This is a genomic window from candidate division WOR-3 bacterium (assembly GCA_016926475.1).
Classification (GTDB): domain Bacteria; phylum SDB-A; class SDB-A; order SDB-A; family SDB-A; genus JAFGIG01.
The window spans coordinates 1-57,671 of the sequence record JAFGON010000057.1; the positions used below are offsets into that span (position 1 = coordinate 1).

59 protein-coding genes and 1 tRNA gene (1 of these 60 running past the window's edge) are annotated in these 57,671 nt (G+C 41.9%); 30 read left to right on the plus strand and 30 right to left on the minus strand.

Annotated features, from left to right (window positions below; translation table 11 throughout):
- Window positions 1-125: 125 nt before the first annotated feature.
- The 6 genes from cdaA to JXA84_05780 form a co-directional block, all read right to left on the minus strand.
- Entirely contained in the window at window positions 126-950 is an 825-nt protein-coding gene (gene cdaA / locus JXA84_05755) for a diadenylate cyclase CdaA (GenBank protein MBN1150707.1), read from the minus strand.
- Window positions 947-2,155 (minus strand): dihydropteroate synthase, encoded by a 1,209-nt coding sequence (gene folP, locus JXA84_05760; protein MBN1150708.1) that lies wholly within the window; start codon window positions 2,153-2,155, stop codon window positions 947-949. The genes cdaA and folP overlap by 4 nt, the downstream gene beginning before the upstream one ends.
- Window positions 2,152-3,984, minus strand: coding sequence for an ATP-dependent zinc metalloprotease FtsH (ftsH, locus tag JXA84_05765; protein MBN1150709.1), 1,833 nt, complete (start codon window positions 3,982-3,984; stop codon window positions 2,152-2,154). The genes folP and ftsH overlap by 4 nt, the downstream gene beginning before the upstream one ends.
- A gap of 80 nt (window positions 3,985-4,064) precedes the next feature.
- Window positions 4,065-4,583, minus strand: a complete 519-nt coding sequence (hpt, locus tag JXA84_05770) for a hypoxanthine phosphoribosyltransferase (GenBank protein MBN1150710.1) — start codon at window positions 4,581-4,583, stop codon at window positions 4,065-4,067.
- Between the two features lie 5 nt (window positions 4,584-4,588).
- Window positions 4,589-5,593 carry a tRNA lysidine(34) synthetase TilS gene (gene tilS, locus JXA84_05775; GenBank protein MBN1150711.1) on the minus strand — a complete coding sequence of 335 codons (1,005 nt, stop codon included), beginning with the start codon at window positions 5,591-5,593 and terminating at the stop codon, window positions 4,589-4,591.
- Entirely contained in the window at window positions 5,556-7,166 is a 1,611-nt protein-coding gene (locus JXA84_05780; protein ID MBN1150712.1) for a glycosyltransferase family 39 protein, read from the minus strand. Before JXA84_05780 ends, tilS begins: the two co-directional genes overlap by 38 nt.
- Window positions 7,167-7,328: 162 nt before the next feature.
- Here JXA84_05780 and JXA84_05785 point away from each other — a divergent pair, with 162 nt between their 5' ends.
- Genes JXA84_05785 through JXA84_05810 form a run of 6 tightly spaced genes read left to right on the plus strand, consistent with a single transcriptional unit; the run spans window position 7,329 to window position 11,344 of the window.
- Window positions 7,329-7,853: a hypothetical protein gene (locus tag JXA84_05785; GenBank protein ID MBN1150713.1), complete on the plus strand. Its 525-nt coding sequence runs from the start codon at window positions 7,329-7,331 to the stop codon at window positions 7,851-7,853.
- A 10-nt stretch (window positions 7,854-7,863) separates the two neighbouring features.
- On the plus strand, window positions 7,864-8,604 hold the full coding sequence (locus JXA84_05790) for a tetratricopeptide repeat protein (GenBank protein MBN1150714.1): 741 nt from the start codon (window positions 7,864-7,866) through the stop codon (window positions 8,602-8,604).
- Window positions 8,594-9,211 (plus strand): uracil phosphoribosyltransferase, encoded by a 618-nt coding sequence (gene upp, locus JXA84_05795; GenBank protein ID MBN1150715.1) that lies wholly within the window; start codon window positions 8,594-8,596, stop codon window positions 9,209-9,211. The genes JXA84_05790 and upp overlap by 11 nt, the downstream gene beginning before the upstream one ends.
- Window positions 9,180-9,722, plus strand: coding sequence for a signal peptidase II (locus JXA84_05800; GenBank protein MBN1150716.1), 543 nt, complete (start codon window positions 9,180-9,182; stop codon window positions 9,720-9,722). Before upp ends, JXA84_05800 begins: the two co-directional genes overlap by 32 nt.
- 6 nt (window positions 9,723-9,728) lie before the next feature.
- Window positions 9,729-10,295: a sigma-70 family RNA polymerase sigma factor gene (locus tag JXA84_05805; protein ID MBN1150717.1), complete on the plus strand. Its 567-nt coding sequence runs from the start codon at window positions 9,729-9,731 to the stop codon at window positions 10,293-10,295.
- Window positions 10,292-11,344 carry a zf-HC2 domain-containing protein gene (locus tag JXA84_05810; protein ID MBN1150718.1) on the plus strand — a complete coding sequence of 351 codons (1,053 nt, stop codon included), beginning with the start codon at window positions 10,292-10,294 and terminating at the stop codon, window positions 11,342-11,344. The genes JXA84_05805 and JXA84_05810 overlap by 4 nt, the downstream gene beginning before the upstream one ends.
- Window positions 11,345-11,379: 35 nt before the next feature.
- Here the strand turns inward: JXA84_05810 and JXA84_05815 are convergent, their stop codons facing one another.
- The gene (locus tag JXA84_05815) at window positions 11,380-11,904 is read right to left on the minus strand and encodes a Spy/CpxP family protein refolding chaperone (protein ID MBN1150719.1); all 525 of its coding nucleotides are present in this window, start codon (window positions 11,902-11,904) and stop codon (window positions 11,380-11,382) included.
- A 97-nt stretch (window positions 11,905-12,001) separates the two neighbouring features.
- Between JXA84_05815 and JXA84_05820 the strand changes: the two genes are divergently transcribed.
- The 8 genes from JXA84_05820 (at window position 12,002) to JXA84_05855 (ending at window position 18,883) form a co-directional block, all read left to right on the plus strand.
- A tRNA-Lys gene (locus tag JXA84_05820) sits at window positions 12,002-12,074 on the plus strand.
- 24 nt (window positions 12,075-12,098) lie between these two features.
- Window positions 12,099-12,629 carry a cyclic nucleotide-binding domain-containing protein gene (locus JXA84_05825; GenBank protein ID MBN1150720.1) on the plus strand — a complete coding sequence of 177 codons (531 nt, stop codon included), beginning with the start codon at window positions 12,099-12,101 and terminating at the stop codon, window positions 12,627-12,629.
- Window positions 12,629-14,038 (plus strand): carboxypeptidase regulatory-like domain-containing protein, encoded by a 1,410-nt coding sequence (locus JXA84_05830; GenBank protein ID MBN1150721.1) that lies wholly within the window; start codon window positions 12,629-12,631, stop codon window positions 14,036-14,038. Before JXA84_05825 ends, JXA84_05830 begins: the two co-directional genes overlap by 1 nt.
- Before the next feature lie 199 nt (window positions 14,039-14,237).
- Window positions 14,238-15,311, plus strand: a complete 1,074-nt coding sequence (locus JXA84_05835) for a response regulator (GenBank protein ID MBN1150722.1) — start codon at window positions 14,238-14,240, stop codon at window positions 15,309-15,311.
- Window positions 15,295-15,894 carry a hypothetical protein gene (locus JXA84_05840; GenBank protein MBN1150723.1) on the plus strand — a complete coding sequence of 200 codons (600 nt, stop codon included), beginning with the start codon at window positions 15,295-15,297 and terminating at the stop codon, window positions 15,892-15,894. Before JXA84_05835 ends, JXA84_05840 begins: the two co-directional genes overlap by 17 nt.
- Window positions 15,895-15,900: 6 nt before the next feature.
- Window positions 15,901-16,848, plus strand: coding sequence for a PorV/PorQ family protein (locus tag JXA84_05845; protein MBN1150724.1), 948 nt, complete (start codon window positions 15,901-15,903; stop codon window positions 16,846-16,848).
- Window positions 16,849-16,861: 13 nt separating this feature from the next.
- Window positions 16,862-17,569, plus strand: a complete 708-nt coding sequence (locus JXA84_05850) for a DUF4388 domain-containing protein (GenBank protein ID MBN1150725.1) — start codon at window positions 16,862-16,864, stop codon at window positions 17,567-17,569.
- 57 nt (window positions 17,570-17,626) lie between these two features.
- A complete protein-coding gene (locus tag JXA84_05855) occupies window positions 17,627-18,883 on the plus strand; it encodes a DUF1015 domain-containing protein (protein MBN1150726.1) in 1,257 nt (418 codons plus the stop codon).
- Window positions 18,884-18,891: 8 nt separating this feature from the next.
- Here JXA84_05855 and JXA84_05860 read toward each other — a convergent pair whose 3' ends face one another.
- The 5 genes from JXA84_05860 to hflX are packed head-to-tail and all read right to left on the minus strand — an operon-like array spanning window position 18,892 to window position 22,854.
- Window positions 18,892-19,626, minus strand: a complete 735-nt coding sequence (locus tag JXA84_05860; protein MBN1150727.1) for a UDP-2,3-diacylglucosamine diphosphatase — start codon at window positions 19,624-19,626, stop codon at window positions 18,892-18,894.
- Window positions 19,601-20,080 (minus strand): putative molybdenum carrier protein, encoded by a 480-nt coding sequence (locus tag JXA84_05865; GenBank protein ID MBN1150728.1) that lies wholly within the window; start codon window positions 20,078-20,080, stop codon window positions 19,601-19,603. The genes JXA84_05860 and JXA84_05865 overlap by 26 nt, the downstream gene beginning before the upstream one ends.
- A gap of 44 nt (window positions 20,081-20,124) precedes the next feature.
- Entirely contained in the window at window positions 20,125-20,778 is a 654-nt protein-coding gene (locus tag JXA84_05870) for a transglycosylase SLT domain-containing protein (protein ID MBN1150729.1), read from the minus strand.
- On the minus strand, window positions 20,775-21,767 hold the full coding sequence (locus JXA84_05875) for a DUF89 family protein (protein ID MBN1150730.1): 993 nt from the start codon (window positions 21,765-21,767) through the stop codon (window positions 20,775-20,777). Before JXA84_05875 ends, JXA84_05870 begins: the two co-directional genes overlap by 4 nt.
- Window positions 21,733-22,854, minus strand: coding sequence for a GTPase HflX (hflX, locus tag JXA84_05880; GenBank protein ID MBN1150731.1), 1,122 nt, complete (start codon window positions 22,852-22,854; stop codon window positions 21,733-21,735). The genes JXA84_05875 and hflX overlap by 35 nt, the downstream gene beginning before the upstream one ends.
- Before the next feature lie 212 nt (window positions 22,855-23,066).
- On the opposite strand from hflX, the gene JXA84_05885 reads away from it, so the two are divergent.
- The 3 genes from JXA84_05885 (at window position 23,067) to JXA84_05895 (ending at window position 27,568) form a co-directional block, all read left to right on the plus strand.
- Window positions 23,067-24,863: a T9SS type A sorting domain-containing protein gene (locus tag JXA84_05885; GenBank protein MBN1150732.1), complete on the plus strand. Its 1,797-nt coding sequence runs from the start codon at window positions 23,067-23,069 to the stop codon at window positions 24,861-24,863.
- A gap of 276 nt (window positions 24,864-25,139) precedes the next feature.
- Entirely contained in the window at window positions 25,140-26,228 is a 1,089-nt protein-coding gene (gene rsgA / locus JXA84_05890) for a ribosome small subunit-dependent GTPase A (protein MBN1150733.1), read from the plus strand.
- Between the two features lie 50 nt (window positions 26,229-26,278).
- A complete protein-coding gene (locus tag JXA84_05895; protein ID MBN1150734.1) occupies window positions 26,279-27,568 on the plus strand; it encodes a PLP-dependent aminotransferase family protein in 1,290 nt (429 codons plus the stop codon).
- Window positions 27,569-27,570: 2 nt separating this feature from the next.
- Here JXA84_05895 and JXA84_05900 read toward each other — a convergent pair whose 3' ends face one another.
- Window positions 27,571-27,951: a hypothetical protein gene (locus tag JXA84_05900; protein MBN1150735.1), complete on the minus strand. Its 381-nt coding sequence runs from the start codon at window positions 27,949-27,951 to the stop codon at window positions 27,571-27,573.
- Between the two features lie 45 nt (window positions 27,952-27,996).
- On the opposite strand from JXA84_05900, the gene JXA84_05905 reads away from it, so the two are divergent.
- From JXA84_05905 to JXA84_05940, 8 genes are all read left to right on the plus strand, one after another.
- Window positions 27,997-28,299 carry an archease gene (locus tag JXA84_05905; protein MBN1150736.1) on the plus strand — a complete coding sequence of 101 codons (303 nt, stop codon included), beginning with the start codon at window positions 27,997-27,999 and terminating at the stop codon, window positions 28,297-28,299.
- A gap of 102 nt (window positions 28,300-28,401) precedes the next feature.
- On the plus strand, window positions 28,402-29,814 hold the full coding sequence (locus JXA84_05910; protein ID MBN1150737.1) for an RtcB family protein: 1,413 nt from the start codon (window positions 28,402-28,404) through the stop codon (window positions 29,812-29,814).
- A 15-nt stretch (window positions 29,815-29,829) separates the two neighbouring features.
- The gene (locus JXA84_05915; protein MBN1150738.1) at window positions 29,830-30,126 is read left to right on the plus strand and encodes a DUF4234 domain-containing protein; all 297 of its coding nucleotides are present in this window, start codon (window positions 29,830-29,832) and stop codon (window positions 30,124-30,126) included.
- A gap of 13 nt (window positions 30,127-30,139) precedes the next feature.
- Window positions 30,140-30,559, plus strand: coding sequence for a hypothetical protein (locus JXA84_05920; GenBank protein MBN1150739.1), 420 nt, complete (start codon window positions 30,140-30,142; stop codon window positions 30,557-30,559).
- Window positions 30,560-30,622: 63 nt separating this feature from the next.
- Window positions 30,623-31,537: a quinolinate synthase NadA gene (gene nadA / locus JXA84_05925; protein ID MBN1150740.1), complete on the plus strand. Its 915-nt coding sequence runs from the start codon at window positions 30,623-30,625 to the stop codon at window positions 31,535-31,537.
- Window positions 31,538-31,945 carry a SoxR reducing system RseC family protein gene (locus JXA84_05930; GenBank protein MBN1150741.1) on the plus strand — a complete coding sequence of 136 codons (408 nt, stop codon included), beginning with the start codon at window positions 31,538-31,540 and terminating at the stop codon, window positions 31,943-31,945.
- A gap of 21 nt (window positions 31,946-31,966) precedes the next feature.
- Window positions 31,967-32,341, plus strand: a complete 375-nt coding sequence (gene queF, locus JXA84_05935; protein MBN1150742.1) for an NADPH-dependent 7-cyano-7-deazaguanine reductase QueF — start codon at window positions 31,967-31,969, stop codon at window positions 32,339-32,341.
- Entirely contained in the window at window positions 32,338-32,766 is a 429-nt protein-coding gene (locus tag JXA84_05940; GenBank protein ID MBN1150743.1) for a hypothetical protein, read from the plus strand. Before queF ends, JXA84_05940 begins: the two co-directional genes overlap by 4 nt.
- On the opposite strand, the gene JXA84_05945 is transcribed toward JXA84_05940, so the two are convergent.
- The 15 genes from JXA84_05945 to rpsU all read right to left on the minus strand — a co-directional run bounded on the left by JXA84_05945 (window position 32,759) and on the right by rpsU (window position 49,708).
- Window positions 32,759-33,454, minus strand: coding sequence for a hypothetical protein (locus JXA84_05945; protein ID MBN1150744.1), 696 nt, complete (start codon window positions 33,452-33,454; stop codon window positions 32,759-32,761). The two genes, JXA84_05940 and JXA84_05945, sit on opposite strands and share 8 nt — an antisense overlap.
- Window positions 33,451-33,933, minus strand: coding sequence for a hypothetical protein (locus JXA84_05950; GenBank protein MBN1150745.1), 483 nt, complete (start codon window positions 33,931-33,933; stop codon window positions 33,451-33,453). Before JXA84_05950 ends, JXA84_05945 begins: the two co-directional genes overlap by 4 nt.
- Before the next feature lie 15 nt (window positions 33,934-33,948).
- Window positions 33,949-34,974 carry an epoxyqueuosine reductase gene (locus JXA84_05955; GenBank protein MBN1150746.1) on the minus strand — a complete coding sequence of 342 codons (1,026 nt, stop codon included), beginning with the start codon at window positions 34,972-34,974 and terminating at the stop codon, window positions 33,949-33,951.
- Window positions 34,971-36,176 (minus strand): DUF21 domain-containing protein, encoded by a 1,206-nt coding sequence (locus JXA84_05960; protein MBN1150747.1) that lies wholly within the window; start codon window positions 36,174-36,176, stop codon window positions 34,971-34,973. The genes JXA84_05955 and JXA84_05960 overlap by 4 nt, the downstream gene beginning before the upstream one ends.
- Before the next feature lie 2 nt (window positions 36,177-36,178).
- Window positions 36,179-37,390: a DUF21 domain-containing protein gene (locus tag JXA84_05965; GenBank protein ID MBN1150748.1), complete on the minus strand. Its 1,212-nt coding sequence runs from the start codon at window positions 37,388-37,390 to the stop codon at window positions 36,179-36,181.
- Window positions 37,378-37,725, minus strand: coding sequence for an rRNA maturation RNase YbeY (gene ybeY / locus JXA84_05970; GenBank protein ID MBN1150749.1), 348 nt, complete (start codon window positions 37,723-37,725; stop codon window positions 37,378-37,380). The genes JXA84_05965 and ybeY overlap by 13 nt, the downstream gene beginning before the upstream one ends.
- Window positions 37,726-37,738: 13 nt before the next feature.
- Window positions 37,739-40,075 (minus strand): HDIG domain-containing protein, encoded by a 2,337-nt coding sequence (locus JXA84_05975; protein ID MBN1150750.1) that lies wholly within the window; start codon window positions 40,073-40,075, stop codon window positions 37,739-37,741.
- Entirely contained in the window at window positions 40,062-40,991 is a 930-nt protein-coding gene (locus JXA84_05980) for a PhoH family protein (protein ID MBN1150751.1), read from the minus strand. Before JXA84_05980 ends, JXA84_05975 begins: the two co-directional genes overlap by 14 nt.
- 54 nt (window positions 40,992-41,045) lie before the next feature.
- The gene (locus JXA84_05985; GenBank protein MBN1150752.1) at window positions 41,046-41,519 is read right to left on the minus strand and encodes a hypothetical protein; all 474 of its coding nucleotides are present in this window, start codon (window positions 41,517-41,519) and stop codon (window positions 41,046-41,048) included.
- A 13-nt stretch (window positions 41,520-41,532) separates the two neighbouring features.
- Complete coding sequence (locus JXA84_05990; GenBank protein ID MBN1150753.1) at window positions 41,533-41,793, minus strand: hypothetical protein; 261 nt, start codon at window positions 41,791-41,793, stop codon at window positions 41,533-41,535.
- Window positions 41,794-41,917: 124 nt separating this feature from the next.
- Window positions 41,918-43,645 carry a serine/threonine-protein phosphatase gene (locus tag JXA84_05995; protein MBN1150754.1) on the minus strand — a complete coding sequence of 576 codons (1,728 nt, stop codon included), beginning with the start codon at window positions 43,643-43,645 and terminating at the stop codon, window positions 41,918-41,920.
- A 1-nt stretch (window position 43,646) separates the two neighbouring features.
- Window positions 43,647-45,560: a sigma-70 family RNA polymerase sigma factor gene (locus JXA84_06000; protein MBN1150755.1), complete on the minus strand. Its 1,914-nt coding sequence runs from the start codon at window positions 45,558-45,560 to the stop codon at window positions 43,647-43,649.
- Window positions 45,557-47,197 carry a DNA primase gene (gene dnaG / locus JXA84_06005; protein ID MBN1150756.1) on the minus strand — a complete coding sequence of 547 codons (1,641 nt, stop codon included), beginning with the start codon at window positions 47,195-47,197 and terminating at the stop codon, window positions 45,557-45,559. Before dnaG ends, JXA84_06000 begins: the two co-directional genes overlap by 4 nt.
- Window positions 47,194-49,491: a Smr/MutS family protein gene (locus JXA84_06010; GenBank protein MBN1150757.1), complete on the minus strand. Its 2,298-nt coding sequence runs from the start codon at window positions 49,489-49,491 to the stop codon at window positions 47,194-47,196. Before JXA84_06010 ends, dnaG begins: the two co-directional genes overlap by 4 nt.
- Before the next feature lie 34 nt (window positions 49,492-49,525).
- A complete protein-coding gene (gene rpsU, locus JXA84_06015) occupies window positions 49,526-49,708 on the minus strand; it encodes a 30S ribosomal protein S21 (GenBank protein MBN1150758.1) in 183 nt (60 codons plus the stop codon).
- 258 nt (window positions 49,709-49,966) lie between these two features.
- On the opposite strand from rpsU, the gene JXA84_06020 reads away from it, so the two are divergent.
- From JXA84_06020 to JXA84_06040, 5 genes are read left to right on the plus strand one after another with little or no spacing between them, the layout of a single operon-like run.
- On the plus strand, window positions 49,967-51,595 hold the full coding sequence (locus JXA84_06020) for a peptidyl-prolyl cis-trans isomerase (GenBank protein MBN1150759.1): 1,629 nt from the start codon (window positions 49,967-49,969) through the stop codon (window positions 51,593-51,595).
- A gap of 22 nt (window positions 51,596-51,617) precedes the next feature.
- Complete coding sequence (locus JXA84_06025) at window positions 51,618-52,565, plus strand: prolyl oligopeptidase family serine peptidase (protein ID MBN1150760.1); 948 nt, start codon at window positions 51,618-51,620, stop codon at window positions 52,563-52,565.
- On the plus strand, window positions 52,565-53,977 hold the full coding sequence (locus tag JXA84_06030; protein ID MBN1150761.1) for an MBOAT family protein: 1,413 nt from the start codon (window positions 52,565-52,567) through the stop codon (window positions 53,975-53,977). The genes JXA84_06025 and JXA84_06030 overlap by 1 nt, the downstream gene beginning before the upstream one ends.
- Before the next feature lie 10 nt (window positions 53,978-53,987).
- Window positions 53,988-54,995 (plus strand): DUF459 domain-containing protein, encoded by a 1,008-nt coding sequence (locus JXA84_06035; GenBank protein MBN1150762.1) that lies wholly within the window; start codon window positions 53,988-53,990, stop codon window positions 54,993-54,995.
- Entirely contained in the window at window positions 54,985-55,761 is a 777-nt protein-coding gene (locus JXA84_06040; GenBank protein MBN1150763.1) for a hypothetical protein, read from the plus strand. Before JXA84_06035 ends, JXA84_06040 begins: the two co-directional genes overlap by 11 nt.
- 49 nt (window positions 55,762-55,810) lie before the next feature.
- Here JXA84_06040 and JXA84_06045 read toward each other — a convergent pair whose 3' ends face one another.
- Window positions 55,811-56,224, minus strand: coding sequence for a hypothetical protein (locus JXA84_06045; protein ID MBN1150764.1), 414 nt, complete (start codon window positions 56,222-56,224; stop codon window positions 55,811-55,813).
- Window positions 56,224-57,671, minus strand: partial view of a PTS sugar transporter subunit IIA gene (locus tag JXA84_06050; protein ID MBN1150765.1) — the 3' portion only. The gene runs 523 nt beyond the window's last position; the window shows 1,448 of its 1,971 coding nt (coding positions 524-1,971); the start codon falls outside the window, past its right edge; its stop codon occupies window positions 56,224-56,226. Before JXA84_06050 ends, JXA84_06045 begins: the two co-directional genes overlap by 1 nt.

A 57,671-nucleotide genomic window follows, 5' to 3' on the forward strand; every position in this document is an offset into this window, starting at 1 on the left:
ACCGTCGGCGACATCGTATACAAATATATTATCCCGCTGACTAACGTCACGACCGTGAATACAATCATTCGAACCTTGTTCATCGACATTTTAATTTTCTCCTTGCCCTTTTTATCTCTGACAGATCATTTTATCTTTTCAAAAACAGTACGCAATTCTTCTAACCACTTTCTTTTAGGTTTGCGCCTATCCATGAGATTCTGCGATAGATTGACCCTCAAGGTGTCCGGATCAACTTTTCTTATTAGTTTTTTACCTGTCGCTATTGATATATCGCCGGTCTGCTCCGACACCACTATGCTTATTGCGTCTGTTTCCTCAGCGATACCCATGGCTGCTCTGTGCCTCATTCCAAGTTGGCTCGATTCTTTCCCTAGGTACCTGTTTGTCCATGGAAGACGGGTTTTAGCAGCGATAATTTTCGTGTCTTTTATTATCACCGCACCATCATGTAGAGGAGATCCTTTGGTGAATATAGTTTCGAGAAGAAAACTCGATACAGTGGCGTCCAAACTGACACCGTCCTCTCTGAGAAGGTGCTTCAGTCCGACATACCTTTCAATGACTATCAATGCGCCAATATACTGATCTGACAGCCATTGGCATGCTTCCACGATTTCTTCGATGTTTTTCTGAGTGTGTTCTTCTCTGTCCCTTCTCAAGAAGTTGAAAAACTGCTTTTTGCCGATAGTCGAGAGGATGGACCTTATTTCCGGCTGGAACAGTATGACAAAAGCTATTAGCCATACTGTTTCCAGTCCTTTTAAAAGCCATGAAAGAGCACGCAATTGAAGAATATTCGCCATGAAACCGAGAATGAAAACAACTACAAGCCCGGTCAGCATCGAAATGGCTTTCGTCCCTCGGAAAAATATCAGCACAAAATAAATTATCAGTGCTACGAGGAATATGTCTATAAAGTCAAGAGTTATGAATTGAATTAAATTCATCTTCCTTCCTTTATCGCCCCGTATGCCACATCGAGAGCCTTCTTCGTCTGTTCGACATCGTGAGTTCTGAAAAGCCTCACGCCTTGCATCAAAGCGAGAGTTGACAGAGAAAGGGTTCCGGAAAGCCTTTCAGCAGGGGTCTGCCCCCCCCCGAGAGCGCCTATGAGCGATTTTCTCGATAGCCCTATGTAAACAGGTCTTTCCAAATATTCACCCAAATCTTTCAAACTTTTCAACAAAGACAAATTGTGCTTGAAGGTCTTTCCAAATCCAATACCGGGATCAAAAACGATTTTCTCTTTCATAATTCCAAAAGATAATGCTTTCTCCTGCTGGCGATCAAGGTAGTCCCTAACTTCTTCAAAAACGTTTTCGTAATGAGGGTTTTCCTGCATGGTGTAAGGATCACCTTTTTTGTGCATTAAAACTACTCCGCATGAATTTTCAAGAACAGTCCTCATCATTTCTTCGTTTTCAAGACCTGATACATCGTTGACCGCATCGCAGCCCTCTTTCAGGGCTTTTTGGGCTGTCGAAGGATGGACGGTGTCAATCGAAATCGGAAGGTCGGTTATTTTTCTCAAAGCAGAAATAACCGGAAAAACTCTCGCAAATTCCTGTTCGGGACTGACTCTCTCGCTTCCGGGTCTGGTGGATTCACCCCCTACGTCGAGCATATCCGCTCCCTGATCGATCATTTCCAGAGCTAGCTCTACGGCTTTTTCCGACTCGAATTTTCTCGACTGTTCGTAAAAACTGTCCGGGGTGACGTTTATGATTCCAATGATTCTAGGTTTGTCCAGAACTATCTCCTTCTCACTCATCTTCCATACAAAATCAGATACAAGCCTGTCGTGGCTTGAGAGGATTTTTCGAATCTTTTCTGACAGCTCGCTCAGGTGAAACTGCTGTATTTTTATCTTTTCAGCGATGACGTGAAGCTGAGACCTGGTGCCCATGATGAGGACCTTTGTCCTCAAAGAAGTACCGTTGATCACGCCTCCCGCTACAGCGGCTTCGGCTCCAGACGAAAGAGCCGCCTGCTTGAGGACGTTGCCACCCGCCATAGAAAGGTCGTCGATGAAAATACAAACAATCTCGGATTTTCTCCACATCAGGTCCCATGCTTCCCTGTCGACTCCAATCCTCTCAAAAACACCGTAGACCTCGTCTCTGTTGTCCAGAGAAATGACGCAGGCTTTCATTCAGAATCCTCGCTTAAAGGTGTCTTGCCGCATTCTTTTATGATTTCATCTATTTCAGCTCCGGTGACGACTTCTTTCTCGAGGAGTTTCTTCACTGTCTTTTCAAAGACTTCGAGGTTGTCTTTTAAAATCTTGACGGCTTTTTCGTAAGAAATTTCGAGTATTTTCTTGACCTCCTGGTCTATTATTTCAGCCGTGACCTCCGAGTACTCTTTACCGTAAGAAAATTCTTTTCCGCCTATCGAAAACCTCTCGTCAGATTTACCGTAATTAACCGGACCGACTTTATCGCTCATGCCCCACTCGACAACGAGTGTTCTCGCTATCAGAGAAGCTCTTTCAAGGTCGTTCGCCGCGCCTGACGTAGGTTCACCAAAGACCATCATCTCGGCGGCTCTTCCGCCCAACAGCTGACATAGTATGCTCTCAATGTATTTTTTTCTGTAAATCCTCTTGTCGTCTATAGGAAGGGATTGAGTAACGCCGAGAGCTCTTCCCCTGGGTATGATCGAAACTTTGTGAATGGGGTCGGATTCGGGTGTGAACTTCGCCACAATCGCGTGTCCCGCTTCGTGGTTCGCCGTGATTACCTTTTCTTTTTCGTTTATCAGAAGGGATTTGCGTTCCACCCCCATAAGTATCTTGTCTTTAGCCCACTCGAAATCGACCATCTCTATATAGTCTTTGCCCTTTTTCGCCGCCTGAAGAGCCGCTTCGTTCGCCATGTTGGCAAGGTCGGCGCCTACAAAACCCGGGCTTTGCTTGGCTATAACGCTCAGATCCACATCGGGCGAGAGAGGAAGGTCTCTTGTGTGAACTTCGAGTATTCCTTTTCTGCCTTTGACGTCGGGGACATCGACTATTACCCTTCTGTCGAATCTTCCCGGCCTGAGCAGGGCGTTGTCGAGTATCTCCGGTCTGTTGGTGGCTGCTACGACTATTATTCCCTGGTTTTGTTCAAACCCGTCCATTTCCGAAAGAAGCGCGTTAAGTGTCTGTTCCCTTTCTTCGTGCGCTCCGGATAACGTGTTGCCTCTGTGCCTTCCGACCGCGTCAATTTCGTCAATGAAAATTATACAAGGAGTGTTCTCTTTGGCGTTCTTGAAAAGATCACGTACTCTGCTTGCCCCGACTCCGACGAAAATTTCTACGAAATCCGACCCTGTGATGGAGAAAAAGGGGACATCAGCTTCACCGGCGACCGCTCTTGCCAACAAAGTCTTTCCTGTTCCGGGAGCGCCTATGAGCAGGACTCCTTTAGGAACCTTAGCCCCGAGTCTGGTGAATTTTTTGGGATCTTTAAGAAATTCTATCACTTCCTTGAGTTCATCTTTGGCTTCGTCGCCTCCCGCAACATCTTTGAAAGTGACCTTGTTTTTTGTCGCGATAAACCTTTTAGCTCTGGATTTGGCAAAAGAAAAAGCCTTTCCGGATCCTTGGCTGTCCATCATGTATCTCCATATAAAAATCCACGCGACAAAAATGACTACTATCGGTATCCAGGGCAGAATATACTGCCAGAAATTTGAAGGGCTTTTTGAAGAGACGACTACAGAGCTGTCGGACAGTATTTCTCTAATTAGGTCGGGGTCAGGATACGGAATCCTCGTCTTGAAAAGTTTAAATTCGTCCTTCTCAGGGTCGATCCTGACGCGCTCGTTCAACTCACCCTCGATTTCCTGTTCCACTACCACGAGAGATTTGACTTTACCTTCTTTCAACAATCCATAAAAATAAGAAAAATCGACGGTCTCCCTTTTTTCTCTCTTCATACCCCAGATTTCAGATATGACAAGACCTACCAAAATTATGGCTACCCAGAATAGCATTCCTTTTAAAAACGAAAATTTTTTATTGTTAGGCAATTTTTTTCAACCTCCTGAGATCATTCCAAGATCAATTGTTCATATCAACCCAAAACCGCAACATAGGGAAGGTTGCGATATTTTTCGTTCCAGTCCAAACCGTAACCTACAACGAATTTATCCGGAATTCTCACACCCGTGAAATCAATGGTGAGTTCCGTCTGTCTTCTCGTAGGTTTGTCAAGAAATGCGCATATCTTCAAAGTTTTCGGAGACCTCGAAGCGAGAAGATTTCTTATGTACGAAATAGTCAGACCTGTGTCAACTATGTCTTCGATGAGCAAGACGTTTTTCCCAGCAATAGGCTGGTCGAGATCTTTGTTTATCTTCACGACGCCGCTTGTCCTGGTCGAATCCCCGTAAGAAGAAGCCGCCATAAAATCGAGGCCGACCGGGAATTTCAATTTTCTCATCAAATCAGAAGTGAAGACTATCGACCCTTTGAGAATCGAAACGAGAACCACCTCTTGGTAACCGGAGTAGAAGCCGTTCAACTCCGACGCAATTTTCTCTATCGCGTTGCTTATCTCGTTTTCGTCGAGTAGTATCTGTTTTATCTCCACCTTGTTTACCGCCTTTTGAAAATCAGAAGCCTGCCCCTTGAAATCTTTGCTTTGACATCTCCGCTGTCAAGGCGCGTCCCGGCAAGACCGGAAGCCAAAGCGTAAAGCCTTTCAGTCTGGTTGCTGTCTATGGATAGATGCCCGGCTTTCAACGCCGCTTTCCTGAGCATTCTCCTTTTTAAATGGCAGGGCAATTTTCTTAATTCTTTCAAGTTTATAGTATAACCTTCAGGGTTTAGCCAGGCAACATCATTTAACAGCCTTTCCTCAATCTGTTCGAGGGTCTTTTCGTCCTGTTCAAGAAACGCGAACAGCCTTTCAAAATAAACCCGGTAATCTCTGCCGGAAATCTCTCCGAAAACCGGCATAAGGGATTTTCTTATTCTGTTCCTCTTGAAATCCATCAGTTCATTTGTGGAATCCTCTGAAAACTCAATTGAATTATCAGTTAAAAAAGCTCTTATCGCGGATCTCGTCACAGACAAAAGAGGTCTGAAATAAAAACTTCTACGTTCCCTTATGGATATAAGACCGTTCAAACCTGTTCCTCTCATCAAGTTGAAAAAGAAAGTCTCAATTCTGTCGTCGAGATTGTGCCCGAGCAGGATAAGTGCTTTATTGTCCTTCGCGAATCGTTCAAAAAAACCGTACCTTTTCTCTCTCAAACTGTTTTCCGACGCCCCCCTTTGGGGATTTGGGATCTCTCCCTTGAAAAACATCACATGGAGTTTAACCGCCGTGGATTCTACAAGCGATACCTCCCTTTGAACTTCTTCCCTTGGTCTCTGTCCATGGTCGAAGTAGATTAGACCTTTGAAGTTCATACCGAGAAAATAACTTGAAAGATAAGTTAAAGCGATTGAATCACCGCCTCCGCTGCAGGCTACAAAGACCCTATTCTGCTTTTGAATCCGTTCAAAAGCTTTTTTTGATTTTTCCCTTAAACCGTTTCTGAAAACCAGTTCGAAATTATCATCTTGAGGTGTGTTCATAAACTCTGTAAAATTCATTGCCTCCGATAAACCGAAGGTCTTTCTCTCCTTTAAGCAAATTTTCGATTTCTCTTATTTCCGCGTTTTCATGCCACGCGTTCACGAAAACCATCATTTTATCACTGTTTTCTATCTCAGAGAAACCGAGCGGAGGTCTTCTGAAAATTCTGACGAATTTAACCGAAGTGTCGGATCCCCTGTCCGCGCTGTTAAAATAATACGTCATCTGGGGGTTGGTCAAGTGAAGTGTGTCGTCGATGTAGACGACAGCATTGTAATTTTCTTTGAAAAACTTTTCCGAGTATAAGTCAATCCCGGTTTCGTAGTAGAGTCTTGTTTGCGTGAAAACTCCCGATACAATTGACACAAGAAAAAGAGAATACGCAGATAGCCTGCCGGCAGTTTTTTTGTAAAAAAAACCCATAAGGACTAAAAAAAGCGAAAAAACTGCCGCCGACAAGACCAAGTCTTCGGTTCCGGGTCTTGAAAATTCTCTCAAAAATGGAAACAGCGACCACAGGACAAAAAATGCGGAAAAAAGCCATAAAAAGACGCTTTTCTCGTTTTTTCTACAGATATCCGACAACAATATACCCGTCACTGCCGCCAAAGAAGGGATGAAAAGCAGGGAATATGTCCTAAGTTGTGTTCTTGAAAAGCTGAAAATGGCAAAAGAAATCAGAAAATTGAAAAAAAACATTCTCAATTCCGGCCTATGGTCTCTGGCGATTTTAAAAAATTTTGTCAGTATCAAAGCCAAACTCACCGGCATCAGCACGGCCAATTGATTGACGTAAAAAAGCGCTCCAAGTCTTTGAACGTTTGACTCAACTCCCAAAAAAGCCCTTTTAACCAGATGGAAAAGAAAAAAATTGTCAAAAAAATCTGGTCCATATTTAACCGCCATGAATACATGCCAGGGCAAAGACAAGGAAAATCCTGCCAGGGCGAAGACGAAAAATACCCTCAGGGCTGATCTCCAGTCAATTTTTTTGTCTAAAACTTCAAAAAACAAAAACATTCCAACCGAAAACAGCAAGAGGTTTCCCACCAGAATCTTGCTCATCAGGGAAAATCCAAAAAACATCCCGGCGAGCATGAGATAAACTCTTTTCTTTTCCTTGTAGTATTTTAAAAAAACTAAAATCCCTGTTAATATCATAAAAGAAGTGAAGACATCGAGCTGACCCTGTCTTGAATATGAAAAGAAAAAGGCGTTAGCGCCAAGAATCAAAGCTGAAAAAAAACCCGCAAGCTTGTCATCAAAAAACAAAAAAAACGTTATGACGGCAAGAGAGCCTGCAATCGCAGACCATAATCTGACGGCGAAAGCGGTTACCCCGAAGGCTTTCATCGCCATTGCGGTCAGCCATATATAAAGTGGAGGATGCGAAGACGAATACAACCCGCCCACCGAATGGTCGGTCTGGTCGAGCCAAACTCCATGCATCAAAACACTTTTGGCTCTGACCCCATACATACCCTCGTCCCATGGCTGTATCTCGAGAGAATCGAGAAAGAAAAACCTTGACAGCGCCACAGCGACAACCACCAGCAATCCTGTGGCAAAAACCGTTCTTTTTTTGATCAAATGAAAGCCGCCTTTTGCTCTTTAAGCCTTCAAAGGAAAAATCGCTGAGTTAATTTAAAAACAAAACACATCGAAAATCCAGTTTATTATGTCTTGACTTAGAGAAAATGTTTTAATTAAATCTTTTAAAGGCAAAAATGCCCTTTACGGGGAAGATTAATTATGACAGTTATATTTTTCATCTTACTTTCTTTCACGGACTTTGAAAGACACCTAATCGTCAGGGAGATGGCTATATCAGTAGAAACCAACGAAGTTTTCAGTGCCGACAGATGTTTTTTTTTCAAACCTTTTTCGCAGACGGAAAACGACACCCTCGCTTCAGCCTCTATGAACCTTGCCCAGAGAAAGACCAGCAATGACTCTGTCTATGAAGAAGAAACATTATTCGTGTCGGTTGAAAAACTTAATCTGTCTTGGGAACTCTTGAATCCAACGCTTTTCACTCCGGAAAACGCCAGATGGAAGATGGATTTTTTACTCTCATATTTAGATGAAGGCGCTCTGTTCGGTTTTCACGAAGATATCATTACGGGAACGGTTCAAACCTCTGCTCTCAGCCAGGAAGATTTAGCTCCAGGCACTTTAACCGCCCCTGATAATTTTTTAAAAACCAATTTGCTTGAACTGGCGGCTGTCAGTTTTTTGTGCGCTGGTCTGGTATTTGCTTTTTATTTTATAAGATAGGGAGGCTTAATTGAGTGACGAAAAATTTTATGGAAATAAACAGGCGGACATATTGCTGCACATCGAGATGGGAAAGGCTTATCTCCGCCGGGGCAGAAGAGAAGACGCTTTAAGAGAATTGAAAACCGCTCTCGCGCTCGCACCAGACTATCCCGACCTTCACTACGAAATCGGAGTCGTATACGCTTTGATGGGAAACTATGAAAAAGCAATTGAATTTTTTCAAAAAGCTATCGAGCTGAATCCAAATTACTTGGAACCAAGGCTCAACCTCGCAATAACACTGGCAGACGCCGGCTACGAATCAGAGGCTATCAAGCACTTCAAAAAAGTAAAAGAACTCGAGTTCAGAAGTCAATTTCTGTTCGGAGCCGCAGGACCGAGAATAGCAAACGCGCACGCTTACACAGGGGATTTGTACTTCGATGTAGAAGCTTTTGAGGGTGCTGCCGAGGAGTATAAAAAGGGGACCGAAATCGCACCGGACTTTCTCGATATCGCCCTCAAGCTCGCCAAAACATATATTGCTTTGGGGGATTTTCCCGCGGCAGAGCAGAGACTTTTGGCAATATTGAAAAGGGATCCAAACTACAGGGACGCACTCAGAATGCTTGGCTCAATCAACCTGAAAATGGGAAAAAAAGATAAAGCTAAAGCCATCTGGACAAAAATTCTCATGGAGAATCCTGATGACACCGAAGCTCAAGTGCTTTTAAACACCTTAAACGAATACGAAACCAATGCTGATTGAAATTCAAAATCCCCTTGCCAAAAGCGAATTGTCCGCAGCGAGGGATATAAAAACAGGCAAAGGTGGTTTCAGGTCGTCAGTCTGGAGGATGACGACTTGTCTTTTTTTGGAGGCGTCAAAAGATATCCGCACAAAAAGCCGAATGGTAATCACCCCTCTGGAGAAGACCAGAGGCCTATCAATCGACCAATCAGAGATAGTATTGACACCCATATTGAGAGCGGGTATGGGCATGGTCAATCCGATCCTCGAGTTTTTACCCGAAGTCCGTGTTTATCCAGTCGGCATAAAAAGGAACGAAAAAACCCTGAAACCATCGACTTATTACAACAGCCTGCCCAATGATTTAGGCGGGAAATACGTCTTCGTCCTCGACCCCATGCTGGCTACAGGAGGATCCGTCATCTCTTTGCTCTCGGAATTGAAAAAAAAAGGAACTGCTTTAATAAGCATAATTACGATAATTTGCGCCCCGGAAGGCGTCGGGAAAATAGAAAGAAAATATCCCTCTGTCAAAATATACACAGTTTCTCTCGACAGAGAACTCGACGACCACGGATACATCCTTCCCGGGCTTGGAGACGCCGGAGATAGGATTTTCGGCTAAACTATTTCAGGAGGTCAAAATCAATAAAGAAAACAGAAAAAAAACGTTCATACTGTTGGTTTTCGCGCTTGTCATTCTTGCCGATCAGTTTTCAAAAGAAATAATACAGAGAAGGTTCGCCCAAAATCCAGAACCTATTCATGTCATAGGAACCTACTTCAACATAGTCTACGTAGAAAATCCTTACGGAGCAATGGGGCTGAGATTCGGCCCTTCATGGCTTCACGCGCTGACCTCTTCCCTCGCGACCCTGCTCGTCGGTTTTTACTGTTTTTTCAACCTTTTCAGAAAATCGTCTTTTTTTAAAAATTTGGGGCTTTTCATGGTTTTCGCAGGAGCTCTAGGCAACCTTGCAGACAAAATATTGAGAACAGGCGGCGTGATAGATTTTATAGATATTGGAATCGGGACAAAAAGATTTTGGGCGTTCAACATTGCCGATGCTTCAATCACGATAGGAGCCGTTCTTTGGATTCTTTTTTCTTCAATGAAATCCAAGGAAGTGGAATAAAAAAGGATGACAACGGGTATAGATCTAGTAGAAGAATTAGAAGACGACAGGATAATAGAAAAGGTTTTACAAGGAGACAGGGAGTGTTTCAGGGTTCTCGTCGAAAGATACCAAAAGAAAATATACGCGCAGATAAAGCGGAAGTATTACATCGATGATGACAATATGGATGACATAATGCAAGATACGTTTATTAAATGCTACAAAAACCTGCACTCTTTCAAAATAGGTAAGGATTTCTATCCGTGGCTCTTAACCATCGCCTTAAATATCACAAAGGATTTCCTCAGAAAAATCATCACAAGTAAATCACGATTAAAAGAAACATACGAAGACCTCAAACACAAGCCGGAGAAAAGGGACAAAATATACGAAATAAGCGAACTCGACAGTATCAGGGAGACTATCTCGGACCTTTCCCAAGATTACAAGGAAGTGTTGGTCCTCAGAGCAGAAGGTTTAAGCTATCAGGAAATATCGGAAAAAATTTCGGTTCCCATAGGGACTGTGATGTCAAGGCTGAACAGAGCGAGGAAAGTCATACTTGAGAAATACTCTAAGAGGGACAGATGAATCACGACGAAATAAAAGATTTGATCGGCCCTTTCATCGACAAAGAATTGAATATTGAAGATTCATATAGAGTCAGAGAGCACCTCAAAGTATGCACTGAATGCCAGAAATATTATGAGGAATTGAAATCTCTCGAAGGTAAAATTAAAAAGGTCGTCGAGAGCGAATCGATACCTTCGGACGCGTATTTTAAATCTCTTTCTTCCGCTGTCATGGCTCAGCTGCCAAGAAAAACCGAATCGAGATTTGGGGCTGTTCTTTCTTTTTTCTCAAGAAGAGAAATGAAAGCAGTGGGAGTTATGGGTTTTGTACTCGTCTTCGCGGTCTTGTTTCAACTTCTTTTTGTAGACAACTATCGAAAAATCCAGAGGCTAAACCAAACGATAACAGAAAAACCAGAGGAGATTCCTGCTTCTCCCTCCTCCTATTCTACCTCCCAGACGTTTGCAGGTGGATCGCCTGAAGAAAGATTTGCCATTTCTTCCCTTTCTACAGGAGATTCGATAAAAGATGTTCAGCAGGAAGGTTTAATCGAGCATTCTTCTGGCGAGATTCAAGTCGCCGATATTTCAACAACCGACAACCGCGATTACGATGAGTTAAACCTTGAAAAATCAACTGTCGGTTTTTTTGGGGGCATACAGGACAGGGGTGAAATTCAGACCATCACCCTTGACGGCACCGAAGAAGAGCTTTCTCTGTCCCTCACTCGTTCGGTCCACGACAGCCAGGAAACAGGTTCGACTGACGCTACAATTGCCGGTTCTGCATTTTATCCGGCGGAAACTGCGGGTTGTGCCATTGTTTCAGAGGAAATCTCTGAAACAGACGATTCTCTGTTGAAGGAATTTAAAACGCCGGTCAAGATCCGTTTTGACATCGACTCAGGAGGACTTATATACAGAATCCAGATGCCTGAAGACCTCGACACGGCGATCAAAAGTTATGTTCTAAACAAAAACTACCTTCGCCGTTCAAATTTTCACGATACAACAATAATCCTGGAGATTCCATCCGAAAAAATAATTGAATTTGATTTCAATTTTTAAAAAAAAACGGGCTGAAAATCAGCCCGTTTAGCAACTTAACGGTCTTGAAAACGAGGAGGCCGCTGGTTGTTTCTCTCGTCGCGGTTTCCTGGCGAGGGAAGGAGCATTCTGGCAAAAAAACCTTCCGGCAATTTTTCAAGCTGTTCGTCAGTCAGTTCGGTTCTGAAAGAATAATACAAATCAACGCGGTCAAAGGCTATTTGCCTTTCGATATCCATGACCTGACCTACAAGAGTTTCTACCGTGTTCCGGCTTCCGTCTTCCTGGACTGTTTCTTTGATTTGGTCGAAGATTTCGCGCATTTTTTCGCGTGATTCTCTTGTCTTATTTCTGTTTTCTTCGAACAAGGACTTGATCCTATCTACCTGATCTTCAGACATTTCAAGTTCTTCGAAAATTCTTCCCATGAATCCAGGGCCGTTTTCCTGTTCTCTGAACTCCTGCCTCTCAGGTCTTCTTTCGTTTTCAAATCCGAATTGTTTTAGAGTTTCAAAAGCCCCGCCGAACGCGCTCTGAGAAATCAAAGCAAGAGCTATAAGAGTTGCTGTCACAAATTTCATTTTTCCTCCTTTTTTGCATTTAGACAGAAATTTTCAAAAAAAAGTTTAATCATAATTGTTGACTTACATTTTTGAATTGATATACTATTTGTCTAATGAGTCGCTAGCTCAGTCGGTAGAGCACCTGCCTTTTAAGCAGGGGGCCGTGGGTTCAAATCCCACGCGACTCAATTAATTAGGAGGAGAAAGAAAAAATGAAATATGATATATTGAGAAAAATAACAATTTTTAAATATCTATCCGATTCAGAGATAGATGTTTTGGCAAACCAACTCACCGAAAAGAATTTCGACGAAGCCGAAGTCGTGGTTCAGGAAAAGAACAACGGTCACGAAATGTACATAATAATAGAGGGCGAAGCTCAAGTTCTCCTTCACAGGGAAGATACGCTTCTCGTTTTAGCCAAACTTTCACCCGGAGGTTTTTTCGGAGACATGTCTTTGCTCACCGACCTGCCGAGAAGCGCCACGGTTAAAACTTTGACAAAATCCAAAATGCTCGTGTTTAAAAAGGAACTCCTTGAAGAAATTATGGAAAAATTCCCTTCTACAGCGGCAAAATTCCTGAAAGCCATATCGGAAGAACTCTGCGAAAGAATTCAAAGCACCAACGAAAACGTCGAAACTCTTTTTCTGATAAACAAAGCAATTGTGGACAATGAGCAGTTCAGGAGGCTGTATATAGGCGCTCATAAACAAACGCCTTTTGGCTCATCTTCCTCTTGATGTTTTTAATTCTCCTCGTCTTATCCCAATACACTTCTTTTCACCCTCACGCCGATTTTCTCAGCCCGGATATCGGGAAAAGATGGCGTATAGGAGTTAACGCGCTTTCTTTTTACAGCCAAAACGAAATCGACGATTCACTGGACTATTTTTTCTCAGGCGGCCTTCTTCTGGAATGGAAATTGAGTTCGTTCGTCAAAACTTCTGGTGGAGCTTTCATTGAAAACGCTGATGAAAAGGAAGTTTCCCCTTTGTTTTATTTGACATTGGGAGGACCGGGAGGGGCTTTTATAGATCTCGGTGGAAACTTTTCTGCGTCAGACCGCCATGTTTCAGCGTCCGTTCTCGCCGACATTCAGAAAAACAGAGTATTAGGAATCAATTCCTCGATAGGATACAACTGGAGAGATTCATCGTCTTTTCCGTTTATCTCCTCGAGGTTCTACTTCACAAAAAACTTCAACAAGACCTACTTTGAAATTGAAAAACAGTTCCATGGAGGTGCTCCGTTTTTTTCTTACGAAAACACATGGGCAAAACTCGGCGTTCTCGCCGATTTTTTTGGAAATTTCTCCCTGGAAATCCTCACTACCGTGCGGCTCGGCGCAAACTCACCTCCTGGAGTCCCGGACTGGACTCTCGGGGCAAAAATATTTTCAGGTTTATTTAGAGACCAGTCTTCAGTCAGAGGATCTGGTTCACTCGCCGGAAACGTGAGATCTCAAGAAGGACAGCCTGTGGCAAACGCCTCGATCATCATGTTCTCCGACTTCAGGGACCAGATTTCAAGCGACAGCTCTGGTTATTTTCAATTCTCCGAAATACCCTCGGGTTTCATCACAATAGATGTCGCGACAGAAGGTTTCAAGTCGGTCAGCATGCCTGTATCAATCAGGAAAAATCAAAATACATACTTAGAGATAATGCTGGAACCATCCTCTAAAAACGTCACTTACGATCTCTCAACTTTCGACTGCCTCACGGGACAACCGGTGTTTTCGAGAATCAGAGGTTTTGACAATCTATTCACCGACACACTTCTTACAGTAGATGAAAACGAAACGCTGTTTATTGAAAGCGAAAATCGTGTTACAGCAGTCGTTGTCCCTCAAAAGAACCTCGTCGTCAAAGTGCCCATGATAAGCGAACAAACTCCTTTTATATTTGAAAAAACCGACTTCGAAGATTCGTCTCTTTCGTCATCCGGTATGATAAAATTAATGGATCTGAAATACATCCTCGAGTACTACCCTGAAATCATTCTCGCTTTCGAAGGTTCTGCGGATTTTTCGGAAACCGTGAGAAACTCGCTTTTTGCTTTTTTCTCTCTCAACAACCCCACGAAATTTAACCAAACTCAAGAAGACTCAATCCTAAAAATCTACCTCCAGACATCAGGGCAAAGATAAACCGGAAAAAAACCGGCGGAACACCCTATATTTAAAAGCGTTTAAACAAAGTCAGAGATATTCTTGTATATTTTTTAACCTTGTGATATATATTTAATTGTTAAAGCTCGTTGGTGTTTTAGAAACCCGCGAACAATCGAAGAGAGGGTCAGGATATTTTGAGTATTTTTTTTTCTGAGAAAACGGCGGTCTATTAGAAATGAAAGGTTTTCCTTTCTCGGAGAAAAACAAACGGGTCATGGTTGTAGACGATGAACAAGATATCGCCAACATCGTCGGAGAAAAATTATCTGAATCAGGTTTCGATATAACAACCGAATGGGACCCTCGGATAGCAATAAAAAAACTGTCCGAAACTTCTTACGACTTGGTAATAACAGACCTTAAAATGCCTCATTTGGATGGTTTCCAACTCATGGGTTGGATTAGAGACTACTCTCCCCTCACAAAAGTCGCAATGATAACTGCATACGGCTCTCCTTACGCCCATAAAACCGCTGTTCAAAAAGGCGCTGTTTTTTACATCGAAAAACCTTTCGACCTCGATGATCTGGCTAAAAAAGTCGAAGAAATACTCAAACCTCCACGTGAATTTGAGGCTAAAATTGAATCGATATCGTCGTTTGATTTAATCCAGATCATAGCTCTTACAGGCGGAAAGAGGAGGGTGTCTGTCTCTTCATCCGACAAGACCGGTGAAATGTACATAAAAAACGGAAAACTGGTATACGCCCACGCAGAAGGCAAATTCATGAAAGAAGCTTTCAACCGGATGATCTTCTGGGATAGCGGCGTCTTTAACGTATTGAGCTGGCTTGAACCGCCGGAGGAAGGAGAATACCTCGACGTAAACCTGCTGTTGCTGGAAGCGACGAAAATTTTAGATGAGAAAAAAGAAGGTATAAATCCATTAGACGATTTAGAACCTGAACCCATTCAAGAACAGAACAACAGGGACAAAAACTGCTATGAAAACATCAAAAAATCCCCAGATATCGAAGTTTACGCCAGGCTTGACAAAAACTGGAAAATGATAGAATCCAACAACGAAGCTGTAATCCAAAATACGGTGAAAGTGGCTTTTTTTCTCAATGAATGGGGAGATAGAGCACAGAAATCTCTATGCCTCGGAAGTCTTGAGGAAATTGTCCTTCACGTCTCTGGAAGAGAGCTTTGGATCAGAATTTGCTACAGAGAAAACCACATTTTTCTTTTAACTCAAAATAAAAGCCATAAAAATACACCTGGATACAACAATGGAATCGATTGCTGATATTGAAAAATCACTTGGCCAGATTAAGAGTATAAAAGGTTTTTCAATATTCGATCTGACCGGAAAGCCCATCCATTCGAATTCCCCGATCAAAAACGGCTCTGATCTGGGGAGATCGATAGTAATCCTCTGTGACGCTCTTAAAAAACAAGAAGCGAAGAATGATTTGATAACCTGGAAATACTCAGACGGTATGATTTACCTAAAAGGCTTTCGAAACGGTTTTTTCATGGCAGTCACAAGCGAAAAATTCGAGGAGGATGCCACCATTAGATTAATTCACGATTCAGCAAAAAAAATTGAATCATACATCACAAGTACCTCCGAAAAAAAACCCCCCGAATCTTTGTTGACAGAGAGTGAGCTTAATGAGATAGTCAGAAAGTTGAGAAAATGCGCGGTTGAAATTGAAGGACAATGGATCGGATGGTATTTCGACCAGCTCGTTCTGGATTTGATTGACATCGATCAAGCTGGAAAATACGATCTCAAGAATTTGATCAAATATGTATCGGAACATTTAAGCGGCAGCGAAAAGAAAAAAACTTTCATAGAAAAAGCACTTAATATCATAGGAGAGTGATAAAAAATGAAGTTCAAAGGCATCTTGGCTTTTATAATACTGATTTTTATTTTCCAATCTTTACTTTTTGCGGGGATCACCGATTGGTATGAAAAGACTTTCGAGAAGGAAGAATCCGGTATCGGAATGGCTTTTTTAAAACTGCCCATATCTGCAAAACAAATTGCCATGGGCGGAGTAAGCACTTCTGTTTTTGAGGGAGAAGGAGGAATTTACGGCAATCCCGCAACTTTACTGACAAAAGATCCTGAAAAGAAGATAGTATTTACGCATCAAAATCTTTTCCAGGGAATACACAATGAATTCGCCGGCATTCTCATTCCAGGAAAAAAAATGGCTATGGCATTTTCAACCAGCGGCCTTTTCATAGACGGTATAGAATACAGAACTGGTCCGGGAGAATCCGAGGGCGATTTCAGCGCGTACGATTTTTCTGCCTCCATGTCAGCGGCTTACAATCTTTACAGAGACATGTCAGTTGGAGTGAGGACCAAGATCATTCATGAAAGAATATTCGAGAGCACGACGACGGTATACGCTTTCGATTTCGGGGTTTTCTATTTTCCTTTTGAAAGGTTGAAGTTCGGAGCGACGATTGAGAATTTGGGTCCGAAGTATTCCCTGAAAAAAGATTCCGAAACCCTTTCAAGACTCCCTACGTCTTGGAGAGTAGGCTTATCGGCGGATATGCCTTCTTTTTGGAATCTGCGTGAGATAATAGCTGTTGACGCATGGAAATCTCCAGACGTCAGGATGAGATTTGACGTTGGAGCGCAGATAACTCACCCCAGCAGGTTTTCATTGAGATTAGGAGGAAAATTCAACTACGACAGTCAATCCTTTACCGCAGGTTTCGGTTACGTATGGAAGAGCATTTCGCTTGACTACGCTTTTGCGCCATACTCATCGGACCTCGGTCAGGCTCACGTCGTGACATTGACGCTTTCGATATAGTAAAGGAGGTCAAATGGCTGCTTTGAGCGGTAAACTCACGGATTTTGAAATACCCACTATTCTACAATTCATCAAAATGAGCAACAAAAACGGTATTTTAAAAATTTCCTCAGCCAAAACCAACGGAGAAATTCATTTCAAGGATTCTTCCATCGTCTACGCGATTGACGGAGACGAAAACAGCGGGGAAGTCGCTTTGTTCAACCTATTCCAGCTGAAAGACGGAGCTTTTGAATTTGTCCCTTCCGAAAACATTCTCAACAGTCACTTCGACCTTCCAATAGATAACGCATACCAATCGCTCCAGTCGCAGTTAAAAGAATGGGAAGAAATTACCAGAGCGATACCTGACTTAAATCTGTCTGTTGGATTGATTTCAGATCCAGCGGTTAAAGAAGTAAAAATAACTCCGCCCCAATGGATCATAGCAGCTCAAGTCGACAACTTGAAAAGTCTTAAAGACCTTTCCGCATCCACCGGTTTTTCACAGCTCGAAACAGCAAAAATAGTATATTCGCTTATTCAGAACGGGCTTGTAGAAGTTTCGAAAAAAACCGTAAAAGAAGATAGTTCCTCAGAAATTCCAAGAATGGAAGATCAAGTAGATGAAGATTTCGAAGAAGAAGATGACGAAGAAGCAAAACCCATTGGAAAAGAGACGGATGAAGAAAGATCAAGAAGAATATCGAGAAGAAAACATAAAAAAGGATTTTTCAGATAAGTTTGCAATTAATTTAACCGATAGTTTTTAAGCTCAATAATTCACCAGGAGATAATAATGGCTGAAGTCAGACCTTTTAAAGCCCTTAGACCAATTTTGGATTTGGTAAATAAAATTGCCGCTCCGCCCTACGACGTGGTATCCTCCAATGAAGCAAGAATTTTAGCCAAAGACGACAAATATTCCTTTCTTCACGTCACTAAACCCGAAATAGATCTAGACCCTTCGATAGACCTCTACGATGAAAAGGTTTATATAAAAGGATCTGAAAACATGAAACTATTCATTGAAAATGGATGGCTTGTACAGGACAATACCCAGAACTATTATATATACAGACAGATCATGGGAACTCACAGCCAGGTGGGAATAGTCGCTTGCGCCAGCGCGGATGACTACGAATCAGATATTATAAAAAAACACGAATTTACGAGAAAAGACAAAGAAGACGACAGGCTCAAACACATTCTTTCATTAAACGCCAACACCGGTCCTGTTTTTTTGACATACCGAGCAAAAAAGAAAATAGACGATTTCGTCGACAGTTTCATAAAAAACAATTCTCCGGTTTATGATTTTAAGACCTCAGACGGAATATCTCACACTTTTTGGGTTGTTTCCGGAAAAGACGAAATCGAGTTTATGAAAAAAAGCTTCAATGAGATTGACGTCCTCTATGTGGCAGACGGGCACCACCGAAGCGCTTCAGCCGTCCGAGCGAGAGAAGTTTACAGTCAGAAAAATCCTAACCACACAGGCGAAGAAGAATACAACTTTTTTCTTTCGGTTATCTTTCCAGACGAGCAGATGAACATCATAGATTACAACAGGGTGGTCAAAGACCTGAACTGCTACAGCAAGGATATGTTTTTGGTAAAAGTCGGTGAAATTTTCGAAGTGAACAAAATACAATGCTCTGACCCGGAAAATTGCAAACCTTCTGAAAAGCACAGGTTTTTGATGTATATTGACGGAGTGTTTTATTCTTTAAAAGCCAGAGAAAAATTGCTGAATTCCGAAGATACCCTGGAACTTCTCGATGTGAATATACTCCAAAAAAATTTACTCGCCCCCATTCTCGGAATCCAGGACCCTCGTACAGACAAAAGAATTGATTTTATAGGCGGAATAAGAGGAATAAAGGAATTAAAAAATCTAGTCGACAGCGGGAAATTTCAAATCGCCTTTTCTCTCTACCCCGTCGGAATTGACGAATTGATCAAAATAGCCGACAGCGGAAAAACCATGCCGCCTAAATCAACTTGGTTTGAGCCAAAACTTCGGAGCGGACTCGCGGTACACATGCTGTCTTAATAGGGTCTCTAAAAGATTATTTCGTGAAACAGTCTTCCTTTTTTATATTGTAAAACTGTTCCATGTTTCATCCAGTCCCCTATGACGCCGAGTTCTTTCCCTTTTTCTCTGTATATGAACGGACTGTGAAGGTGCCCTATAATCACATAGTCAAATCCATCTTTCCAGGTATTTTTGGAAAATTTTATGTATCTGTCGTAGGTGAAATTGAGTTTTTTCGATCTGCCTCTGCTCATTCTCGATACGGCTTTTGCGATGTTAAATCCCATTTTTGGGGGAATTTTCTTGAAAAGACACACGCTGAACCCGTTTCTAAGAATAAAACGTGATACTCTGTCGAGGATTGAATTTTTGTTTAAATTATCTCCGTGTGAAATCCAAAACCTCTTGCCGTTGAAGTCGAGTTCAAGTTTCTCACAGCATTGAACTCCAGCGTATTCTTCAATGAGCCTCTTCCCCCAAAGATCGTGGTTGCCTAAAAGATAAACCACAAACGGGCTTTTTTTCGACAACTGAAAAATTTCAATCAATACGTTCAGATTTTTCGGGTCTATCAGCTTTCCGTAGTCAAAAAGAAAATCAAAAATATCACCGTTGAAGATCACGGGTATTTTTTTTTCAGCCAACCACTTTAGCAGTTTAGAAAAATTTCTCTTTTTTCGAGCTTCTTTCTCCGGATTCTCAGAGCCAAAATGAGAATCGGATATAAAGCAAATCTCATTTAGAGGAGAGGTAAATTTCAAGGACAGTTCTAACGAATTTTTTCGCTTCAAAGTAAATTCCCGGTGAATTGGATTCCCTTGGTCCAGCAATATTTAAAATTGAAGGGTTGGTTCTTTGCAACCATTTGACGGCTTCCTTTATTTGGGCATCGACAGTTTTAAATATTTTACATGGTTTTTTATATTTCTTCGCGTATTTTACTGTCAGGTCTGTGCCTCTCCCGTTCCTTTCGTTTATGACTATAAGAGTCGCGTCTGATTCTATGACGTTCATGCGGGTTCTCTCCCAGTAATGCGCGCTGGGAGTTTCAATCATTTTATACTTTTCGGGAATTTTCCCGTCTTCTGATCTCCTGCCGAAAGGGCAGTACCCACCAAAAGGCAAGCCAAGTTCATCGGCGGCGTCAAGCGCTGCACGATCGACCCCGGTCTGACCTCCCGAACAAATGGAAATTTTATTTTTTCCGATATTCATAGTTTCTCATTTCCTGAAATTATCGCCATTATATCACATACCGGTTAATCTATCATACAGCCATTCTTCCTGTAGTTCATCTCGTCAAACAAAATTATATTTCTTAAAGGCATTCCCGCTTCTTCAGCTTTTTCGATAACTCTAAAAGCGTATCTTTCTCCAGCTCCTTCCCAATTCCCTCCTTGGTTGTATAGCCCAAGCGTTTTTATCCAGTTTCCACCGTATCCTCTTTTCAACGCGGACAAATACCAACAACCGAATTTCACGTTTGTTCTAATCTCCTTTAGGTCAAAACTTTCTTGAGAGACGGCTCCGGCGATGAGTTTTGCGGTCGAAGGGATTATCTGCATAAGTCCAGCATCGCCCGATAATCCCACTGCATCGTATTGAAACCTGCTTTCTGAGTAAATAACAGCAGCTACAACATAGGGGTTTATGTTATATTTCATTGAGTATTCGACAATCGCTTCAACTATCAGTTCAACCGTGTCTTCTACAATCCCCGATCCGCAGTTTAAAACGAAAGAATATACCTCTTCCTCCGCAATTTCCCAATAGTCTCCTCTCGAACAATTTTCTTGAGGTACTTGGATTACATTCCTGTCCTGACTTTTGGGAAAAACAGTCCAAGTCTGAAAAAAGATCGCCGCTACAGAAATTAAAGCAAATGCAAACTGAAGGACAATTTTCAAATTCATCTAAACTCAATTATGCTTTCAAACTGTCTTTTACCCAAAAATGAAGCCACCATTCTGTCCTTCACTCTTGCCAACCTAACCGTTGGTTTGGATATACAAGCAGAATAAGTCGTCTCGATAGCCCTGCCCTGCCCTGTTAATACTAACAAACCAGCACGGGTGACTGCAGAATCAAATTCATCTTCGACAGACAAAAGATCTATGCCTGGAGTCCTGCAGCCTGTCTTGACAAATACAACTTTTCCCGATGAAACATCCTCTTTCCACTCATGATCGAACCGAGAGATTTCATCAGAGATTTCCATACACTCATCGTAAGTGATGTCGTTAAGAGCGGGTTCCGAATTCGCACCGATAGTAGTAGTTTCAAAACCCATTCTCAAAAGCGCTTTGATAAAGCACACCGCTCCGTTTACGAAGTCCCTGCCGGCGTTGTCGACGAGAATTACCGCAGATTTTTCTACGATTGAAGATACATTTTCGAAAAGAGATCCTGCTTCCTTTAAATCCAAACACCCCCCGTAATCGAGTTCGCCCTTCCTCCACATAAGAGCTGTCTCGTAATTTCCCATGTCAAAGAGGTTTCCTCTCAGTAGGCTTTCAACGGCAAAATAAAAGTATTCTCTAATTCTCTTGTCTCTTTCACCAAGTTCTCTCATGTTTCTCAAGGCTTCATCATTTTCCTTTTTTTTAATCTCTCTGAAAGGATCTGCGATTTTCAAATCTTTTAAAACATCCTGCCTTTTTACGGTCACTTCGTGGACGGTTGAATAAAAACCGGCGGAGATTTTCTCGATTTCCCTAAACATCACCTCTCTGTATAAAACAGCGGTCTTATCATGGCCGAGTCCATGGATAAGTTCGGATATCAAACCCGTGTTGAACCTGAAAACATCCGCCCAGTATTTCGCCTGTTGATTATCCTTTCTCAAGTCCCAAAGTCCCGGTCTGTAATCAGCGGGGTTTTCCAAACATGTCAGCGCTTTCAATTTTCCTCTTCGCTCTTTTTAAAATCTCTCTTTTGAGGTCTTCTATTCCTTCTCCTGTCTTTCCTGACACGATCAAAAGGTTTTCGTCCTGGGGATAGACTTCTGTGGGAGCTGCGTCTTTTTTGTTTAGAAGGATTATCTTTTCTCCTTCGACACAACCGAGATTTTCCAGAACTTTTTCAACCGATTTAATCTTTGATGAGTAATTCTCTTCGGAAAAATCTGCGACGAGAAGTCTAAGGTCTGCTTCTGAAACTTCTTCAAGGGTGCTCTTGAAAGATTCGATAAGTTCAAAAGGCAGTTCTTCGACAAAACCTACTGTGTCTGAAACCAGAATTTTTTCTGTCCAATCCGAATGCTTCATCTGCCTTGTAGTGGTGTCTATAGTTGAGAACATCTGGCTGGAAGTCTTCGAAGAAGAGCCTGTCAAGGCGTTTAAAAGGGTCGTCTTCCCCGAGTTTGTGTAACCGACAAGAGAAACGCGAAATTTATCTCTTCTCCTCTCTTTCTGCATTTTGAGAGATATTGAGTTCTTTTCGATGAAATTTTCTATCATAGAAATTTTTCTCTTGATAGCCCTTTTCTCGGTTTCAAGTTTGGTCTCACCCGGCCCTTTGGTTCCGATACCTCCGGCCTGCCTGGACATGTAGTCGAAACCGCCTACAATTCTGCTCAGCCTGTGTTTCAATTGAGCCATCTCTACTTCGGCCATTGCTATCTTGCTTCTCGCGTGACGGCTGAATATTTCGAGTATTATGTCCTTTCTCGTGTAAACTGACAGGCCTGTAGCTTTCTCGACGCTTTTTATCTGGGATCCTGAAAGTTCATTGACAAAAACGACATAAGCCGCTTCGGTCTTTTCCGCGCAATCCTTTATTTCATCAATTTTCCCTTTTCCGGCGTAAAACTTGCTGTCGGGTTTTTCCCTGGTCTGGAAAAAATTTTCCGTAGACTCGTATCCCAGGGTTCTCAAAAGCCCGTCCATTTCGTGGAGTAAAACCAGATTTCTCTCTTTGTCCCTTTTGCCGCTTACTGCAACTGATATGAAAAATTTCATTTTCTGCCCTTTTTTGCCAAAATATGTCATGAAAGTTTAAACAATCGCCTCTCAGAAAACAACGGGATCAACATCGAAAACTGTGAATTTACAATGGACGAGCTTTTTTTGTCAACTCTAATTGTCGCCCCATGATTTATTGTTAGAAAATAAAGGTGGATTTTAACTTTAAATCAGTCCATAATTGATCCGCCAAAAACAAGTTTTGGCGAAAGCACCGAACAACAGAAAAGGAGGTAAGAATGAAAATGCTGTGTGTTTTATTTTCTTTGGTATTGGCAGCATCCATGCTATTGGCAGTTCCAGCCGGACTCTCTGATGGAGTTGGATACACTCAGACAATCTATGAGTCTCCCTCTATCTCTCTTCCTCCCGACTTAAACGTAGAAAACGCGACATCTGAACTTGTGCAGGCAAAAGAATGCGGAGACTTAGAGAGAGCCAACGAACTTTCGCTTTTGATCAACGCTTGGTGGAAACAAAACAGGGTTCAGGAATTCGACCCTTCTGAGACAGGTTCTGCAGCGGAGAACACAAGGCTTACAACTGAAGAATTGGATGATCATATCAGCCCGACTTATTACGCGCCTTTATGGGGAACAGACGTCAGAATAGACCCTCGCGATGATTGCTACGGCGGCAACATAGTCTCTCTGAGCAACGGCGACCTCTACTCCATTTTTGTCTATTACTCATCCCCGAATTACTACAGAGTGACAAGAAGGTCAACAAACGGAGGGCAGACCTGGTCAACCTGCAACGAGATTAGCTTTACTAATGATATTACTTACCCTCGGCTGAGCGTAGCCGACGACACCTTGGTAATGTCCTACGCAATGGAAAACTCCTCAAGCGAGTGGCAGCTCTGGGTCAAAACGACTTTACCTGGAGCTAGTTTGAATGACCTCACCTGGGGATCTCCCTCGAACGGATATACCAGCGACTACATCAGATATGCTGTCGTCACAAACGACGGACCAAACTACAACTCCAAATGGATATACGCAACTTGGACACAGGGACACACGACCGGAACAGACCATACTTACATTAGATTCGCCCGTTCCAGCGATATGGACGTCTCTACCTGGGAAATCAATGACACCCTCGGAAGCAGTTCGGGAGATAATATTTTCTACTACGGGACAGACATTGAAAACGGCGATGGGACAAGATTGGTCCTCGTAGTTGCCCTGCACCCGAGCGGCTGGCCTCAGTCTTTCGACGAGTATGTAAGGTCGTTAGCTTCTTCAAACGGAGGCTCCAGTTGGTCTTCGTTCGTCAACATTACCGACGGTCACAACAACCTCGACGAGAACCAGCCCTCCATTGCCGGTTCGCACGTCGACAGCACATGGTTCTGCATACTGAGGGTCGCAGACACTACATATTCAACACAGCACCTCTACAACTATTACTCGATAAACCATGGCGCGGCCTGGACCGAAGACGCATGGGTCACGGCGTTTGATGACTGTTTCCTGCCTCACGTCTATATCGACTACAACACCTCCGATGTCTTTGCGGTTTTCAGGGTTGATAACGGATCATCAGAAGAAGTAAGGTACAAAGAAGGTAGAATATCAGCCCCGACTTTATGGTCGACTTCAGTCGTCATAAACGACAACACTAACGACCTCAGTTCTGTTTACGGGCCGAAAGTCTGTTTTGACTACGCAAGGACAAACGCCTGTGTCATGTGGACGGACTACAGCTCGAACTACAGCGTTTGGTTCGACAGGACTGACGTGACAGGAGTCGAAGAAGAACCAGTGACCGGCGACATCGAAGGGGAGGCTTTTGCAGTTTCCCAGACCGGAAAGAATTTCAGGATAACATACTCCGTTGCGTCAGCTCAAAACGTCTCCATAGACGTCTTCGACGTCACCGGAAGAAATGTAGCCCAAGTATTCAACGGAACGAGACAGCCTGGGACATACACGGTTGACTTCACACCCGATTTCGCTCAGGGCTCGTATTTCTTCACTTTGAGCACCCCGCAAGGAATTCAGACCCGCAGAGTTTTCCTGGCTGAATAGATTCTTTTACATCGATTTAGCGAAAAAGGAGAGGTTATAAACCTCTCCTTTTTTTATTGACCCGCCGGTATAAAATCCATAAAATCTCTTTGTATAAATAAACCCGTGCCTAAGGAGGTGTTGAAGTATGAAAATATCAGGAATACTCGGCTCCGAATGGCATTTCGGCCTTAACTGAAATCCTGTTCGGCCGTTCATCACTAAAAAAACGTAATTAAGATCAAATTTCGTTAAGCAATTCACATTGTTGAATTCGATTTAACACAGGAGAATGCAATGCATTTTTGGGACTACGTTTTAGAAACTAAATTCAAGGACGCAGAGTCGTACTGCAGAGAAAAAAACACAGAAATTGGACTCGTGGTTTCGCAGGAAAGAGACAGGTACAAAGTTTTTACAAAAAAAAATAAAATTCTCGCCGAAGTTTCCGGCAAAATGGAATATTTTGCCGTGTCCCCTCTTGATTTTCCGGCCGTCGGCGATATCGTCGTGGTTAAAACCTGCAACGGAGAAAGCAAGGGCATAATTGAAGAAATCCTGCCGAGGAAAAATTACATCTCCCGAAAAGAAGTGACAGGCAGGAAAAAAGATGAAAATATATTAAATTTCCAGGTCATTGCCTCGAATGTAGATTCAGTTTTCATCGTTCAGAGCCTGGACAGCAACTTCAGCCCGAGAAGGGTTGAGAGGTATCTCGTCGTAATAAAGGAAAGCAAAGCCAGACCAATAATCCTTTTAAGCAAAAGGGATCTTTTAAGCGAAAAAGAGGCGGAGGAGAAAATTGGTTTAATAATCAAGGAGTCTCCTGAAGTCAAAGTTTTAGCATACAGCGCTGTCGAAAACACAGGCATCAATGAAATTAAAAGCGAGATTTCGGCAGGAGATGTATTTTGCATGCTCGGCTCTTCGGGTGCGGGTAAGTCGACACTCATAAACACGCTTCTTGGACAAGACCTCCTCGAAGTGTCCGAAGTCAGATCCTACGATTCTAAGGGCAGGCACACCACTTCGAGAAGGCAGATGATGTTTATTGATGGTGGAAGCGCTCTCATCGACACCCCGGGTATGAGAGAAATTGGAATATGCGACGGCGAGTCCAGCCCTGACGAAATATTTCAGGAAATACAAAAAATTGCGGGGCAGTGTAGATTTGCCGACTGCACTCACAGGTCTGAACCAGGCTGTATGGTCAGGGCGGCTCTTGAAAACGGTTTAATAGAAAAGAAACGGTACGACAGCTATTTAAAGCTGAACAGAGAAAAGAATTTCCTCGCTAAAACGAAACCATCTGCAAGAGGGTACAAAAATGAACGGGAAAAGAAAATAGCAAAGATTTCCCGCCAGAGGAAAGATTTCTTTGGATGAAGATTAGTTTTTTTACATTTGAGCATATTTATTATAGAATTTAGTGATATATGTCACCAATTCTAACCAAAGGAGGTCCTGTGTCTCTCCAATATGATCTTTTATATTCTGAAAACGCCAAAGCTTTCAAGAAATCCGCCATCAGAGAACTTCTGAAGCTGACAGCAAAACCGAATATAATTTCTTTCGCGGGTGGGCTTCCCCACCACGACACTTTTCCGATACCTCATATTAAGGAAATCGTGACAGGCATATTGGAAAAAGAGGGAAAAAAAATCCTTCAGTATTCTACGACAGAGGGAGACCAGGGCTTGAAAGAAGAGCTTTGCAAGTGGCTGGCAAAAGACGGTGTCCAAACAACCCCTGACAAGATGTTGATAGTCAGCGCTTCACAGCAGGCTCTTGACCTTATCGCGAGAATTTTCCTCAACCCTGGAGACACTTGTATAGTGGGACTTCCAACATACCTGGGCTTCATCCAGTCCGCGGCGGCAGTCAGAGGCACCATGATAGGAATCCCTCTCGACGACGACGGAATGAAAACCGACTTTGTAGAGGAAACAATAAAAAAACTGATAAACGAAGGAAAAAAACCTAAGTTTATATACGTAATACCGGATTTTCAAAATCCTGCCGGCGTCACAATGTCACTGGAAAGGAGAAAAAAACTTCTCGAAATAGCCGAAGAATTCGAAATGATAATAATCGAAGATTCACCCTACAGAAAACTGAGATACAGTGGAAAAGCCTTGCCGTCAATTTTCGAACTGGACAACGGTAGGGGCTACGTCGTAACGCTCTACACCTTTTCCAAAATATTTCTTCCGGGGTTCAGACTCGGATGGATCATCGGTCCCAAACACGTCATAGAGAAGATGGTTTTGGCAAAGCAGGGAATGGACCTTTGCACTTCACTTTTCACACAGGCGATATCCAGAGAATACATCCGGGCTGACCTCCTTGATGAGAGAATTGAAAAGAACATAGTCCTTTACAGTAAAAAAAGAAAAAAAATGCTCGAAGCCCTTGAAAAATACATGCCGAAAATGGAAGGACTGAAATGGACAAAACCAGAGGGGGGGCTTTTCCTCTGGTTGTCACTGCCGCAGAATATCAACACCGACAGGATGTTCTACAAAGCAGTAGAAGAAAACGTAGCCTACGTGATTGGAAGCGCTTTTTACTGCGACGGAGGCGGACAAAACACCATGAGGCTGAACTTTTCATATCCTTCGGAAGAAGAAATCGATATAGGAATTCAAAGGCTGGCAAAGGTTATTGAAAAAGAAAAAGAGACGATAGACAAGGGGCTCAACAATATCTTCCCCCAGTCTCCATAAAATTATTCCAAGGGAATGACCATTCGGGAGCTCGGAATAAGTTCCCTTTTTTCTACTTGTTCGCCTTTAATGGAAATTATTATTGTTATTTTTTTTTCGTCTCTCAGAAAATTTTCATAATTCACCACGAGGGTTCCGGGGACGAAATTTCTCAAGTCTACCGACAAACTCGGCGGTGGAACCGAAGACCTTAAGACGGCGGCGTCGAAATAATTGGATTTTATGTTTATGGAAATTCTGTCGGAAGAATCAACGTTTTCAAAACGGCATGTTAAAAAACCCGGATCACTGTGGGAATTTCTGTATTTAATAGCGAAAACAAACAAAACGAGAGGCAGAATCAAGACTAAAACGCTTATAAAAATTTCTTTTTTTTTGCTCATGGTTGTTTTATATTTAACAACCTGAAAGGCAATAAATCAACTCTTATGAGTCATAAATTTTTCGACCACACCTCCGATATCGGGGTGGAATTGTTTTCAGACACTGATGAAGGATTATTTAAAGAATTAGCTCTCGTTTTGAAAGAAGTGGTTATCGGTAAAAAGAGAAATAAAACGAAGCTCGTACGCTTAGTTCACCTCGAATCATTTTCTATTGAAAACCTTTTTTTTGATTTTGCTTCAGACCTAGTATACACTGCCGACACCGAATTTTTGTTACCAGACAGATTGGGGTCTATTTCAGTCACAAAAAAATTACAAGTGTTTTGCGCTTCATGCGGAAATTGAGTTTTTTGAAATCGGACTTGATGATAAAATAAGACACTATGTCAAAGGATCAACCCCGGAAAGTCTTACTTTTAAAAAAAAACTATCACGCGAGGATAATACTTGACGTCTGACCTGGGTTTAAAACCTGTTTCTGAAAATTTGTGGGAGCTTAAAAAATCCCACGACATGAAAGTTCCTGGAAGAATTTACGCTAACAAGCGAATCATCGAAAACCTCGACGCCAATGTTCTCTTGCAGTTGGAAAACGTGTCCTGTCTTCCCGAGATTCTATTGTATTCTGTAGCTATGCCTGACGCCCACTTGGGATACGGATTCCCGATAGGAGGTGTCGCGGCTTTCCCTATGAGCGACGGCATAATATCCCCGGGAGGCATCGGATTTGACATAAACTGCGGCGTCCGGCTTTTAAAGACAGGAATATCTTCAAAAGGAATGTCTGCGAAAGTCAAAAAATTGACAGATACAATTTTTCAGAACATCCCACTCGGTCTGGGTCATGGGGCGATATACAAGCCTGATAAATCAGAGATAAAGCAAGTGCTCTCAAAAGGCGCTCGGTTCATAGTCGATTCAGGCATGGGAGAAGAACACGATCTCGCCAGATGCGAGTCAGAAGGTTTTTTTCATGAAGCCGATACTGAAGGAGTTTCTAAGAGAGCTGTCGAAAGAGGATCCTCACAGCTTGGTAGCCTCGGAGCGGGAAACCACTTTATCGAAATTGACTCCATAGAAGAAATTCAAGATCAACCCTTCGCAGATTCAGCGGGTCTTTTCCCCGGTGAAATTGTCATTCTAATCCATTCCGGCTCAAGAGGGTTGGGGCATCAGATAACGACGGAGTGGATTCAAGTTCTGGAGAAAGAAAGGCAAAAAAAGAACATCCTTCTCAAAGACAGGCAATTGTCCTACACGGAGATAAACTCAGAAAAAGGGATAAGATACATGGGAGCGATGAAGGCGGCGGGTAATTTCGCTTTCGCTAACAGGCAGTTGATGACCCACAGAATAAGGGGGATAATAAAAAAAATCTTTTCACCTTCCTGTGAAGTTGAACTTGTATACGACTGCAGCCACAACATAGCCATGGAGGAAGTATGGCGCGGCAGAAATGTTTTGGTGCACAGAAAAGGCGCCACAAGAGCCAACCCTATGCACAAAATAAAATATGGAGAAAAATATTTTCCTGCGCCTGTAATAGTGCCAGGGTCAATGGGAACTGGTTTCACCCTTTTTTCGCCGAAAGATAAATGCGAAGAAACTTTTTTTTCTCTTCCTCACGGGTCGGGAAGGCTGATGAGCCGAAAACAAGCTTGCAAAAAATTCAGGGAAAAAGAAGTCAAAAAAGAGTTGATGAAAAAGGGAATTTATGTTAAAAATAACACTTATGAAGGCGTTTCTGAAGAAGCGCCCGATGTGTATAAAGGACTTGAAGACATCGAGGAAACAGTGACAAAAGCTGGGCTAGCATCAAAAATGTTAAATGCGAACCCAATGGGAAACATCAAAGGATAAAATGGGAGGTAACAAATGAAAGAACGTAATCCAATTATGGTTCTGATTCTCGGATGCGTGACTCTCGGAATATATAACCTGATATGGTTCTGGCAGACCACTTCAGAATTAAACAGCAAAGGTGCAACAGTTCCTAATCCGATACTCATGATAATACCCATCGTCGGAATATTCTATCTTTGGAAATACTCTGAAGGTGTCGAGAAGGTGACATCGGGTGGAATGACCGGCATTGTGTCTTTTCTTCTTTTCTGGTTCGTCAACCCTGTAGGCATGTTCCTCGCCCAGCAGAAATTCAATGAGATAAAGTAAACTGGAAACAAAAATGTTTCAATATCTTTACATACTGGCCCAATCTTCAAGAAGCGATGCTCCTGAAGCGGCTGGAGCTTTTGGCGCTATGGGCATGGTATGCTGCTTTTGGATTTTCTACTTTCTGCTGATAGTCGGCTCTTACGTCTACATGTCTATGGCTCTTATGACAATAGCCAAAAAATTAGGATACACAGACAAAGCCTGGTGGGCTTGGGTCCCGATTTTGAACGTCCTTCTAATGCTCGAAATGGCTCAACAGCCGACATGGTGGATAGTCCTCATGTTTATACCATTTGTCAATATTGTGATATCGATAATGGTGTGGATGGCTATCGCTGAAGCCCGCGGAAAGCCCAGTTGGTGGGGTATTATGCTAATAGTCCCGGTCATGAATATCATTGCTCCGGGTTACATTGCTTGGTCTGAATAAAAAATCTGGAAGAGGGCGTTCTCCGCCCTCTTCTTTTTCTCAAATACAAGGAATTAAAAAGGTTTGAATGAGTTTTCGATAACAGAGAAAATTGAAAATCTTAAAAAAGAAAAGAATTTCCTCGTTCTCGCCCACAACTACCAGACCTTGGAAGTTCAAAAAGCCGCCGACTTCGTCGGAGACTCTTTTGAGCTGTGCAAAAAAGCCCAATCATCAAAAAAAGAAAATATCGCATTCTGCGGAGTCAACTTCATGGCTGAAACCGCCTCCCTGCTCAACCCCGACAAAAATGTTTTTATAAGCGAGAAGAACGCCTACTGCACAATGGCACAAATGCTAAGTGAAGAAGAACTGGTATCTATAAAAGAAAAACACCCCCGAGTTCCTGTAGTCTGCTACATAAACTCAACAGTCGGTGTAAAAGCATTAAGTGATGTGGTCTGCACAAGTTCAAACGCGGTAAAAATAGTCAGAAAATTAGGGGCAAAACAGATAATATTTGTTCCGGATAAGAATCTTGGCAGCTATGTCGCGGGCATTTTAAAAGATATCCATGTTTTTACCCTCAACGCTTTCTGTTATGTCCATCATGAAATCTATCCAGAAGACATACAAAAAGAAAAAAAACGGCACCCCGCAGCCCTATCCCTTTGTCATCCGGAATGCCAGAAAGAATTGCTCTCAAACTGCGATTTTGTGGGATCAACCTCTCAAATAATCGATTATGTATCCAAAAGCGAAAAAAAAGAATTTATTGTTTCTACAGAAGAAGGCCTTTTGGACAGGCTGAGAAATGATTATCCGGAAAAGCTGATTTTCTCAGCTTCATTGCCCAGGGTTTGCTACGGAATGAAAAAAACAGATCTACAATCGCTTTTAGCCCTGCTTGAAAATCCTGCCGAACCTCTGAAAATTCCTCTGCAAATCGCGGAGAAAGCAAGAAAATCTGTTCAGAGAATGATGGAATTGTCTCAATAAATGGAAGAAAAAGGAGTTATAAGACAGGTGCTCGGAGACAGGTTGTATTATGTCACCCTTTACATAAACCCTGAAAATTGCAGGCACTGTTCAGCTCATTCATCTTGCATGATAAGCAAAACTCAGGATTTAAAGCTCCCGGGACCTCCCGGCCTTAAAGAAGGGCAGCAAGTGACGGTTTATTTTCCTTCTCTGTCCAAAGCCCTAAAATATTTCATACTGTTCGGTTCTCCACTCACGATTTTCTTTATCGCTTTTTTCTTTTTAAGCAATTTTCATTTCACCGAATTAACGGCTTTAGCATTTTCATCTTCTTTCGCGGCGGTTGATTTCATCTCAATGCTTTTCCTGTTAAAGAAAATTGAAAAAAACTATACTGATAGAATTGAAATTAAACCCGAGAAATGAAAGGACAACGCTGGAATGTCGATGACAATAGAGGTTCCTTCAGCCGGTGAATTGACCCTGCTTGAAAACCCTGTCCGGAAAAGAGATTATCTCGTAGAAATTGAAGCTTTAGAATTTACGTCTCTTTGCCCGATGACAGGTCAACCAGATTACGCAGCTATCATCATATCCTATATACCCGATAAGCTGATTTTTGAACTAAAATCCCTAAAACTCTATCTTCAAACTTTTCGAAACAAACTTTTAACCCACGAAGAAGCCATCAACGAAATTTTCGATAAAATCGAAGAATCCGTTAAACCTAAAAAGATTTCTGTCAAAGGACAATTTTCTGTCAGAGGCGGAATCAAAACAACAGTGATTGCTGAATCTCCAGATTCAAGGAGGAACTTGTGACAGAGCGAATATATCCTAAACATAGAATGTTCAAAACCACGCCATGGCAGATATGGGCTTTGGGATGGCGTTTTGTGTTTTTTTGTTATTTTTTCGCCACTGCATCTTTGTTTCTGGGGTTAGGGGTTTCTTCGATATGGCTTGCCATACTTTTGCCGGCTGCTGCCTTTTACCACGTCCTGGGTTCAAGCCTTTGGAATGGAAAAAAATGGACGAGGAAAACAGCCTTAGCCGAACATGTAATTGTCGGATCATCGGAAATTGCCCTGGTGGTAATTCTCTTCCTAAAAACACCCCACACACCTGGTTGGAAAAATTTTTCATTTCTTGCGTTGAAAATAGCCGCTGTAGATATTTTGATTAGAGTCGTTTCTTTCAGCTATCTAATCAAAAACAAAAATTTTCCGAATTTAAAAACTACCTGATCCTCAGACATGTATGAAGGATATCCGCCTCATCCTTAAAAGTCAGAGTGTCTGAGAATATTCTGATATCGTGTATCCTGATAATTTCATCGTCTGTCTTAATCGTCATCGTATTGCCATAATTTAGCGTGAATACCCCCTGTATTGTGTCATGCTCGTTTCGTGATATAAGCTTAACCGAATCGTCATCTGAAAACTGGAGGTATATCTGATCCTCCGCCCAAAGACCGTACAATGCGTCGTTGGAAAGCGTGCTGTCAGGTTCAATTTTTTCCGTGCCCACTACAACCAGAGTTCTCAGATTGCTGTCGCAGAGATGAACTTCAACCGGACTGCCGAAAAATACGTAGGATGATATTTCTTCAGCCATAAGCCTGCATGTTTCAATGTATTCTGAGTCTTCGTCGTATCCTTGCTTGACTGGAAACCTGACCTGGTATATTCCCGCTATTTTCAATACCTGAACTGTTTTTTCGTTTGTATTCTTGTCGAACCAACCCGCTTCTTGAAAATACTTGCCTATGGAGTGCGCTTCCTCTTCAGTTACAGGAGATTTGTAGTATAGCGCACTGCCGTTTTCATATGTGATTTTTGTGCCCCATGAGTTTTCAAAACTGCCGAGAGCCAGTAGAAAGAAAACAACAATTCCTACAACAGAAAATATTATTTTACGGAAATTTCTTTTCATTGTCGTTTTTCCTTTCTGAAAGGGTAAATTGTTATAAGAGGAAAGGCGGAAAAGACCGCTGTGAAAGCGAGATCAGCACCGTCGAATGTCCCGGGAAAAGCTCCGGTCAACTGAAGCAGTTCTGAAGATAAACCTATGGCAGGTCCTAAAAGAAACCAGAAAATCGCTCCTCTTGAATTCTTCCATACGAGCAAGAGATAAGCTGTAAGAGAATAAATCCAAAGTGCGTTAGGAAGGCAAAACACGACCCAGTAAGGGCATTCATAACTTTGTAAAGGAGAAAACGTTCTCATGTTTTTGACGAATAATCCCAGATTCATGCTCTCAAACCATTGAAACATCTTCAAATTCTCAGTTCTGAATAAGATGTATATTGCGCCGCCTATAAACAGGGGGATAATGATATGCCCGGAGAATAGAATCAATTTATGTAGTGTATTTTTCATAGCGCACCTTTCAAACAATATAATTCTAAACATTTCCAGTCAATCAAATCAAACAAAACTTAAAAAATATTTTACGGCGTCCCTCACTCCTTCGCTGGAAGAATTTTCGTATTTTTTTGCCAGAGGAACGCCTCTTTTTTCCTTCTGATAGGCCAGGACCAAAAATGCGTTTCTGACAAGAGCGTTTTCTCTCAACCAACGAGCGTTTAGCTGGGAACCAGAGAAGCAAAGCTTTCTATATTCAACTGGATTTTCAAGAAAATCGAGTACTTTTACCTTTCCACCAATCCAGCCCTTTGAAGGTCTGTGGATGGAAGGCGGAGCTTTAATGTTTAAAACACAACTATCCTGACAGTCATCGCATCCGTAAAACCTGTCCTTCCACACTTTCTTTATATTTTCCGGAATTACCGTGTCTCTCTGTGAAAGTTCTTGAATGCATTTTGTTCTGTCCAGGTTCACAGCGCCCTCCGTTCCTTGGCTTTTAATACATTTTGTGGGGCATTTTTGCAGGCAATTATCGCAGTCCAGGCAGAGGTTTTCGGGTATTACCGATAGCGGCAGTTCGGATTCAGTTAAAAACAATCCGATTACGACTCGCGTTCCATAAACCCCGTTGACCAGAAGGCCATTTTTCCCCTTAAATCCGAGTCCCGCTCTGTAGGCGTAAAGCTTTTCATCGAGAGGTCCGTTGCTGAAAGATTTTGAAACTCTATCTCCTGTCACTCGCGAATAAATCTCCGATATCATCCTCAATTTTTGTTTTAAAAGGTCGTAATAATTTCCCCAGGCGTATTTGGCGATTCTGCCTTCTCCGCCTATTAATTCAATTTTCTCTTTTGTGTCGTAGGACAGGATTCCCACCACCAAGCTTTTTGCCCATTCCTTGACTAGAAGAGGATTGTGAAACTTATCACTTGGCAGATATTGGCCGTCGTACAAAATTTTTGCACAGAAACCCTCCTCTACAGGGTCAGCGCCGGTAAAACCAATCCCGTCGAGATTTACGTCTTGGGCGAGTTTTTTTAGAAAATCGGCTTTGCTGTCTTTTGTTAGACATTTATTTTGGGTCATAGGCTTGTCTTTACCGATACCGTCTTTATTCCCTTTATCGAGCTCTCTTCGACCGTCATGGTCAAATCACCTAACTTGAAGACTTCTCCGGGGGAAGGGATATTCCTGTTGACATCGAGAATAAAACTCGCGATCGTATAATCACCAATGTAGTAATTTGACGGTATTTCCACACCGTACAGGTCCGAAATAAGCCTAAGCCTTGTATCCGCTTTGAATATGAAGTTGCCCCATTCGTCTCGGTCCGTCACGAAAGGATTTTTTTCGTTGAGGTAAAAAATATTCGCAAACCTGACTATTATGTCAATTCTTGTCAGTATTCCAGTAACCTGTCCGTACTCGTCAACACAAACAGTTAAATCATCCGCCATTTCTGAGAAAATCTCCAGGGCTTTGATAAAAGAAGCTCTGTCGTAAATGAAAACAGGTTCTCTCGGTTTTCGGGACTTCTTTTTTATCGTATCTCTTATGTAATAAACTCCTTTGACATCGTCGACACTCTCGCCAATGGCAACTATTTTTGAATGTCCCGTTTTCCTGAAAGCCTCAAGAGCTCCTTCAAAGCCGTTTTCCACTTTGCAGAAAACTGTTTCTTTTCTCGGCCGCATCACCGAAAAGACTTTCAGTCTTTCCAAAGACCCGACTCCCTCTTCGAGAATTCTCGCATGGGGCGTAAGCATGCCTCCTTTTGAAAAATCTTTCAGGGCGTCGTCCAAATCCGAAATCCTGGTGTCTTGAGCTTCCTTTATTCCGATGGTGTTTAAAATCGCTGAAGAGACTCTCTGAAAAGACATCGACAACGGTTTAAATAAAAAAGACGATAATCCTATGAAGGGAGACAAAAACAAAAATGAGGAATTCGCGTTCAATTTACTTATTGCTTTGGGGATTATCTCGCCAATGAGCAAAATCAAGACAAAATCTGTTATCACTGAATAAAAAGCGTTGTGATTTTCAAAAAACGAGTCGAATAGATTTTCAGTCAAAGTGCTCATCGCAACAACGCAGATGTTTGTTCCGACCAAAATTACGGAGAGATTTTCTTCTATTCTCGACATCAGTTTCATGGCAATTTTTTTGTTTCTTGATTTGCATCCCGCTATTTTCTCCGGTCTCGCTCCAACAAGCGCCAGCTCTGAGGAGGTGTAAGACGCCAAGAGAAGCAGAAAAAACGAAATGATAAGGATATACACGGCAAACATTATTATTTGTCCTTGAAAACCGAAACTTTTAATACTTTGTTTTTTTTCACCTCTTCAACCCTGATAATCCAATCTCCTAGCCTGACCCTATCTTTTTTGCTTGGCATTGTCTTTATGTTCTCGAGGATGTATTTTCCAACAGTCATATCGGAAATTTCCGGGTCCAGGTAAAAACCAAGAGACTCCGACAGTTCTCTCAGAGTGCATTCTGCGTCGATTCCAGATCCTCTTTGGTGAGGTTTACTATTTTTCCTCTTGTGGCTCTTATCACCCAAAAGGTATCCGAGTATGTCATCTTCTGTCACTATGCCCGCAGTCTGTCCGTATTCATCTTTGACAACCAAAAAAACATCGCCAACATTTTTCAAATCGTCAATTATCTTGGTAAGTTTTGCGGATTTCGGCACGAAAACAACTGAATCGAGATATTTATCCATTCGATCAGAGTCTTTCAACCCTTGAGCTATGCATTTGGACAAACTGAGGGTTCCGGCAATATCGTCGAAATTTTTATCGAATACCAGAGCTGTTTTCACTGTCGTTTCTTCAAAAAGCGCTTTCGCTTCCTTCCAGGTTGAAAATTTCTCGAGAAAAGGGATCTGATGCCTGGTCCGCATTATGTCTTTTGCTTCTGTCTGACCGAGAGCTATCAGCGAATAAGTCAGTTTCCATTTAACCGAATTCCTTTCAGAATTCCTTACTTTATGGAGTAAATACATTACTTCTGACGGCGCGAGAATTTCATTTTGCCGGTTTTTCAAAACCATCAACAGGAAAAGTTCCAGGGGCTTGATGAAAGGATAAAGAGTGAAGCTGAGAAAATATATGTAAGGACTAATGGCTAGTGCAATGGGCAGTGTCCTTCTGATGGCTAAAAGCTTAGGCCCAAATTCACCGAAAATCAGAAGAAGGGAGGTCACCACGGTAATGTTTATCAGCACCGCGATAGCGTCTCCAGCAGTTTTACCCATAAGAGAGAGAAGTATTTTAAAAGCCAGTACTGATAAAATTACATTGACGACAGTGTTGCTGAAAAGCAGGAGCGGGAGCGTGAAGTTGGGTTTGTTGTAGAGCTTTTGGAGAGCTTTTCCTCTGAAACCCGAATTCCGGCAGGAATTAACTGCATAAGAGGGAAGTGAAAATATTGCGGTTTCAGACGCGGAAAACGAAGCGGATAAAAATAAAAGTATCGCGCAAAATATCAAATAGAGCAAAGTCGGTTTTCCGTTTTAAGCTTTCTCAGAATTTCTTCCTGAACTGTCCACATTTTGACCTTTTTTTGGCTTGTGTGATCTTCAAAACCCAAAAGGTGCAGAAAACCATGGATTATCACCCTCGTCAATTCTTCTTCAAAACGGATCCTGAGCAGATTAGCGTTTTCCATGACTTTTTCAGGGCATATTATCATGTCGCCGAGATAATCCCGGTCGGAACCCGGGAATGAAATCACATCCGTGACGTATCTTTTCTTCCTGTACTTCGAATTGTAGTCTCTTATCTCATTTTTGCCGACGAAAACTATGCTCAGGGCAGGATTTTTTATGGACAATAATGAAGATATATCAAGTATTGTCTTCTTGACAGGATTCGTTTTCTTTTGGTTCTTCGTGATTATTTTTATTGAGTTCTTCATCGTTTTTTTGATCAGATGGGTATTGAACCCTCCTGTGATATATGCTTGTCATGTGTTTCAAAAAAACTTCTTCAATCTGATATATCTCACGCAACGACATTTCAGACTCTTTCAGTTGACCATCTGTTATTCTGCGTTCGAATATGGATCTTATTTTATCCCTCAGTTCTTCTTCCGATGGATTTTTAAGGCTTCTGCAAGAAGCTTCGATGCTGTCTGCGAGCATGACAATTGAAGCTTCTTTGCTTTTCGGCAGAGGACCTCTGTACCTGAATTCATTTTCATCTATTTCAGGTCCCCCCATTGTTTTTGCCATTTCAGCCTTGTGCAAAAAAACCTCCATAATATTTGTTCCGTGGTGAGTCTGAATGAACTCGATTATTTCCATGGGCAATTTGTGTTTTTTTGCGAGAACTATTCCATCGTCGACATGGTTTCTCAGCAACCTCGCGCTTTCCTTGGGCGAAATGCTGTCGTGAATGTTTTTGCCCTCCATGGGCTGATTTTCTATGAAATTTTCCGGATGCTCTATTTTACCAATATCATGATAAAGAGAGCCCACTTTGGCCAGAACAGGATTTGCGCCTATAGCTTTTGCCGCTGCTTCAGCTATGTCGCCGACGATAATTGAATGATACTTTGTACCCTGTGCTTCTCTTGCCATCTTATACAGTAGAGGTTGACTGTCGAGAGCGAGTTCCAGAAGTTTCATGTCCGTGACGACATTGAATATCCTCTCAAAAAGTGAAATAAGCCCCAGGGCGAAAAACACCGATATAATGGAGTTGATGAAAGAGACCAACAGCAAATTCATCAAAACCCTGGCAGGAAAGTTTCCTGACATGTAAAGGGAAATTGAGATAATTGACAAACTGGTGAACATCGCCATCAAAACAGTATAGAAATTCGCCCTTCTGTGGATTTTTCTCGATACCGCTATAGCAGCAGCGCTGCCGGTGAAAAGGAACAAAAACAGGTTTAGGGAATAATTCCAGTAAACCGCTGCGACTGAAGATAAAATCAATACTGCGATGACTCCTTCGGTTGGACCCACCAAAAGCACGAGTAACAATCCGCCTAAAGCGACTGGAGAAAGGGCGATTAGGTTTTCCACAAAACTTTCTGAAGGAAAATTTAACGGAGATCCAGCCCCGGAAGAGCTCAAATACCTTATGAGAACACACGTCGCAATTGAAGTTAACAATACAATCAGCAAAAACAAAAGCATTTTCGATTTGGTCTTCCATGTTCTTAGGCACAAGAAAGAAAGGAAAATAAACGAAAGAAAAAATATCATCCCGACAGCGGTCATTCTTCCCAAAAATTCTTTAATGCTGTGTTTGGTTTTACCCAAAAGGTTTATTATTTGCGGGTCTTCCTCGCCGACAAATTTTATCAACGAAACTATTTTTATGGAATCTTCTATTGTAATCTGCTGGTTCTGTCTCAATATTTCAGCACCTTTGCTCACTTTTTCATCAGTGTATGGGTCTATAGACCTTAGGGCAGAATCTGTTTTGGCGTTTGTCCAATTTCTGTCGAAGAATAAATTCACTTCTGCGATCTTTCTGAGCGCGTTCCTCAGCAAAAGAGTGTCTTCTTTTCTGTAAGCGGAATAGGTCAATATCGCGTCACTTAATTGGTCTACACTGTAAAGAATCGAAGACTGAGGTCGTTGAATCTGGTTTAAACCGTCGAGGTCTATAATTATGGCTGTCTTTTGACGGTTTTGGGTGAAAGGTTCTGAAATTCCGATAGACACTATCGTGTCTATCAATTCGTTCAAGGATTTTGAAATGTCGAGAATATTTTTTGAGTCAAGCGTCCAGAGAATGCTGTCCAACTGGTTTTTCGTGATTTCTCGGGGTTGAAGCCATTCATAAAGAGACGACAACACCCTTTCACGGAAATAAGGCGGCTGGAAGTTTCCAAACGAATCCAACTCAAAGTACTTATTGCTGCAAGAGTCGAGAAAAGTCATGAAAGAGTCTTTTCTCGACAGGCAGTTCCTGTATATGTCGGTTTTTTTCAAAACCGGCGTGATCGAATCCCTGACAAAAATCGATTCAGCAGAAAGGCTTTCCGAAGATTTGAGTATTTTAAAATCCACCGGAGACAATATAGTCCTGTCGGACACCTCTCCGGGAATGAAAGTCAGGGATTTACGGGAAGGCGGGTGCGAAACAAGTTCCGCAACGATGATGACGAAAACAATCGACAGAAACCTCCATGCCAAGCCAACTATGTCGCCTTTATTGATTTTCATTGAATCCTTCGTATGCTTTGATGATCTCCTTGACCAACCTGTGTCTCACGACGTCCTTACTCGTCAATTGGATAATCCCGATTCCGTCAATGTTGCCCAAAAGCTTCCTGATTTCTACAAGGCCAGGTTTTCCGGTTATCAAATCGCTCTGAGTTATATCTCCACAGACGACCGTTTTAGAGCTTCTTCCCAGCCTGGTCAAAAACATCTTCAGCTGGGGGTGCGTGGTGTTTTGAGCTTCGTCGAGAATTATAAAGGCTTCGTTCAAAGTCCTGCCCCTCATGAAAGCGAGCGGAGCGACTTCAATTATTCCGAAATCAATGTATTTTTTCATTTTTTCTTTAGAAAGAGTCATCTCAAGAGAATCGTACAACGGTCTTAAATAGGGTTGAACCTTTTCAATTAAATCACCCGGGAGGTACCCTAAATTTTCTCCCGCTTCAACTGCCGGTCGAGTGAGAATTATTTTTTTTATCTTGTTTTCAACCATCATCTCAACCGCTTTTGCGACAGCGAGAAATGTTTTCCCTGTCCCTGCAGGTCCAATGCAAATCGTCAATTCATTTTTTTCTATCTCGCCAATATACAGTTTTTGCCCGTTGCTTCGGGGGAAAATTTTCATACAGGGAGTGTTTATGACGGTTTTTTGCTGACCGTCGGAGAAACCTCCGTTCTCAACAAAATCCAAAAAATCTTTTTCGTCCTTCAAAAAACCTTCTTCAATTAAATTTATCAACTCTTTGACAGCTTTGGATGCGTGCTCAAGAGTCTTTTCTTCCCCTCTGATGATTACCTTTTCACCTTTCAAGAAAAATTTACAGTCGAACTTCGACCTTAAAATTCTAAGATGGTCGTCTCTTGGTCCGACAAAATTCAAGACCCATTCATTTGGGAGATATATTGAAGTCTCTGCCATATCAAAAAAGGGGAGATCGCTCTCCCCTTTATAGTATCCAACTCAGAAAAACGATTACTGACCGACCTGAGTCCTGTACCTTTCCCAAACTGTGGGATCTTGGTTGAGTTTGAACTGCTGCTTGGGAAGGATGAGATCAGGATTAGGACCTATGACGGTTTTGTTGTCGTCATAGATCATTTTCCAGAGATACCATCTCTGACCCCTGGGCTCATACTGCCTTTTAGCAATCCACCACAGACAGTCGCCTTCTTTTACTATGTATGTGACGTAATCAGGCGTTCTCGTGAGTTCCGCGATCTGCCTGTTAAGTTCACTTTTTCTCGCCAGAAGTTGATCGACCTCAGCCTGAAGCTGATCGACTTCCGCTTTAAGATTGTCGACTATCGGACGGTTGTCGGTTACACACTGTTCGTACTCTTTGATCTTTGCCAGAGCCTGTTCTTCTGTCAGCGTCTCTTCCGCGAACATTGCTGAAACAGCGAAAAGGCCGATAAAGAGAGCGAGGATTAGTTTCGTATATTTCATCTCTTACCTCCCCTTACATTCCGCGTTCAGCTTTGAGTTCCTGCAGCCTCTGCTCAAGCCTTTGAATCTCAGCCTGCAAATCGGCTTTTTGCTGCATCAAACTCTGTTTGCGATTCTCAAGTCTCGTGCGTTCCGCTCTGAGGCTTTCGCATTCAGATTGAACCTGCCTAAGCCTTGCGAGTGTTTCCTGGGACGCACCCTTTGGTCCGCAGCCAACTGCCAGCAAAGACAGAAGAGCAGTTCCCGCAAAGACAGCCATTAAACGCTTCTTCATTTAACAAACCTCCTTTCTATCATTAGACAATGTTATCACAAGATAACAGCTCTATTTTTTTAACAGAATTTGTGTCTTGTGTCAACAGATTTCAAAATGACGAATTGCCACTGCCTCTAAATTTTCATTGAATTGTCAACGCGATATTCTTGTTCAAAAGAAACACTAATCTGGAAGTCGAATCGCTCCAGACATAAAAATCATCTCTCAACCCCATGGCGTGAGCCAATGATTTCGCAAGTCTCAGATTTTGGGGATTGGATAGTATTCTGCTCTGGTCCTTGTCTGAAGTGTCGGGAGGTTCGATTACAGCGACAACCCTTACAGGTATTGAGTTTATTTCTGATTTGTTCAGGGAATTGAATATCCTCGAAGCGATAGAATCGTCTGAAAATCTCGAAATCACACAGACATTCAGCGTATCTACATCAAAATTTTCTAGCGGCGCGCTGTCAGGAAGAAAATTTCCTGTGTTCAAAAGATCGTCTCCAACTTCAATGATGATGTGAAGAGGTCTGACGACAGGTGCAAATGAATCAGGGAAAATTGAGCTAAAAAGGTCAATTATTTTTTTTGAATTTTCCGAATTTTCTCCAACAGAAAACAGGTTTAGAGAACTTTGGAAATTTTCGGAAGCGTAGCCGTTGAGAATTGAATAGCTGAAACCTGGACCCAGGCTGTCAAAAATAGAATCAACTCCCTGAGCTATTATTATTTGCGCTTTTGTCGCAACTCCAGGTATATTTGAAACGTTTACTATTTCAATTTTGAAAAGGGAATCATCGGAGTATCCGCTGTTCGTATCCACTTGAGGCTCATTTGCTCCGACAGCTGAAATCGTGTCGCTTGAGATAATTCTGTTTTCCCTTTGCAGAAAATTAAACGGGTTTATGATAAAAGCCAACAAAAGAATTACGAATGGAATCAACGCTAAAAGAATTTTCCAGTTAAAAGTCTTTTGTCTTTTTTCATTCTTGGTTTCTGAATTCGCAAGGTCTTCGGCGTTTTGATTTCCAACATTTTCGGTCTGACCCAAGGGTTCGCTTTGTATCTCCTCAAAGTAACTTTTCTGCGTTGAAATCGACAGCCTCTTTTCGGGTATATCTTTGTATTCGACCGGGACTTTGTGTATTTTTATCAAAGCGACCGTAGCGTCGTCATCGGAACCGGATTTGACTGCACTTGAAAGTATGATTCCCGGAAGTTCATCGGAAAACCTGTAAAGGCAAGTCTCCCTTATCTCTCCGTCATCGATAAAATCCGTAACACCGTCTGTCGTCATGAGAAAAATATCATCTTGTTTTATGTTGAGGGAAACCACTTCGGGTTCCAGCACGGGTCTCGACCCAAGCGAGCTCATGAGAATATTTCTCATCGATCTGTCCCTTGGAGTCTTTTCTCCTTCCGCGGCTTGCCAGCTATAATCTTTAGAAACTGTTTTCAGAGCTCTGTTCCTGAGAAGGTATACTTTTGAATCCCCTATGTTTGCGACAAAAACCGAGTGACTTTTCACCACAAGGACAGAAACTGAAGCTCCCACGCCCCTTTTATCGTTTCTTTCTTTCCAATCCCTGTAAAACTTTCCGTTTGACTCTTTTAATGCCTGGGTCAACCTCTCTTTGGTGGTTCTACTCGTCTCGTCGGTGTAATATCTCTCGGAAATTTCTCTCGCGATGTATTCGGAGGAGACAGCCGCTTCGCTTCTTCCTCCAAATCCATCTACAATAACAAATAGCGCGCCTTTCTTTTCGAGTTCTTCCTGATTTTCAATAGAGACCCAAGTGAAAAAATCTTCATTCCTCGAAGTCTTGGAACCTTTTGAGGTCTTGTGGATTAATGTAATATAACTCATTCTATTCCGACATTTCTCTGAATTGTTCAAGTTGTCTGGACCTTGCTTTCAATCTCAATTTTTTAAGAGCCTTTGTCTCAATCTGCCTTATCCTCTCTCTTGTCACGCCAAATATCATTCCAACTTCTTCAAGGGTCTTAGGACAACCGTCTTCTATTCCAAACCTGTATATAAGAACTTTTTTCTCCCTTTCGGTGAGGGTATTTAAGACTCCTCTTAGCCTCTCGTCAAGCATTGCGTTGGCAGCGACTTGCAAGGGAGACGCTTCTTTAATATCTTCAATAAAGTCCCCGAAGAAAGCGTCGTCGCTGTCTCCGATAGGCCTGTCAAGCGAAACAGTGTCCTGTCCAACATTGAAAACAGCATAAATTTTTTCGATGGGCACGTCAAGTTTTTCAGCTATCTCTTCAGGTGTAGGTTCCTGTCCTGTTTTTTGTTTATAAATCGATATTTCCTTTAGAACCTTGTGCATAACTTCAATCATGTGAACGGGCACTCTGACTGTTCTACCCTGGTCCGCCAGAGCCCTGCTTATCGCCTGTCTTATCCACCACGTAGCGTATGTGCTGAATTTATAACCTTTTCTCCAGTCGAATTTGTCGACAGCTCTCATCAACCCCATGTTGCCCTCTTGTATCAAATCCAAAAAATCGAGACCTTGATGGCTCGATTTTCTGGCGATTGAAATCACAAGCCTTACATTCGCTTCGATCATTTTCTTTTTCGCATGGTTGACTCTGGTGTTGGCATCCGATATCCTTCTTAGGATTTCTTTGATTTTATACAGAGGCAGCAAAGCTTCTTCCTCGAGATGTTTCTGTTGGTTTACGAGGTCCCTGAGTTCATTGATCTCGTGTTTTATGTTTTCATTTTTCCTTTTTGCAGAAGCTATCGAAGAAGAGCTTATCGAATTTATCGTTCTGCTCATTCTGTCGGTCTCTTCTGGAAGATCGTCTGCCGCCGTTTTAAAACAACCCCTGATATTTCTCCACAATTTTTCCTGCTTTACGCGAAGGTCGCTGAACACGGCAAAATGATTTTTAAGAGAATCGACGCATTTGTCGACGATTTTAATATGCAATCTGTCGTAAAAATCCCATGAATCCGCGTTTTGTTTCGTAGGAGGGTTGACGAGATTCATTATCGATTTGGACATATCCGCGATTATTTTTTCTTTAGCAGTTCTGTTGTTTTTTTTCTTCAGAAGCCTGTATTTTCTCTCAATTGTTTCAATTTTACCCAAAAGAAACTGTTTTTTCTTCCACGTCACGTATCTCATCGGAAAAATAACGTCTTTTTCGTCTTCAGGATAAAAAAAGAGTTTTAAAAATTCCCCGATATTCTGGCTTTTAGACCTTTCAACTTCCTCTTTGATCACAAGAAAATTCTCAACTCCGAGAAGGCACGAAAAGGCTAAATCTGCTATCTCGATTTCTGCCTGTTCCTTTTCTTTTGCTACAATTATCTCGTCTTCCCTCTCCATGAGTTTTGTGTTTTTCAACTCCTGCATATAAAGTTTTGTAGGATCATCAAAAGCTTTTATATTATGAATTTTCAAAGCTTTTTGCTTCTTTAGAGTTTCAAGGTGTTCGTTTTTTATCGAGATATTATGTTTTTTAAGATGAGAGCAAATTTCTTCGAAGACATCCTCGGCTGTCAGGTGCTTGGGTATCAAATTGTTAATATCTTCATAAGTTACGGTATTGCGTTGATTTTTTGCCTTTTTTTCAATTTTGTTTAAAACTGAGACAAGGTCTATCTTTTTATCCTTGATTGTCTGTTCCTTTTTTACCGGTTTTTCAGTTTTTTTCTTTTGAGGTTTTAACTCCTTTATTGTTTTCACTTTGGCTCTTGAATTATTTTTTTTGACACTCAAGATTTTTTTGGCCTTCCTCGAAGTTTTAGACACGCTCATCTTTTCCTGCCCTCCCTTACCAATTGCTCCAGCTCAAACGCCAAATCCCTTGTATCTTCCCCTTTTTGCTGTGCTGTTTTTATATTATTTATCAATTCGTCTCTTTTTTCTCTTAACACCAGATTATCCAGCATGCTTTTCAAGTTCTCCAATATTTGCAGCGCTTCTTCCTGCTTGTTGAAACGAATTTTGAAATATTCCTTTTTGAGGCTTGAATTCTCAATTTTGTTTTCGATCTGTTTTGCCAAATCTACTAAAATGTCCTGTTTCTCTTTATTAAGATAATGACTTAACATGTTTTTCGCAAGCTTTGCTGTCGAATCTTCTCTAAGGGAAGTGGAATAAATCATAAGCAAAATATGTTCCTTTTTGGAAATTTCTCTATCTTCATTGCTTTTCAACTTGTCTGTCGTCTTAGAAAAATAACCGTCTATTTCCGGTATGCCCAGTGATGTTGATGCTTTTCTTTTCCATTCTTCCCTTAGTATGGGATCTGGAATTTTTTGAATTATTTCAATCACCCTTTTTGAAAGCTTGGATTTTTCCGCCGGGGTATTATAATTTTTCACGTCGATCATGTAATCCAGCCAATTCTTTTTTGATTCTTCGATCTCTTTTCTCGGATCATTGGATTTTTGAACAAGTTCGTCCGGGTCTTTAAAAGTTTTCAAGTCTATTACATCGACATCGAGTCCAGCCGCAATTAAGATTTCAATACCTCTTGACGTCGCTCTCTTCCCGGATTCGTCAGAATCATAAAAAATTGAGACTCTATCTGAATATTTTTTTATGGTTTTAGCCTGTTCAAAGGTCAGAGATGTCCCGCAGGAAGCGATTGCATTCTCAAAACCAGCTCTAAACATTGAAATTGCATCCATGTATCCTTCGACGAGTATGAAGCCCGAAGCCTTTTGGGCGGCTTTTTTCGCGTTGTGCAATGAGTAGAGCACGGAACTTTTGTCGTATATATCTATTTGCCGGGAGTTCAGGTATTTCGGTTCTCTGGAGTCCAAACTCCTCCCTCCAAAGGCAATAATTCTTCCTGAGGCATCTGATATTGGAAACATCAGTCTGTTGAAAAATACTTCGCTGACCACGTTTTTTTTTATGTTTATAAGCCCTGCTTTTTCGAGGGTCTTCACTGAAAACCCTGCCTTTTTTGCCTCAGGATAAAGACCTCTTTCAGAATACCCGATCCTGAACTTCGACGTTATCTCGGCGTCGAGCCCTCTGAACGACAAATATTTTTTCAAGTTTTCACCGGCACTTTTTTTCAGGCATTTCTGATAATACGAACAGGCAAATTCCATGACTTTGTAAAGTTCGTTTTCCGCACCGCTTGAATCCGAAAGAGAAACTCCGGCTCTTTTGGCGAGCCTTCTCAAGGCCTCTGGGAAATCTATGTTTTCTATCCTCATCAGAAAGTTATAAGCATTTCCGCCTGCTCCGCATCCGAAACAGTAAAAAAGATTTTTCTGAGGAGAAACCGTGAAAGAAGGTGTTTTTTCCGTATGAAACGGACAGAGGCCTTTCAGGTCTTTTCCTGAAGGGGTGAGTTTGACGTATTCAGCAATAACATCTGCAATTTGGATTTTCTCAAGAATTTCTTCGGCTTTTGAGCGGTCTTTCAATTTCACCTCAACAACAAGACAGTGACTCCGTCTCCACCTTCTCCCGGCTGACCGGGTCTGGAGCAAATCTTGTTTTTTTGCAGATAACCAGTTATTTTCTTTTTTAGTTTGCCTGTCCCTATTCCGTGAATCACGGTCACGAAAGGGCATTCGTTCAGAAGAGAATCGTCGATGAAAACTTCAAGCTGTTCAAGGGCAGTGTCTGAATCAAGCCCTCTGAGGTCGATGCTGGTTTTGAATTCCCTGTCCCTTGAAAGTATAACTCTTGTTTTTTTGTCTGTTTCCGGTTTGTCGTTCGGTGGTGCCAGGTCATCAGGAGATAAAAAAATCTTCACTTTACCGGTTTTGACGAGATACTTGTTCTTATCTTTAAGGACGATTTCACCATGACAATTCAATTTTTTTATGAAGACTTTTTCGCCTTCGCCGTATTTTAATTCCCGATCCCTTTTATTCCTTTCCGAAGTCGTCTTCTCCACAAATTCTTTTCGATAATTTTCAATACTTTTTTTGGAAGCTTTGGATTCTTTGATTTCCTTTATGATTTCTTCGGCTTTTTTTCTGGTCTGAGAGATTATAGCAGATTCTTCTTTTATCAAATTGTCCCTGAAATGTTTTTTTTCATTCTCAAGGTCGCTTTCGAGTTTCCTTAAATTACTGAGCTTTGTCTCTATCTCTTCCATTTTTTTTTCACTCATCTCTTCGAGATACTTTCTGTTTTGCAAAGTTTTTTTCAACTCTTCAACCGTACTTTCGTATGATATTTGATCCTGCGGCATCATATCTATCGCCCTTTGAGTGACGCGACGGGGAAAACCGAATTTATCGGCAATTTCGAAAGTGTAAGAAGAACCGGGAACTCCCATGGTCAACTTGTATTTAGGCTCAAAACTCACCGTATCGATATCCATCGAGGCGTTTATAATGTCCGGAAGACTCTCAGCTACTACTTTTAACTGGACTATGTTTGTTGTCGCAAGGGCTTTGCACCCTTTCTTCACGAGTGATTCGACGAATGCAGCAGCTAAAGCCGCTCCTTTCGCAGGATCCGTCGAAGCGCCAATTTCGTCTATCAGGACAAGGGTTTTTTGCCCTGACCTGCTCCAGATCATATTCCATCTTTTAAGCCTGGCGGTGAAAGTCGAGATATCTTCCTCAATGGATTGTCTATCCCCTCCATCGCAGAAAACATGAAGATCATAAGGGATTGTCGTCAGACCTGAAACAGGTGGATGGACACCGATATACGAAAGCAGAAGTGTTATTCCAACTGTTTTCATGGCAATTGTCTTCCCCCCGGCATTTGGTCCGCTGATTATGATAGCTTTCTTATTTTTGGGAAATTCTATATCGAGAGGGACTGTCTTTTCCGCTCCTTTTATTATGCACAACAGAGGGTGTTTTGCTTTTACCAGACTTAATTCGCCTTCTTCTGGATACTCTCCTCCAAGTTTTTCGGAGAACCTCGCCTTCGCAAGAGCAAAATCCAAATAGCATGATACGTCAAATATTTCCGTCAAAACATCTCTGGCTTCCAAAATTTCCTCGGTGAGAGCTCTGATAATCCTTTTTATCTCCCAAACTTCATCTCTTTGAAGCTTTTGCAGGCTGTTGTTTTCCTGGACAAGCTCAAAAGGTTCCATGAAAACAGTGGAGCCGCTTTCGGAAGTGTCGTGGACCAATCCTCCGATATATTTTTGTTTTTCAGTTTTTACAGCTATGACATACCTTTCGGACCTTTGAGTTATGAAATTCTCTTGGAGTGAGTCCTTGTATTTTTCGCACATGTCCTTTGTTTTCTGAGACAAATGCCTTCTTTGAGACGTAATTGCTTTTCTTATTCTCGCAAGTTCCGAACTTGCGGAGTCTTTTATAGACCCGTCTCTTTCCACTGTTTTTTTGATTTTTTTCCCGAGGTCTTCACGGCATTCAACACCCGAAACAATACTCCATGTCACCGGATAATCAGATTCATGACGAGATAATTGGGTTTTTGTCTCGTGAAACATTTCTATCATTTGTCCGATGAACAGGAGGTCTAAAGGGGTTATGCCCTGTGCTTTCTCAAAAGCTGTGTCGAAAATGCTCTCTATGTCTGCGATTCTGTCAAAAGTTAATTTCAAATTTCCGGAGATAGATCTCCATTCTGAAGTCAAATTCAGCAGATCGCGGACAAGTTTTCTCTCCGCGATTGGTTTTGAAATTTTCAGTTTTTTCGCGCTGTGAGGGCTCGAACATTCATCGGATACTTTTTCAAGGATAGAAAAATAATCGAGAATCCTTAAAGATTCTGTATCCATCCGTTATTTTTTATCGTTTTAAGAAACGATGAGCTTATCTGTGGATCACCCTGCGTCTGTTCGACAAACTCTTTTTTTTCCTCTCCTCGCTCGGTTTTTCGTATCTCTCATTTTTCTTGAAATCGCTCAAAATCCTCTCCTGTTCGCAGACTCTTTTGAACCTTTTGAGCGCCGATTCAAAGGATTCATTATCTCTGACCTTAACACCTACTGACATACTCTATCCCAACCTCCTTTACGAAATGCTCTGAAAGGGAGAAAACACGGAATCCCTTCTGAACAAAGGTTTGAAAATTTGACGTTTTGGACTATAACAGCATTTTATTTTTTTGTCAATCGCAAACTGGCATAAAAAAGCCCGATCTGATGCAAATTGTGAATTTTGCTATTGTAAACTTCAGCTATCTCTTATATAATTTGCCATTAAAATTCCAAATTATCCGATAGAAAAGACTGACATACGGAGGTTTAAACAATGAAAGTAAAATTTTTTGCTCTTATTCTGATTATGTCCATTGGAAATTTGGCTTCGATTTCCGCTCCGGATTATTTTCTTTCAGGTTCCGATGACACGGTTTTGACGTATTGGGATATAATGGCATACAGAAAATTTTCCCCTGGGTCGGGGCTTGAGAATCTGCTCATGCAGAAATTATTCTCTCTTGAAGCTTATGAAAAGAGTTTGGCCATGGAAGACTCGCTGATTCTCAAGGCTATAGCTCTGGAAAATCTTTATATACACGCGTACGCAAAATTCGGAAAATACGATTTTTCACCTTCTCCCGAATATTTAGACAGTATCAGGGACATGAGTTCCATTCTGGTTAATGCCGCTTTTATCTGCACTAAAGATTCTCTCGCCGCTACGAAGGTTTGGACTGAGTTAAAGGGATACGAAGAGGTCCCAGAAAGCATTTTTACATCGAAAACAGAATCTCTGTTTTACGAATACTCTGATCCGAATATTTCAGGCATCGCACAGGTTTCCTGGGAAAATGTCATATATCCTCTGCGTGACAGGTTGTTTTCTCTCGACGATTTCTCCGTCAGCGAAGTAATCCGTTTTCCCACTTTCTATGTCGTCATAGTCAGACTTAAAAGCTCTGAAAAAGAACCGCTCCTTCCGGACACCATGAACGCAGACTGGTACAATTATATCACTTCGATATCCGTGACTAACTTCAAAATCAAAAGTATTTTAGACGCTATTGAATTTGCCCGACCCGCATACGACAGTTCAACAATGGATTTTTTTGTTTCAGCAGACAGTGCGAAGTTCGATTCCATTCCTTTTCCAATTTTTCCTGAATTGTCTGAAAACGATTCCAAGAGAATCGTCTGCCGATACCTCGACAATGAAATGACGGTAGGAGAAATGATCTTGAGGTTTAAGAGAAAAGGCCAGTTCCCGAGGTTGGGCGACACAGCAAATCTCAGGTTTGAGATTGAGAGACACTTGATACTTGAAGACGCATTCACAATGCCCCACATGGAAAAACTTCTCACCGATAATTCCGTAATTTCTGAAATTGAGTTCCTTCAAAACGAGCACCTTTACACAACTTTGAAAAAGAGACTCGAAGACACGATTTACGTGGACATAGACGAAATGAGGGCTTTTTACGAAAGGAACATTGCGGATTATCTTTACCCTGAAAGACTGAAGTATTCGATGTTTCTTGTAAAAGACAGCGTTCTTGCCGACTCAATGCGGATTTTGGTTCAAACAGGCTCTTCTTTCGACTCTCTCTCCCGCCTTCACTCGATATACGTGACAGCTGATAAAGGAGGCGACGCCGGGTACAGAACCAGGGAGCAATACGGGACTCTGCAGCCGATCATGCAGGAAATGGATTCAGGAGAGACATCGGAGCTGTTCAAAACAATCGACGGATGGGCTTTCGTTGAAGTCACACAGGTTCTCCCTCCGGAGCCAGTGCCGTTTGACAGCATCCAAATTCGACTCAAAAATGACACAAGAAACGAAAAAATCGCGAAATTCTATGAAGCGTACATCAGCTACATCAAAGAAAAATTCCACATTACTCTTGACGTAGATGAAATTGTGACGGCTTTTATGGAGCACATCTTCTTTAATTTTTAACCCAAATATGTTTTTTTTTGTTTTGTTACACGTGTCGATCGCTGTTATGCCTAAAGCGCAAATCGCTGAAATCTCGATGTCGCCTGAATTCTCCGCCTACGGAGTAGAAAGGCTTTCCGTCACTGCAATCTACCCCGAGTTACGCCCTGAGAAAATGCCGGTTGTGGTAATCCTTCCCGGTTTTGACGGAAACGCACAATGGTATCTCCAATACTTAAACATCGAAAAAATACTCGTTCAAAGCTGGCTTGTAGAACCATTTATTACGGTCATAGTGGATCCGATTTCCGAACCCTATTCGTGCTGCTACGTAAATTCAGAACTATCCGGAAAATGGGAAGACATAATATCGGAATACCTTCCGGCAAGAATCGATGAATGGGCCCGAGACAGTCTATCCATCGAAACCGGTCAATACTGCCTTGTCGGACATTCCCTCGGAGGATTCGGCGCCCTGTACATTGGATCGAGGCACCCTGATATCTTTAAGTGCGTCGGCTCCATATCAGGCATTCTCACTTTAGAATCAATTCATGCCTGGACTGAATACATCAAAAGGGAAGGTGTTTGGAGGAATATCGATCTATGGACCCAAGAGCATTTTTTCACAAGGTTGTCCTACCAGCTTTGCGCGAATTTTCTGTCTATGCCGAATCCTCAACTTTTCGTCAACGACGGAGGAAATCTACAGATTGACGGGAGTCTCATCGCCCTTATGAAAGATAGGGGTTTTGACGTTCTTTCTTGGTTCAAAGAAGGTTCTGCTGCGTTTTCAGATCAGAAAGTTTTTATAGCATCAGCAAAAGGAGATATTGTCTGCCCGGTCAGATACCATCAGGATCTGAAAAACAATTTACCATCTGCTGACAGCTTTATTTTGAAAATCGAAACTTATGAAGGGGATCATATCAGCATCCTCGGCGAGTCAATTCTGGACTGCTTTATTTTTTTCTTTGAAGGAGAAGACTGATGCTTTTTCCGACAGTTGAGTTTGGAATATTTTTCTTCATTGTCTTCGCGCTGAGCTGGCTGCTAAAAGACAAGTTCAAGTCGAGAAAAGTAATTCTTTTAATCGCGAGCTACATTTTTTACGGCTGGTGGGACTGGCGTTTCACCTTCCTCCTCTTTTTGTGTTCTTTCGGGAACTACCTTTTCGGCTTGGCGATGTCGGATTCGAAAGAGTCTTATCACAGAAAAGTCATAGTGGCTATATCGGTGGTCTGGAACCTGACAATTCTCGGCTTCTTCAAGTACTACGGATTCTTCGTCTCTTCTTTCAACAATTTGATGTCCTTTATAAATTTGGGTTCAAGCCTTCCAGTTTTGAACATAATCCTGCCGGTTGGAATATCTTTTTTCACTTTTCAAGCCATGAGCTACGTCATAGACGTCTATAGAAAAGAAATCCCACCGTCTAAATCACTTGTCGACGTAATGCTGTTTGTATCATTTTTCCCCCAGCTTGTAGCAGGTCCTATAGTCAGGGCTAAAGATTTCATACCCCAGTTGTCCAAAAAACCGGATCCAAAAAATATTCCCGCGGCGAGAGCTTTTGTTTTGATTTCAGCCGGTCTTTTCAAGAAAGTTATAATCGCCAACTACCTGGCGACCGAAATCGTCGACCCTGTTTTTGAAACACCTTCTTCCTACTCCGCTCTCGACGCTCTTTTTGCGGTCTATGGATACGCCGTTCAAATATACTGCGATTTCAGCGCATACAGTGAAATTGCGATCGGCATAGCTGCTCTTCTCGGGTATTATTTTCAAGACAATTTCAACTATCCCTACAGAGCTCAGTCGATAAAAGATTTTTGGAGAAGATGGCATATTTCTCTTTCCACTTGGCTCAGAGACTACCTCTATATACCTCTGGGCGGTTCAAAAAAGGGCAGGTTCAGAACATACGTCAACCTCGCCATCACAATGCTTTTAGGCGGTCTTTGGCACGGTGCCGCGTGGAATTTCGTCTTCTGGGGAGCTCTTCACGGTTTCGGACTGGGAATTGAAAGATTTTTCATCGACAAATTTGGCGAGAGAAAACACAACGTCTTATGGCAAATATTATCCACTGCCTTTGTGTTCCACTTTGTCTGCCTGAGCTGGATATTTTTCAGGTCGAGATCTTTTTCCCTGTCCATGGAATATTTTCGGGCGTTCGGAAATATTTCTCGCGAAGTTTCATTTGTCACTCCATTCGTTTTTCTGCTCGTGCTTGTTGGAATCGCCATGCATTTCACGCCATCGGCTCCCGGAAGATGGGTCCGTCTCAATTTCAATAGACTGCCGACAGTCGTGCAGGGTATAATTCTCGGTATTTTGCTTCTTATGATAAGCGCTTTCGGACCTGAAGGCGTAGCGCCATTTATATATTTCAGGTTTTAGGGAGGAATTCATGGATTTCATGGAAAAGTTTAGATATGAAAAATCATACACCCTCGCAACTGTGACCAAAATCCTTTTGGTTTGCCTTCTCTTTGTCGTAATCTTTGATTCCACAGGCCTCAACAATTGGGCGAAAAAACTCAGAGTCGGCCCTGTCAGAAGTTTTTTTCTGACTTTCACCGAGCCTCTCGCTTTCGGGACTTCAAGTCTGAACCTCGACTTTCCGAGAAAATCACTGAAAAACATTTTCTTGTTCTCCATGGGGAAACAGAGGGAAGCCGGTTTCATCGGGGCGGAAGACCCCGCGCTGACAGTTGTAGAAATTCCGATTGAAAATACCGCGCCGCAAGACAACACCAACGTCGTCGTATATTCTTCTTCTTCTCCTGTTTCGATACTTCTTTTAGGGGATTCGATGATGGGAGACGGGCTCGGGACAATGCTGATAAGAGACATAAACGAAAGTCCAGACATGACACAGAAAAGATATTTCAAAGTTTCATCAGGCATGACCAGACCGGACTTTTACAACTGGCCCGCACAGGTCGGGCAGATATTTTCAACCGAAAATTACGACATCGTCATCATTATGATGGGGACAAACGACGCTCAAAATTTCGAGATGGACGGAAAGATATATACTTATGGGACAGAAGAATGGTTTGAAGTCTACAGACAGAGGGTCACGTCTTTCGTGGCTTATCTGACCCAGCATACTTCAAGGGTCTACTGGATAGGAATGCCTCCCATGAGAAGTTCCGGTTACAATTCGAGGATGAAGTCTCTCAACGTGATATTCGAAGAAGTCTGCGGGCAAAACACAAAAGCCACTTACTTTTCCACAGTTCCAATTCTCGGCGACGCTTCAGGGAATTACTCTACATATATCACGTCCGGTAGCAGACAGATTCAAGCAAGGGATGAGAAAGATGGAATACACATGACAAGAGCCGGAGGACAGCTTGTCAGCGACAGCTTGCTGACGAAAATCAGACAGGATTTCACTTTTGAAGATTAGCCTTTTTCTGTTTCTTTTACTCCGAATAGCAGCAACTGAAATATTCGACGACTCAGGCAACGTGTTTGTCAACCAGAATCAGAAAGAACTCTATTGGCAGAGGATGAACAGGTTCAGAAATGAAAATGAATCCATCTCGGAAGGTAGCGTCGTTTTTTTGGGAAATTCGATTATCGAGGCTTACAGGCTTGACAAGTATTTCCCCGGAATCAAAATCTACAACCGCGGAATCACGGGAGACAGAATAGGTGTTGGAAGGGAGGGAGGGGTTCTAAAACGCCTGAGGGAATCCTGTTTCAGGCTCAAGCCTTCAAAAATATTCCTTATGATAGGTATAAACGACATAGGCGACAGGTACAAACCCGTCCAGGAAATAGCCCAGGGGTACGACCTTCTTGTCAAATCGATATTCGATTCGCTTCCCGAGGTCTCGCTTTTCGTCCACAGCGTCTTGCCCACCGGCGGAATTTATTCTGGGTTAAACCCATCCATAGATTCCCTCAATTATTTTCTCAGGGAGATAGTCGACAGCCGCGACAGGGAGAAGAGCATTTACTACATAGACCTGCACAGCTTGTTTTCAGATTCGGCTGGAAATTTGAGAAGAGAGCTGACAATCGAGGGTCTTCATCTCAAAGAATGCGCCTACCATATCTGGACGAGCGCTATTTGGGACCTCGTCTATTCAAGACAATCCATTTCGATTCAGATAACTATTGATGAACTGGACTCTATTTTCTCCGACACTTGCCGGTCTTCAGACTGAAAATGCTTGTCTGAAACAAGCAAGCGTTTATTTTGTCAAAAAAATACTTTCATTGAAAAACTAAAATTGGTATTCCCAAACAGGAAAAGAGTCTTAATGTTTTCTTAATCTCCGTCTCCTCCGGTTCACATAAAACCAAAAGATCCGCCTTTGTTTTGCTTATTAGTGCGATTAAATCTTCATCGGTATCAATTTCCGCAACGCTCAAGTTTATAAACAATCCCTGTGATTTAAACTTCTCTTCAATTTCATAAGCTTCAAACCACCTTTTCCTTACCTGCTCCTCTTGAATTACCTCTCTTTTCCTGCCGTTTTGCTGAATTATATTTTCTATTAAATTTTTTTCGATTACCGAAAAAACATAAGTTTCGGCTGAATTTAATTTCGAAAACCCAATCAGCCATTTTATTGTTTTTTGAGATAGTTTTTTTTCAAAGATTGTCACGATAATTTTTGAAAACATCAGGGCGACATCCCTATTTGCAAAATCATCAGAAATAACACTAAAATTATGGATATCAAAACAACGGGTAAACCAAATTTCAACCAAGAGCTGAAACTTATTATCTTGCCCTCGGATTTTTCATAAACTGATAAAGCGACCATGTTTGCGCTCGAGCCTATCATTGTCAGGTTTCCGCCTAAACAACCACCAAAAAGCAAGCCCCACCACAATATTCCTGTATGTGACAATCCGATTATTTTCAAGCCTTTTACGACAGGAACAAGAGCCGCGATGATGGGAAGATTATCCACAAAACCCGATGCCAGAGCCGTCGATGTAGTTATAATGACAAGTGCGGTCGCTGTGACAGTGTGTTCTGGATTTAACATACCTCCAATTTGAATATTTTGGGAAAAATTTGCGATTTGATACGCAAGTTTTGTCGTAACTCCTGTGTATTCTAAGCACGCGGCTTTTGCAAAAAGAAACATAAAAAACAATATTGTCCACCAGTCTACACCTTCGGTTATTAAATTTTTTCCTCGCCTTCCTTCCATGAACACAATAACTCCGGCAAATGCCAAAGGCATTGCGACGAGGGAGGTGTTAGGAAAAAGATTTAAAATTGCATCAACGCGTTTGGAAAAACCTATCAAGATAACTAATAAAATAAAAAGAAATCCACCAATTTTCATTTTCTTTATATTTTCTACACTTTCCCATGGATTGATGCTTTTGTTTTCATTCGAATTCGTATCCGTCTGAAAGGCTTTTATCTTAGCCGGTATGGATTTTCTGAACAAGAATAGTAAAAACAGGGACAAAACAACTGTTGTAATAATTGATAGAGGAGAGGCCCATCTTAAAAAGTCTTCAAATGACAGATTGCCTAAAAAAGCTATATATATACCTATGGGATTCCCGATTAAAGTCAGCGCTGAACCAATATTTGTGCCGAAGATAAGGCTGATAATGAAAGGGAATGCCGGTAAATTCATTTCGCTTGTCAACGATAAGGCAATTGAAGCTACAACCAATATACCTGTTACCTCGCCCGTCAACCCCCCCAAAATCACGGATAGAAACATGAGAATAAAAAAAATTTTTCTTGGATAAAACCCGACTTTTTTTATTATGAATGAAACTAAAAATTTAAAAACGCCTATATAATCAAGCCAGGCAACCACTATCATCATTGAAATAATAAAAAGGATCGTCGGAATACTCATAAACTCCACTGTCATCTTCAAATCCATGGTGCCGCTCAACAAAAGAAAGCTCAATCCGAAGGCGGCAATTGCGACCCTGTATTGCCAAAAAAGAAGAGTCCCGATGACCGTAGAAAAAAATATGCTTGAAGCCCAAATCTGCTTTGTAACCCATATAGACTCATTGAACTTTAAATCGCCCCTTGCGAGTGCTTCGTCATTGAAAGGAATTTTAACCAGCGGAAGCATTACGACAA

Bases quoted from the DNA above. Each gene is read 5' to 3' on its own strand.
- JXA84_05810 (MBN1150718.1), top strand. From the start codon at position 10,292: ATGAATCACGACGAAATAAAAGATTTGATCGGCCCTTTCATCGACAAA.
- JXA84_05905 (MBN1150736.1), top strand. From the start codon at position 27,997: ATGAGTCATAAATTTTTCGACCACACCTCCGATATCGGGGTGGAATTG.
- upp (MBN1150715.1), top strand. From the start codon at position 8,594: ATGCTGATTGAAATTCAAAATCCCCTTGCCAAAAGCGAATTGTCCGCA.
- JXA84_05945 (MBN1150744.1), bottom strand. From the start codon at position 33,454: ATGAAAAGAAATTTCCGTAAAATAATATTTTCTGTTGTAGGAATTGTT.
- JXA84_05955 (MBN1150746.1), bottom strand. From the start codon at position 34,974: ATGACCCAAAATAAATGTCTAACAAAAGACAGCAAAGCCGATTTTCTA.
- JXA84_06035 (MBN1150762.1), top strand. From the start codon at position 53,988: ATGGATTTCATGGAAAAGTTTAGATATGAAAAATCATACACCCTCGCA.
- JXA84_05920 (MBN1150739.1), top strand. From the start codon at position 30,140: ATGTTTCAATATCTTTACATACTGGCCCAATCTTCAAGAAGCGATGCT.
- JXA84_05975 (MBN1150750.1), bottom strand. From the start codon at position 40,075: ATGAAAATCAATAAAGGCGACATAGTTGGCTTGGCATGGAGGTTTCTG.
- cdaA (MBN1150707.1), bottom strand. From the start codon at position 950: ATGAATTTAATTCAATTCATAACTCTTGACTTTATAGACATATTCCTC.
- JXA84_05785 (MBN1150713.1), top strand. From the start codon at position 7,329: ATGACAGTTATATTTTTCATCTTACTTTCTTTCACGGACTTTGAAAGA.
- JXA84_05835 (MBN1150722.1), top strand. From the start codon at position 14,238: ATGAAAGGTTTTCCTTTCTCGGAGAAAAACAAACGGGTCATGGTTGTA.
- JXA84_05980 (MBN1150751.1), bottom strand. From the start codon at position 40,991: ATGGCAGAGACTTCAATATATCTCCCAAATGAATGGGTCTTGAATTTT.
- JXA84_05995 (MBN1150754.1), bottom strand. From the start codon at position 43,645: ATGAGTTATATTACATTAATCCACAAGACCTCAAAAGGTTCCAAGACT.
- JXA84_05805 (MBN1150717.1), top strand. From the start codon at position 9,729: ATGACAACGGGTATAGATCTAGTAGAAGAATTAGAAGACGACAGGATA.
- hflX (MBN1150731.1), bottom strand. From the start codon at position 22,854: ATGACATATTTTGGCAAAAAAGGGCAGAAAATGAAATTTTTCATATCA.
- JXA84_06030 (MBN1150761.1), top strand. From the start codon at position 52,565: ATGCTTTTTCCGACAGTTGAGTTTGGAATATTTTTCTTCATTGTCTTC.
- JXA84_05815 (MBN1150719.1), bottom strand. From the start codon at position 11,904: ATGAAATTTGTGACAGCAACTCTTATAGCTCTTGCTTTGATTTCTCAG.
- JXA84_05960 (MBN1150747.1), bottom strand. From the start codon at position 36,176: ATGTTTGCCGTGTATATCCTTATCATTTCGTTTTTTCTGCTTCTCTTG.
- tilS (MBN1150711.1), bottom strand. From the start codon at position 5,593: ATGAATTTTACAGAGTTTATGAACACACCTCAAGATGATAATTTCGAA.
- JXA84_05850 (MBN1150725.1), top strand. From the start codon at position 16,862: ATGGCTGCTTTGAGCGGTAAACTCACGGATTTTGAAATACCCACTATT.
- rsgA (MBN1150733.1), top strand. From the start codon at position 25,140: ATGCATTTTTGGGACTACGTTTTAGAAACTAAATTCAAGGACGCAGAG.
- JXA84_05885 (MBN1150732.1), top strand. From the start codon at position 23,067: ATGAAAATGCTGTGTGTTTTATTTTCTTTGGTATTGGCAGCATCCATG.
- JXA84_05950 (MBN1150745.1), bottom strand. From the start codon at position 33,933: ATGTTTAGAATTATATTGTTTGAAAGGTGCGCTATGAAAAATACACTA.
- JXA84_05830 (MBN1150721.1), top strand. From the start codon at position 12,629: ATGTTTTTAATTCTCCTCGTCTTATCCCAATACACTTCTTTTCACCCT.
- queF (MBN1150742.1), top strand. From the start codon at position 31,967: ATGACAATAGAGGTTCCTTCAGCCGGTGAATTGACCCTGCTTGAAAAC.
- JXA84_06010 (MBN1150757.1), bottom strand. From the start codon at position 49,491: ATGGATACAGAATCTTTAAGGATTCTCGATTATTTTTCTATCCTTGAA.
- JXA84_06045 (MBN1150764.1), bottom strand. From the start codon at position 56,224: ATGTTTTCAAAAATTATCGTGACAATCTTTGAAAAAAAACTATCTCAA.
- JXA84_05840 (MBN1150723.1), top strand. From the start codon at position 15,295: ATGGAATCGATTGCTGATATTGAAAAATCACTTGGCCAGATTAAGAGT.
- JXA84_05915 (MBN1150738.1), top strand. From the start codon at position 29,830: ATGAAAGAACGTAATCCAATTATGGTTCTGATTCTCGGATGCGTGACT.
- JXA84_05900 (MBN1150735.1), bottom strand. From the start codon at position 27,951: ATGAGCAAAAAAAAAGAAATTTTTATAAGCGTTTTAGTCTTGATTCTG.
- folP (MBN1150708.1), bottom strand. From the start codon at position 2,155: ATGAAAGCCTGCGTCATTTCTCTGGACAACAGAGACGAGGTCTACGGT.
- JXA84_05825 (MBN1150720.1), top strand. From the start codon at position 12,099: ATGAAATATGATATATTGAGAAAAATAACAATTTTTAAATATCTATCC.
- JXA84_05985 (MBN1150752.1), bottom strand. From the start codon at position 41,519: ATGAAATATACGAAACTAATCCTCGCTCTCTTTATCGGCCTTTTCGCT.
- rpsU (MBN1150758.1), bottom strand. From the start codon at position 49,708: ATGTCAGTAGGTGTTAAGGTCAGAGATAATGAATCCTTTGAATCGGCG.
- JXA84_06000 (MBN1150755.1), bottom strand. From the start codon at position 45,560: ATGAGCGTGTCTAAAACTTCGAGGAAGGCCAAAAAAATCTTGAGTGTC.
- JXA84_05865 (MBN1150728.1), bottom strand. From the start codon at position 20,080: ATGAATATCGGAAAAAATAAAATTTCCATTTGTTCGGGAGGTCAGACC.
- JXA84_05930 (MBN1150741.1), top strand. From the start codon at position 31,538: ATGGAAGAAAAAGGAGTTATAAGACAGGTGCTCGGAGACAGGTTGTAT.
- JXA84_05845 (MBN1150724.1), top strand. From the start codon at position 15,901: ATGAAGTTCAAAGGCATCTTGGCTTTTATAATACTGATTTTTATTTTC.
- JXA84_05990 (MBN1150753.1), bottom strand. From the start codon at position 41,793: ATGAAGAAGCGTTTAATGGCTGTCTTTGCGGGAACTGCTCTTCTGTCT.
- JXA84_05895 (MBN1150734.1), top strand. From the start codon at position 26,279: ATGTCACCAATTCTAACCAAAGGAGGTCCTGTGTCTCTCCAATATGAT.
- JXA84_05855 (MBN1150726.1), top strand. From the start codon at position 17,627: ATGGCTGAAGTCAGACCTTTTAAAGCCCTTAGACCAATTTTGGATTTG.
- ftsH (MBN1150709.1), bottom strand. From the start codon at position 3,984: ATGCTATTCTGGGTAGCCATAATTTTGGTAGGTCTTGTCATATCTGAA.
- JXA84_05870 (MBN1150729.1), bottom strand. From the start codon at position 20,778: ATGAATTTGAAAATTGTCCTTCAGTTTGCATTTGCTTTAATTTCTGTA.
- JXA84_06020 (MBN1150759.1), top strand. From the start codon at position 49,967: ATGAAAGTAAAATTTTTTGCTCTTATTCTGATTATGTCCATTGGAAAT.